Here is a 56,918-nt window from a genome sequence, read left to right as displayed (position 1 = left end):
TGCATATCTGGAGTTTCGGCACCCTGGCGGAGAGTTACGAACAGAAGCGCGGTAATTATAAGGTGAAAGCCTGGCCAGCGCTGGTGGACGAGCGTGACAGCGTTGCCATCAAACTGTTTGATAATCCACAGGAACAGCAGCAGGCGATGTGGCGTGGTCTGCGCCGTTTACTGTTGCTCAATATTCCGTCGCCGATTAAGTATCTGCACGAGAAACTGCCCAACAAAGCCAAATTGGGACTCTATTTCAACCCTTATGGCAAGGTGCTGGATTTGATTGACGACTGCATCTCCTGTGGTGTTGACAAGCTTATCGATGAAGCCGGCGGCCCGGTGTGGACCGAAGAGGGCTTTAGTAAACTGCACGATAAAGTGCGCGCCGAACTGAACGACACGGTGGTCGATATCGCGAAGCAGGTCGAGCAGATCCTGACGGCGGTATTTAACATCAATAAGCGTCTGAAAGGGCGGGTAGATATGACGATGGCCCTGGGGCTGTCGGATATTAAAGCGCAGATGGCGGGTCTGGTTTATCGCGGCTTTGTTACCGGCAACGGTTTCCGCCGCCTCGGCGATACGCTGCGTTATCTGCAGGCAATTGAAAAACGTCTTGAGAAGCTGGCAATCGACCCGCATCGTGACCGCGCGCAGATGCTAAAAGTCGAGAGCGTGCAACAGGCGTGGCAGCAGTGGTTGAATAAGCTGCCGCCGAATCGCCGCGATGACGACGACGTACAGGAGATCCGCTGGATGATCGAAGAGCTGCGCGTCAGCTTCTTTGCTCAGCAGTTGGGTACCCCGTATCCGATCTCGGACAAACGCGTGTTGCAGGCGATGGAGCAAATTACGCCGTAGCCTGGCTGGTTGTCCCCGGAGGCGCTGCGCTTACCGGGGCTACTCGCTTAAGCGTTTACCCACGCCAGAGTAAAGCCGTCCCAGCCTTTAGTGCCCACGGTCTGCAGCGCCGTTGCCGTCAACCGTGGCTCGGCGCCCATCATCTCAATGAATTGACGCACGCCCTGAACGCGCTCGTCGGCGCTCTGTGGGTTGACCACTTCACCGTCGCGTACCACGTTATCGCCAATAATTAAGGTTCCTGGGCGGGAATAACGTAGCGCCCAGCTCAGATAGTGGGGATTATTCGGCTTATCGGCATCGATGAAGATCAGGTCGAAAGCGGGACATTCGCCAAGCGCCTCCAGAGAATGTAGCGCCGGCCCCTCTCGCAGCGTGACCCGCTGGTCAACGCCCGCCAGCTGCAGATTCTCCCGCGCCACCTGGGCATGATGCGCGTCGGCCTCCAGCGTGAGTAGTTGGCCGTCGGCAGGAAGCTCGCGCGCCATCCAGATGGTGCTATAGCCGCCGAGAGTACCGATCTCCAGTATCCGCTTAGCCTGGGTAAGCCGTACCAGCAGGGCGAGAAACTGCCCCTGATTGGCGGCGACATCGTGTGCCGGCAGCCCGGCTCGATGGTTGTTTTCCAGTACCCGATCGAGCACAGGATCGCCGGGGATTAAGGCCTCAATCAAATAATTGTCTACTGCCGACCACTGTTGTTGCATATGACGCTTCCCCATTTAGCTCCCTGATGAGTCAGACCAGCCGCCTCCCAGCGCCCGGTACAAATCAATCTGCGCCAGCAGAAGATTATTTTTCACCTGCACCACGCTTAATTGAGTGGAGAACAACGTTCTTTGCGCATCCAACACGTCCAGATAAGAAGAATAGCCGTTACGATAGCGGTTCTGCGCGATACGCAACGTTTCTGCGGCGACCGATTCCTGCTCCTGGAGCTCGCTTAACTGTTCGCCGTAGCGGCTGATGGCATCCAGGCTATCGTTCACCTCTTTGAACGCGCCGCGTACGGTTTTCTCATACCCGTACAGCGCCTGATTGCGCTGGGCCATCGAGACATCAACCTGCGCATTTAGCGCCTGGCGGTTGAGTAACGGCGCCAGAATGCTGCCGCCGATGCTCCAGAGCCGCAGCGGATTATCGAGCAGTTCCGGCAGCGTCCGGTCCTGCAGGCTGCCGGTGGCGGTCAGGTTAATCGATGGCAGCAACTGCGCTTGCGACGAGGCAAGGGTGGCATCGGCGGCCACCAGCTGTCGTTGAGCCTGTACAATGTCAGGACGGCGGCTCATTAGCGATGATGGCAGCTGCGAGGGCAGCCGTAGTGGGGTAAGTTGCGCGAATTCATTGCGTTTCACCGTACCGGGATTGTCGCCCAACAGCACGCTCAGGGCGTTCTCCTGCTGGGCAATTTGATGTTGCAACGGCGGGATCTGCGCCCGCGTGGAGCGTAGCTCTGAATCCGCCTGCATGAGCTCCAGGCGCGAGGTATAGCCGGTTTCATACTGCCGTTTAGCCAGACTCCACGCATCTTCTCGCGATTTCAGCGTTTGGCGGGTGACCCGCAACTGCTCGTCTAATGACAACAAGGTGACGTAGCCGACGGCGACCGATGTCGCCACGGTCAGATTAGCGGCGGCGGCAGCGGCTTTCTGCGCTTCAAGGCTGGCTTCGGCTGCGCTGGCGGCGCTGCGGTTGGCCCCCCAAATATCGACGTCATAGCTGGCGGTCAGGCCCCCTTTGTACAGCGTGCTGTGGATGGGCAGACCGGTCGCGGCGGACTGTGCGCGAGCGCGGGTACCGGTCAGGCTGGCATCAAGCGAGGGGAATAAGCTGCTATCAGCGGCGTAGGCACGCGCCTGATACTCGTTAACCCGCTCGCGGGCGATCAGGACGTCGCTGTTGTAGCGCAACGCCCGATCGACATACTGATTAAGCGCGCTATCGTGAAAATTGCGCCACCACACGCCTTCCACCGGGCTGGATGGACCCACATCGGCCCGCCAGGCGGCAGGGATCGCCAGCGTGGGCTCCGCGCGTGGTACATCGGCAGACTGACAACCGACCAGCGCCAGCGCCACGGCAAGGGTTAACGGGCGGATCATTGTTTATTCTCCGCGCGGGTATCAATCGTCACCTGCACCGACATTCCCGGGCGCAGACGATGGCTGTTTTTCTGCCCCTCATCGACCGCGATACGGACAGGAATTCGCTGGGCGATTTTGACAAAGTTGCCGGTTGCGTTATCCGGCGAGATCGCGCTGAATTCGACGCCGGTTGCTGGCGAAATACTTTGTACCTTGCCGTGGAAGGTTTCGCTATTCAGCGCATCGACCGAGAAGGTAACCGGCTGGCCGACGCGCACCTCGGCGAGCTGCGTCTCTTTCAGGTTGGCGATAACCCAGTGCTGAGGCGGTACCAGCGAGGTCAAATGCGTACCGGCGCTGACATAAGCGCCGAGGCGTACGGAGATTTGCCCCAGTTGCCCGGTCGTCGGGGAGATAATCCGCGTATTTTGCAGGTCGATTTCGGCAAGCTCGAGCGCCGCTTTGGCGCTGGCCACGTCGGCCTCCAGCGAATCGCGATTGACGATAGTGGACTGCAGATCCTGGCGCGACATCTCCAGTGTGGCTTTCGCCTGTTCGATATCGGCAGCGCCCTGAGCCGCGCTGGCCCGCGCGGAGTCGCGTTCGCGAATGGATAACGACCCATCCGCGGTAAGCTCCTGTACGCGTTTTAAATCGGCCTGGGTTTTCTGATTCTGCGCGCGGGCGTTTTGCAAGGCGGCCTCGTTTTTGGCGATCGTCGCTTCGGCGCTTTTCCGCTGCTGCTGGTTGTTTTTCAGCGCCGCTTGTTTCATCGCCAACGTTGCCTGCGCCTGGTGCACCCGCTGCTTATAAATGCGATCGTCAATCTGGAACAGCACCTGTCCCGGCTGAACGGTATCGAAATCTTTGACGTTCACCGCGGTGATATACCCGTTAACCTGCGGGCTGATAAACGTCGTCTGACCGCGCACGTAAGCGTTATCGGTAAACTGACTATGCCGGGTGAAAGGGGGCAACTGCCAGGCGTAAAGAATAACCAATACGCCGACGATGCCGATCGCCGCGGCGGTAAAAATAGACACCACGCGGATGTTGTTTCGGGTATTGGCCTGTTGCCTGGCCGCGTCCTGCTGACTCATAACCACTCCAGAGTATAAATTATCTTATTATTTGTTGCCGGTTGCGCGTTTTAACGCGATACGGGCGGTGATTCGCAATCTGATTAAGCGCCAGAAAATCCACACCAGCGTGGCGCCAGAGATCGCCGCCGTCAGGAGATAAGTGTCATTGTAGGCGAGAATATTGGCCTGTAGCGTCGAGGCGTTTTGCAGCAGCGTGGTAGCCTGCACGTTCAATAACGTGCTGTCGCCAATCTGGCTTTGGTACATCTGGCTATACTGCTGCAGTCGCTCGGCGATCAACGGGTTCAACGTGGTTATCTGATCGGCCAACTGGCTGGAATGAAATTTTTCGCGCCAGGTCTGAAAAGTACCGAGGATAGCTGAGCCGAGCAGGCCGCCGATATTTTGGCTCATGCCAAACAGTACCGAGAAGCTGACCAGATTCCGCTGGTCGGCAATCACCCCGCCAATTCCCGCCAGCATGGCCGGCGCAAGGAAGAAGGCGCTGCCGAAGCCTAGTAAAAACTGGCTGAACATCAACTGTTCCGGACGGGTCAGGGCAGTGGACTGACTATCAAGCAAGGAGGCAATCATAATCAACGCCAGCGCGGTCGCGGTGGGCCAGTAGAGGCGCTGCGGGTTAAGCGTCAGGCAACTGGCGACGATACCGCAGACGATACCGGCGAAAATCGACCATGCCAGGTTGGTCATCTGCTCGTTTTGCAAGCCGACGTACTGCAGCCAGCCGATGACTCCGGTATTCTGTTCCGCCAGCACTATGCGAATCAGCAGCATAATCAGTCCCAGACGAAGGATACTGCCGCTGGAAAGCCATTTGGTGTTAAGCAGCGGGTTAGCGCGATTATGCTCGAAGGCGATAGCCGAAACGATCAGCACCACCGCTCCCGCCAGCGACCAGCCAAGCCACGGCGCCTCAAACCACCAGTCCAGACGGCCCAGCGACAGGACCGCGCAGACTAAAGCCATACCGGGCGCCAGCAGGAAGAAGGTAATAAAGTCCTTCTTCTCAAACACTTTTTTGCGGTCGCTCGGCGGCAGTTTAAGCGCGATGACGCAGGCCAGCGACACCAGCGCCAGGCCGAGCTCAAAGAAGTAGAGCCCGCGCCATTCGTCAATCTGCAGCAGTTCGGTCGAGAACAGACGCGCCAGCGGGATCGCCAGCGACGATCCGGTGATACCGATGGTCAACGCCTTCAGGCGGTGGCGCGCCGGCCAGGCCTGCACCTGATAGTAAATTCCCAGTGAACTCAACGCCGCTGCCACCATGCCGTGCGCCGCGCGCACCATCATTGCCGAGCTGAGGTCGTTGACGAACAGGTGGAAGAATGTGACCAGTACATACAGTACCAGGAAGCCTTCGGTAAAGGCGCGCAGGCCAAACTGTTGGCGAAATTTCACCAGCAGCAGGTTGATGGAAACGTTAGTCATAACGTAGACCGCCGGCAGCCATGCGATTTCCGTCGACCAGGCGGCAAAAGTGCCCTGCAGCAGCTGCAGGTTGGCGGTAACGACGGCATTACCCAGCGCGCCGGTCAGGCACACCAGCAGTCCGACGATGCCGTAAGCGACGCGTTTTGGCGTACTGTGAATCGGCGTCGACGGCGAACCGAGCATCGCCGGTTTTTCATGCGGCGCCCAGTCGTGGGGCACATAAGGATTAGCTTCGCGACGAGGCATTATTTCTTTTCCACCTCGTGCAGCAGCTTTTCCAGTACCCGGTGGGTTTGCTCACGCTCTTCCGGAGTAATGGCGGTGAGGATCTCCTCGCGCAGGTCGTCGGCGACCGCTTTCACCTGATGAAAGAGCGCCATCCCTTTGGCGGTGGCAACCAACAGACGCTTACGTTTATCGCTGTCAGGCTTAACGCGCTCCACCAGTTCAAGTTCGACCAGGCGGTTAATTAGCGGGACGATGGTGGCGCTTTCGACCCCCAGTTCCTGCGCCAGTTCGCTTTGCGAGAGGGGCTGCTCGTTGCGGGCAATGGCTGACACCGCCACCCATGACGCCTGGCTCATGCCTAGATTTTTTAACCGCCGGTTAACCGCCAGCCGCCAGTGATGCGCGGTTAAGTATAAGAGATGGGAAAAGTTAAGCTGTCGGTTATCCATGTTCCGCCTGCAAAATCATTAGAGCTCTAATGATTTTAGGCGCGGGGATTTACTGATTTCAAGTCACGAAGATAAAAATAGGTTAACGCAATGTGCGTTTTTTGTGGGAAAGGCAGGCTGGCACGTGGAGAAAAAAATAAAAAACCCGGGCGAGTCCGGGTTTCGTATCTGGATTACCTGGACATTAGCCCGGATAGATGCCGCGATCTTTACGCGCCAGCAGAATGCGCTCGCAGGCGACGATGTAGGCCGCGGTACGCAGAGAACACGCTTTCTCGGCGGCTTTATCACAGACGTGAACAATAGCATCGGTCATGATGCGGTCCATCTTGGCGTTGATCTCTTCTTCGCTCCAGAAGAAGCTCGCCATGTCCTGCACCCATTCGAAGTAGCTGACGGTCACGCCGCCGGCGTTACAGATAACGTCCGGAACCACGATCACCCCGCGGTCGGCCAGCACGTCGTCGGCGTCCGGATAGGTCGGGCCGTTGGCGCCTTCGAGGATCAGCTTACAGCTGATTTTTTCCGCGCGTTCACGGGTGATTTGGCCTTCCAGCGCCGCCGGGATCAGGATATCCATCTCGGTGGTCCAGAAATCTTCTTTGGCGATTTCACGCGCGCCCGGGAAACCAGCAATCTTCTTGTTCTCGGCCTGCCATGCGGTCAGCGCCTGCATGTCGATGCCGCCTTCGTTGAACAGGGTCGCGGTATGGTCCTGGATCACGACAATGCGCGCGCCAACGTCTGCAAACAGACGAGCGGCTTCGCTGCCGACGTTACCAAAACCTTGCAGCGCCACTTTCGCGCCTTCGATTTCGATCCCGTTGCGACGAGCCACTTCACGACCGGTGACGAAGACGCCGCGGCCGGTGGCTTTTTCACGGCCCAGCGAACCGCCGAGATGAATCGGTTTACCGGTAACCACGCCGGTGATAGTGGTGCCGTGATTCATGGAGTAGGTGTCCATCATCCACGCCATCACTTTACCGTTGGTGCCAACGTCCGGCGCCGGGATATCTTTCTGTGGCCCAATGATAATGCCGATTTCACTGGTATAGCGACGAGTCAGACGTTCCAGCTCGCCTTCAGACAGTGAGAACGGGTCGACGCGGATGCCGCCTTTGGCTCCGCCGTAAGGAATATTGACCGCGGCGCACTTAATGGTCATCCAGGCAGAAAGCGCCATTACCTCGTTAAGATCGACATCCGGATGGTAGCGAACACCACCTTTACCCGGTCCACGCGATAGATTGTGCTGTACGCGATAGCCTTCGAAATGGCGGATGGTGCCATCATCCATCTGCACTGGAATATCAACGATCAGCGCGCGTTTCGGGTGACGCAGAGTTTCCACCCAGTAGGCGAGGTCGCCCAGATACGGCGCGACGCGGTCGATCTGGCGCAGGTAAGTGGTCCATGGAGATGTACTACTTTCAGATGCGTAAGATAACTTTTCCATAAGAGTCCTGTATCTCAATGTTATTTGTGTCGTGTAAAACCGTGGAATAGGTACAGCAGTAAAATCTGTGTGATGAATGTTATCACCAATTTTATAAACCAGTATTTGACGGCTATTCCGAATTTTACATTTTTGTTAGTTTTTTGGGGTTGCATTTGAATAAATAAGCACGACCAGGTGCCTGTATGTCATGCATGGATATGCATATTTTATGCAGATAAGTGAATATAGAAATAATTTTTTCATATTTTTCATTATCTTGATGATCCTCTAAAAGTGAATAAAATGATTCATGGTTGTATTGACTTTGTTGCTCGTCAGGGCCCAGCATTAGCTCACGCAATACACAAGGTATTAACCGTGAATTAACATATATCCATACAAATAAAATGGCTTATTTCAGTTGTGGTGAAAATATTTGTCATCGCAGCGGGACGTGTGCGCCCTGAAAACGGCTAAAGGGAAATTGTTAAATTCGACTATTCACGATTGGCCAATTTATGCCGCCGATCCTCGTTCCGGAGAATTGTTATGTCAGGCAGTATCACTCGCGAAGATTTTGATGCTTATATGGTTCCGTGTTTCGCTCCCGCGCCGTTTATCCCGGTGAAAGCGGCGGGCTCCCGCGTCTGGGACCAGCAGGGTAAAGAGTACATTGACGTGGCTGGCGGCATTGCGGTTAACGCGCTGGGTCATGCGAATCCGGCGCTGGCTAACGCGCTGAAAGCGCAGCTGGATAAGCTGTGGCACATCGGCAACGGCTATACCAACGAACCGGTGCTGCAGCTGGCGAAAACCCTGGTGGAGTCGACCTTCGCCGATAAAATTTTCTTCTGTAACTCCGGTGCTGAAGCCAACGAAGCCGCGCTGAAGCTGGCGCGCAAGTATGCGCACGACAAATTCGGCGCTGACAAGAGCGAAATTATCGCCTTCAAAAACTCTTTCCATGGCCGCACTCTGTTTACCGTGACCGTAGGGGGGCAGCCGAAATACTCCAGCGACTATGCGCCGTTACCGCAGGACATCACCCACCTGCCATATAACGACATCGACGCGGTGAGAGCGGCGTTCTCTTCCCGCACCTGCGCGGTCATCGTCGAGCCGATTATCGGCGAAGGCGGCGTCATGCCAGCGGATCCGCAATTCCTGCAGGCACTGCGCGAGCTGTGTGATGAGCATGAAGCGACGCTGATTTTTGATGAAGTGCAGACCGGCGCCGGGCGTACCGGCCAACTGTATGCTTACCAGCATTACAACGTGGTTCCGGATATTCTCACCAGCGCGAAAGGGCTGGGCGGCGGCTTCCCAATTGGCGCGATGCTGGCGAAAGAGGCCTGGGCGCAGGTGTTCCAGCCGGGTACTCACGGCACGACTTTCGGCGGCAACCCGCTGGCGGCGACCGTCGCTAATAGCGTGCTGGCGCAAATGGATAGCGCGCTGCTGGCGGGCGTGGGCGAACGCCATACCCTTATCGTCGATAAACTCAATGCGCTGAACGCCAAATATGATCTCTTTAGCGCCGTGCGTGGGATGGGGCTGCTGATTGGCGCCGAACTGGCAAGCCATCTGCGCGGCAAAGCCAAAGCGCTGACCAATCTGGCGGCGGAAGAGGGACTGATCGCGCTGATAGCCGGGCCGGACGTACTGCGTTTCGCCCCGGCGCTCAATATTCCCCTGGCGGATATTGATGAAGCCTTCGTGCGCCTTGAGCGCGCCGTCGCCCGCTTAACCAGCTAATCCGGGAGACGGCCTATGATGTTATTTCGTCCCGTACGGGAAAACGACCTCGATGATATTGTCCGCCTGGCCTCCCGGGCGGGCGTGGGAATGACCTCGCTGCCCAATGATGCCGTGCGCCTCGCCGCACGGATCAAACGCAGCGTGGAGACCTTTGCCGGCAAGCTGACGCGCGGCGAACAGGGGTTTCTGTTTGTTCTGGAAGATACCGAACTGAGCCGGGTTGTCGGCGTCAGCGCCATTGAGGTCGCGGTGGGGCTCGACGAACCGTTCTACAATTTTCGTATTCAGAAAACGGTACGGGCATCCAAAGAGCTTGGGGTTTACAAGCATCAGGATTTGCTCAATTTAAGCTACGACCATACCGGCCACAGCGAACTCTGTACCCTGTTTCTGGACCCTGAGTACCAGAAGAACCGCAATGGCCTGCTGCTTTCCAAAGCGCGGTTTGTCTTTATTGCCGCGTTCCGCGAGTGGTTTTCACCGCATCTGTTCGCCGAGCTGCGCGGGCGCAGCGACGAGCAGGGTAATTCGCCGTTCTGGGATGCGTTGGGGCACCACTTTTTCGATATTCCTTTCGCCGATGCCGACCGCCTCACCGGTACAGGGATGAAAACCTTTATCGCCGAATTGATGCCGGCTTACCCGATTTACATCTCGCTGCTGCCGGATGATGCCCGCGAGGTGATAGGCCAGGTTCATGCTAATACCGCGCCGGCGCGGGCTATTCTCGAAAAAGAGGGGTTTAGCTGGCGCGGGTCCGTCGACATCTTCGATGCCGGCCCGGTACTGGAAGCAGAAACCGATAATATTCGCGCCATCAGAGAGAGCTACTCGCTGCCGGCGCTGCAACTCATGACGCCGCAGGCGACGCCAACCATCGTCGCCAACGGACAGTTTGATAATTTCCGCGCGGTGCTCATCGCGCAAGAGACGCCGGGAGCGCTCGATCAGCAGGCGCTGGACGCCCTGCAGGTCAATGCCACCGACCGGGTTCACGCGGTGACACTCAATCCAGAGGAAAACAGATCATGGCGGTAAACGCACAGTTTATAGCAGGTAAGTGGCAGCAGGGCGCAGGCGCGCCGTTAACCAAACTGGCGCCGGAAGACCAGTCTATTTTATGGCAGGCGAGCAGCGCCGGCGCGGCCGATGTGCAGGCCGCCTGTACTGCCGCGCGCGAGGCGTTTTATGGCTGGTCGCATCGCCCATTAAGCGAACGCATTGCCGTGGTTCAGCGTTTCGCTGCACTGCTGGAAGAGAATAAAGAGGCGCTGGCGACGTTAATTTCCCGTGAAACCAACAAGCCGCTGTGGGAAACCCGTACTGAAGTACAGGCGATGATCGGCAAGGCCGGGATTTCCATTGATGCCTACGCCGAACGTACCGGTTATCGCGAGTCCGCTATGCCAGACGGCAAAGCGCTGCTGCGCCATAAGCCGCACGGCGTGATGGCGGTGTTTGGCCCTTACAACTTCCCGGGGCATCTGCCGAATGGCCATATTATCCCGGCGCTGATCGCCGGTAACACCGTGGTATTTAAACCGAGCGAATTGACGCCGGCGACCGCGGAACTCACCGTTCAGCTATGGCAGCAGGCCGGGATCCCGGACGGGGTGCTGAACCTGGTGCAGGGGGCGAAAGATACCGGCCAGGCGCTGCTGGAAAACCGCGATATCGACGGGGTGCTGTTTACCGGGAGTGCCGCCGCTGGCTTCCATTTCCACCGCTACCTCGGCGGCCAGCCGGAGAAAATGTTGGCGCTGGAGATGGGCGGCAACAACTCGCTGATCGTGGCCGACGTTGTCGATAGCGTTGCGGCGCTGAACGTGATTATTCAATCGGCCTTTATCTCCGCCGGGCAGCGCTGCACCTGCGCGCGTCGTTTACTGGTACCGCGCGGCGAACAGGGCGATGCGCTACTTGAACAACTGATTGCTGCCAGCCGGCAGATCCGCGCCGGTAAATGGGACGCCGATCCGCAGCCGTTTATGGGCGGGGTGATTTCGCAAACCGCCGCGCAGGGCATGCTGGCGGCGCAGGCGAAGCTGGAAGCGCTGGGCGGCAATGTGCTGCTGCGCATGAGCCAGCCTGATCCGCGCTCAACCGTGCTGACGCCGGGAATTATCGATGTTACCGGGATCGCGGTACCGGATGAAGAGTACTTCGGCCCGCTGCTGACCGTGATTCGTTATGACCAGTTCGATGAGGCGATCGCGATCGCCAATAACACCCGCTACGGCCTGGCGGTGGGGCTGATTTCCGCCGACCCGGCGCTGTTCGACAAGCTGGCCGACGAAGCGCGCGCCGGGATTGTTAACTGGAACAAACCGCTCACCGGAGCCTCCAGCAAAGCGCCATTCGGCGGTGTCGGCGCCTCCGGCAACCATCGCGCTTCGGCGTGGTATGCCGCCGATTATTGCGCCTGGCCGATGGCTTCTCTGGTCAGCGAAACGCTGACGCTGCCGGCGACGACGTCGCCAGGTCTGCCATTCTGATAACCGTTTTTGTGAGGACACTATGTCTGGATTTGAAGCGAATTTTGACGGCCTGGTGGGGCCAACGCACCACTACGCCGGGTTGTCGGTAGGCAACGAAGCGTCACAAAACAACCGCGACGGTTTATCTAACCCGAAGAAGGCGGCGCTGCAGGGGCTTTATAAGATGAAGACCCTGGCCGATCGTGGCTTTGTACAGGGCATTCTGCCGCCGCAGCCGCGGCCAAATATGACGATGCTGCGCAGTATTGGTTTTCAGGGTCGCGACGAGCAGGTTATCCAGCGTGCGGCTAAAGAGGCCCCGCAGCTATTGTCGGCCTTTAGCTCCGCTTCCTCGATGTGGACCGCCAACGCCGCCACCGTGTCGCCGTCGGCGGATAGCGCTGATGGGAAAGTGCACTTTACGGTCGCCAACCTCAACAATAAGCTGCACCGCATGCAGGAAGCGCCGATCACCTCGGCCATCCTCAGGGCGACCTTCGCCGATGAGCGTTACTTCGCGCATCACGCGGCGCTGCCGCAGCATGGCGATTTAGGTGATGAAGGGGCGGCGAACCATAACCGTTTCTGTGGGGATTATGATCGCCAGGGCGTGCAGTTTTTTGTCTACGGTAAGCGAGCCAGCGGCGGCATTGCGCCAGCTAAATACCCCGCACGTCAGACGCTGGAGGCCAGCGAAGCGGTGGCGCGTCTGCATCAGCTCGACCCGCAGTACACCGTATTCGCTCAGCAAAATCCGCAGGCTATCGACCATGGCGTATTCCACAATGATGTTATCGCCGTCAGCAACCGCCACGTGCTGTTCCATCATCAGCACGCCTTCCTGGAGCAGCGGGAGGTACTGGCGACGCTGAAGGAGATCAACGCCAGGCTGAATATTCCATTCACCAGCGTTGAAGTCCCTGACGAGCAGGTTAGCCTCGATGACGCGGTGGCCTCTTATCTGTTCAACAGCCAGTTACTGAGCAAAGCCGATGGCAAAATGCTGATCGTGGTGCCGGAAGAGTGCCGTCAGCGTGAAAACGTCTGGCGTTATCTCTCCGCTCTTGCCGCCGATAGCGCATCGCCTATCGATGAAGTGGCGGCATTCGATCTACGTGAAAGCATGCGCAACGGCGGCGGCCCGGCCTGTTTACGTCTGCGGGTTGTGCTTAACGATGCCGAGCGCGCGGCGGTCAACGCTCACAGCCTGATGAATGACGAACGCTACCGGCAGCTGACCGCGTGGGTTGAAAAGCATTATCGCGATCGCCTGCATGCCAGCGACCTCGCCGACCCGCAGCTGCTGCGCGAGGTTTATCAGGCGCTGGATGAGCTGACGCAGATTTTACATCTGGGCGCGATTTATGACTTCCAGCGATAAGGGGCCGGGAATGGAACAAAACGTCAACGATTTACTGCATTGTAAACTGCAGACATGGACCTTTCCGCCGACTATCGAAGCCAGTTGGTTAGGCGATGGCATTCTGCAACTGCTGCCAAAAACGTCATGGCGACAGGCGACGGTGCTTTCTGCCGGGGTGCACGGTAACGAAACCGCGCCGATTGAAATGTTGCTGCAGATCCTGCAGGGATTAAGCCTGGGCGAGCAGCCGCTGACCCACGCGCTGCTGGTGGTGTTCGGCAATCTGCCCGCCATTCGCGCCGGCCGTCGCTATCTGCATAACGATCTCAACCGGCTGTTTGGCGGCCGCCATCTGGCGGCGATGCCGGGTAACGAGTCGCGTCGCGCTTTTGAACTGGAGATGGCCGTACAGGCCTTCTTCCGTAGCGCCGATGTTCACGGCAAGGTGCCGCGCACGCATCTCGATCTGCATACCGCCATTCGCGGGTCAAAATATCGGCAGTTCGCGCTGCTCCCCGCTCATGATGGCGACTACAGCGCGGATTTTTATCAGCTGTTGCAGGCCAGCGGTATGGACGCCATCGTGCGCCATACCGAACCGGGCGGCACCTTTACCCACTTCACCAGCGAGAAGTTCGGCGCGCAAAGCGCCACGCTGGAACTGGGGAAAGTGATGCCATTCGGTGAAAATGATTTGCGCTTGTTTGCCGCCACCGAACTGGCGATCGGCGCGCTGATCGCCGACGGCATCATGCCGCCGCGGAGCAAAGCGCCGGTCGAATACTTTGTGGTGCAGCAGAGCATCATCAAGAGCGAGAACGGTTTTACCCTTAATCTCGACCCGAAAATTGAAAACTTTACCGCGCTGCCGGCAGGCTATGAAATCGCCCGTCAGGCACAGAAAACCTGGGTGGTCAATGCTGACGCCCCCTACATCCTGTTTCCGAATGCGGGCGTCGCCGCCGGTCAACGCGCCGGGCTGTTGCTGACCGCTACCGCGCCAAGCCTTTCCATGCCTGCTTGAAGGAATCAACATGACTGAACATCAACGAGAGGGGCTGGTTCATCCTGCCACCGACGGGGAGTGCCCGTCGCAGCTCAAACGCGGCCTTGGCGCCCGGCACATTCAGATGATTGCGCTGGGCGGCGCTATCGGCACCGGACTGTTTATGGGGGCGGGCAGAAACATCGCCGTCGCCGGAACGTCCATTCTGCTTATCTATCTACTGGTAGGTTTCTTTACCTATATGGTGATGCGGGCGATGGGGGAGCTGTTGCTGACCCGCCTGGATTACCGTTCGTTTGCGGATTTCGTCGGCGACTATCTTGGCCCGCAGGCCAGTTTCTATCTGGGCTGGACCTACTGGCTTAGCTGGGTGGTGACCTGTATCGCCGACGTGGTGGTTTGCGGCAGCTATATGCAGTACTGGTTTCCGGAGATGTCGGCGTGGATGCCCGCGTTGAGTACGCTTGGGATCCTGTTCTTGTTTAATTTGTTGTCGGTAAAAATGTTCGGCGAGGCCGAATTCTGGTTTGCGCTGATTAAGGTCATCACCATTATTGCGCTGATTTTAACCGGTGCGTGGATGATTGCTATCGGCTGGACTTCGCCGGACGGCGTGAAGGCTTCGTTAGGCCATATCACCGACCCGACGGCCTTTATGCCGCACGGGGTGACCGGTTTCTTCGCCGGTTTCCAGATAGCGATTTTCTCCTTCACCGGTATTGAGCTGCTCGGCACCATGACGGCGGAAACGCGCGATCCTGAGCGCATCCTGCCGAAGGCGATTAACGCGCTGCCGCTGCGCATCATTATTTTCTATCTGCTGTCGATGGTGGTGATTATTGCCGTGGCTTCATGGCCGGGCGTCTCGCCGGATGCCAGTCCGTTCGTGACCCTGTTCGCCAAGGCCGGGCTACCTGCCGCCGCGGCGGTGATAAACTTTGTCGCCTTGACGTCGGCCATGTCGTCGGCGAACAGCGGCGTTTATTCCAGTACCCGCATGCTGTACGGCCTGTCGGTGGAAAAACATGCGCACTGGCAGTTCCGTATACTATCGCGTAATACCCGCATTCCGGTACGTAGCCTGCTGTTCTCCTGCTTCTGCATGCTAAGCGGTACGTTACTGCTGTTCCTGGTGCCAAACGTGATGACGTTGTTCACCATCGTTTCAACGCTGGCGGCGATCATGGTGGTTTTCAGCTGGGGTATGATCCTCGTGGCGTACCTGGTGTATCGCCATAAACGCCCGGACCTGCACGCGCGGTCGAAATTCAAAATGCCGGCGGGAGTAGTGATGTGCTGGCTAAGCCTGCTGTTTTTCGCCTTCTCAATCTTCATTATGATTTTCGACCCGGATACGCTGCTGGCGCTGATGGCCTCGCCGCTGTGGTTTATCGCGCTATGGTGCTTCTGGAAAGTGAAACAGAAGCGCGAAGGGCAACTGGCATTGGATAACGCCAGCGCCTGATGATACCCGGCAGCTGAAGCGTGGCTGCCGGATTTTCCTTTTCGCCGTAGCGCGGTTTATGATGTCGCCCGACACTTCATTGTTGGATCAGGACAGAAGAAGGAAAGGGTATGACAGAGCATTTCCCGGCGCTTTCACACGACACGTTAGCGGCGGCCAATCTCATCGGAGACTGGTTGGCGCAGGATGATTTGCCGCAGAATGCGCAGCCGCAGATTGCGGTGTTGGCCGGTAACGCGGTGATCCCGACCATTGACGCCGCCTGTCGGCTCGCGGCTCAGAGGCAGATTCCACTATTGATAAGCGGCGGTATTGGTCATTCGACGACCTTTCTTTACGACGCCGTACAAAAGCATCCGCACTATCAGGCGCTGCAGGTAGAGGGGCGTCCGGAATCGCATATCCTGGCGGACATCGCCGAACAATTCTGGCAAATTCCGCGCGATCGCATCGTGGTGGAGGACCGTTCAACCAACTGCGGCGAAAATGCGTGGTTTACCCGCCGGTTACTGGAAGAGCGTGGGCTGGAATATTCCTCTGGCGTGGTGATTCAGGATCCGACCATGCAGCGTCGGACGATGGCGACGTTTGCCCGCGTCTGGCTGGAGGCACCGGTGAAGCCGCAGTGGTGGAGCTATCCTGGTTGTTCGCCGCGGCTTGAAAACAGCGCTGCTGGCCTGAGATTCAGCGGAGACGATAGTGGATTGTGGCCGGTGGGGCGTTATCTGGCGCTGCTGCTTGGCGAGCTGCCGCGTCTGCTGGACAACGCGCAGGGTTATGGCCCCAACGGTAAAGGGTTTATTACCCACGTCGATTTCCCACGTGATGTTAGCGCGGCGTGGCAATGCTTGCGTGAAGATAAGCTTTTGAGCGAGGCGCTGAACGCCAGAACGCTGGGGTAGGGAGAAAGGCGGATAGCCGCAGCTATCCGCTGGTTCTGAGTTTACTTCGCGAATTTATCCAGTACGCGGACAAGTTGGGTAACAAAGCCGTACTCGTTATCGTACCAGGCCACGGTTTTCACGAGCTGTACGCCGCCGGCTTCCATGATCTCCAGTTGAGTCGCATCATAGATTGAGCCGAAATGGCTGCCAATAATGTCGGAGGAGACAATTTCCTCTTCGGTGTAGCCAAAAGATTCATTGTTCGCCGCCGCATTTTTCATGGCCTGATTAACCTCTTCAGCGGTGACTTTCTTCGCCAATACGGAAACCAGTTCCGTCACTGAGCCGGTTTTAGTCGGCACGCGCTGGGCGTGACCTTTCAGTTTCCCGCTAAGCTCCGGAATCACCAGACCAATGGCTTTTGCCGCGCCGGTGGTGTGCGGAATAATGTTTTCCGCTGCCGCTCGCGAGGCGCGCAGGTTTTTGCCACGCGGCCCGTCCACCAGGGATTGCGTACCGGTATAAGCGTGAATAGTGGTCATGGTGCCCACGGTAATGCCGAAAGCATCGTTGAGCACTTTAGCCATTGGCGCCAGACAGTTGGTGGTGCAGGATGCAACCGAAATGATGGTATCATCCGGGCTCATGGTGTCGTCGTTGACGTGATAAACGATGGTTTTCATCTCGCCGGCAGGGGCGGAAATCAGCACTTTCTTCGCGCCGGCGGTCAGGTGTGCCTGCGATTTTTCCGCCGACGTATAGAAACCGGTACATTCAACAATCACCTCAGCGCCCGCGGCTTTCCACGGAATATGCTGAGCCTCTTTTTCCGCATAAACGGTGATTTTTTTACCATTAACGATCAGCGCATCTTCTGTAAAATCAACGCTCCATGGGAAAGGACCGTAGTTAGAGTCATGTTTAAGCAGGTAGGCTAAGACTTTCGGTGAGGTGAGATCGTTGATGGCCACGACCTCCAGCGGGCTATTTACTTCTAACAGGCGGCGAAGTACTAAACGTCCTATACGACCAAATCCATTAATCCCAAGTTTGCTCATGGATATTCTCCTGGTGGTGAAGTTGATACGTTAAAACTTCTTCAGGCAGAGCGGGGAGAGTAAACTATTTACTTTCAGCGGCTTAGCAGTTCACCTGCGGTGTTTCTATTGCTAAGTTACCTGCCTGAAGCGTCTTCAGTAACTGTCACGTGGAGCCAGATGGTGCGAAGGAAGTATAACGCTGACGGCTTCATTATGCGGCTTTAAATGGTAAACATTATCTACATATTCTGGCGGAGCCTGGACAGGCGGCTATCCCTGTATGGGCGCGTATGCGGTTGAATAATGAACACAAAGCAGAATGGCAGGAGTGGCGGGGCCTGCAGTGAGTTATCCACAATCTATGCGATCTGATACCGACTCGTTTTGTGGATAACCTCAAATCTTTCGGAATACTTAATTCACTCTGCGTTATAAGTTTGCGCTATACATCACGATAATCAATGTCTTCACTCGGTACCCTTAATATAAGAATACTTAAACAAGGGGAATAGCATACCAATGAAAAAGAGCATTGCACTGACGATGGTGACGCTGGCCTGCCTGGCGGCTAACGTCCAGGCAGCAGAGAAACTTGCTGGTAATGAAATACTTGCCGTACAGAAAGGCGGGGTGCCGGATAAAGTCTATACCCAGCATCAGCCGAAATTACGTATAGCAACCTATAATATCGGCAAGAATGAAGCGTCTGATAATGTGGCCGATTTTACGGCACTTAATTCAGCGATTAAAAAAATTAACGCCGATATTATTGCCGTCCCGGAAGTCGATAACAAAACTCAGCGCAGCCAGAAAATCGATCAGCTTAAGACGATTGCCGATGCTAACAATATGCATTATGCCTTTGGTAAAGCGTTGGATTTCGACGGTGGCGAATACGGACTGGGGCTGCTGTCAAAATATAAAATCCTGCATTCTCAGGTGGTGAAGCTGCCGTCAGGCAATGCGGAACAGCGCGTGGCGCTACTGGCGCAGGTTGATGTACCGGGTTTTGATTCCGCGCCGATTATTATGGTGACCCATCTCGACTGGCAAAAAGATCCCACCATGCGTACCGAGCAGGCTCGCTATCTTCTCGATTTGAGTATTGGCGATGCGGCGTCTGATTTTAAAGATATCGCCTCTTCAATTAAGATCCTGGCTGGCGATTTCAATTCAACCCGTGAAGAACAGCCGGTGAAAGAGATCGGTTATTTCTTTAACGAAGTGTCGAAGCAGGGGACGGATACGCGTAGCTGGCCTGCCGTTAACCCGGCTATTGATATCGACCACATTTTCACCTTCAAAGGACAAAAGTGGGATGTGAAGAAGCTGGAGATTCCGCATAACTCGCCGGAATTTAACTGGTCAGCGGCCAGTGACCATCTGCCGGTCATTGCTGAACTGCAACTCACCGAGCAGTAACATTGCCCAGGGCTCTTTGCAAAAGAGCCCTGATGCTATTCAATTCGCGCTAACGCAGTTTTTTAATCCTCGGTAAAGGTTAATGAAAATTTAAGGGAAGGCGGTTATGTTAACAACATCACACTTCCATTAAGGTTTATTCATGCGCGATAAATATTCTGGCCTGCAGATAGGAATTCACTGGCTGGTTTTTTTACTGGTTGTCGTCGCCTACGCGGCGATGGAACTGCGCGGTTTCTTCCCGCGCAGCGACCGTCCGGTGATAAACATGATCCATGTCTCCTGCGGCATTTCCATTTTTGTCTTGATGATTGCACGACTGCTGGTGCGCCTGAAGTCTCCGGCGCCGCCGATTGTTCCTAAACCCTCGCCGATGATGACCGGTTTCGCCCATCTTGGCCATCTGGTGATATATCTGCTGTTTATCGCGCTACCGGCGATTGGCATGGTAATGATGTATTACCGCGGTAACTCGTGGTTTGCTTTCGGCCTGACGATGCCCTTTGCGGCGCAAAGCAACTTCGCTTTGGTCGACAGCCTTAAGGGTCTGCACGTCTTACTTGCCAATATCGGCTATTTCGTGATTGGCCTGCACGCGCTGGCGGCGCTGCTGCATCACTATTTATGGAAAGATAATACGCTGCTGCGCATGATGCCGCGCAAGCGCTGAGTATCACGCCCGGCACTCCTGAACCCGCCCACCGGCGGGTTTTTTGTTTCCGTAACTCGCCAATAAATGATTCATGAAATGTTACTTATGCTGCAAATTTGTATCAATAGTGTAAATAAAAATGTCTAATTGAAATGAAAGGTTCTATAAGATTCTGAGTGCGGTGGATTGAATCCAGCCGGGAGGCCGTCGAAACGACACCCAGCCACGTTCAGCGGTATCCGCAGCGTCATTGGCTAAAACGCCTGCATTTTCAATACCGATGAGCAAAAGGAAAACCTGACATGACCGATAATATACCGGCCACTTCCCCTCCTGTCGCCGATGCGGGGGGCGCTGAACGCTTGAGCCCGCGCGAACAGGTGGTGATCAATAAATTGTTCCGTCGCTTAATTCCTTTTCTGTTTCTGCTTTTTATCTTTTCATTTCTTGACCGTATCAATATCGGCTTTGCCGGGCTCACCATGAGCCAGGATTTGGGGCTGAGTAGCACCATGTTCGGCCTCGCGACGACGTTGTTCTATGCGATGTACGTCATCTTTGGTATTCCCAGTAACATCATGCTGGGGATCGTTGGCGCGCGCCGCTGGATTGCGAGCATTATGGTGGTGTGGGGAATCGCATCGACAGCGACCATGTTTGCGACCGGGCCAAACAGCCTGTATCTGCTGCGCATGCTGGTGGGGATTGCCGAAGCCGGTTTTCTTCCGGGGCTTCTGCTCTACTTAACCTACTGGTTTCCGGCCTACTACCGGGCGCGCGCCAATGCGCTGTTTATGATTGCTATGCCGGTGACGATGGCATTGGGCTCGCTGGTCTCCGGCTATATTCTCAGTATGGATGGCATGCTGACGCTTAAAGGCTGGCAGTGGTTATTCCTGCTGGAAGGATTCCCATCGGTGTTGTTGGGGGCGGTAGTCTGGTTCTATCTTGACGACAGTCCGCAAAAGGCCAAATGGCTCACCGATGATGACAAACGTTGCCTTAGCGAGATGATGGAGAGGGACAAACTAAGACTGGTGCAACCGAACGGTAGCGCCAGCCTGAGCGCCCTGCAGCAGGGGAAAGGCAGCCTCTGGCGCGACGTCTTCACCCCGGTGGTGTTGATGTATACGCTGGCCTATTTCTTTCTCTGTAATACCTTAAGCGCGCTCAGCGTCTGGACGCCGCTGATCCTCAAAAGCTTTAACCAGGGCAGCAGCAATATCGCCATCGGCTTGCTTAGCGCCGTACCACATATCTGTACCATTGTGGCGATGATCTGGTGGAGTAAACGTTCTGACCGCTTACAGGAACGTAAGCTGCACACGTTATTGCCCTATCTGTTTGCCGCCGCGGGCTGGATGCTGGCGGCGCACGGGGCAAATAGCGTGATGCAACTGTTGGGGGTAATTATGGCCTCGGCAGGGGCCTATGCGGCGATGGTGATTTTCTGGACCACGCCAGATCAGTCCATCAGCCTGCGCTCACGAGCGATCGGCATTGCGGTGATTAACGCGACGGGTAATATGGGATCGGCCATGAGTCCGCTGTTATTCGGCTGGCTGAAGGATTTAACCGGCAGCTTTAACGCCGGCTTTTACCTCGTGGCCGGGTTCCTGGTATTGGGGGCGCTGGTGGTATCGCGCATCCCGATGAAGGCCAGCCGTCCACGAGCGACGCCATAAAAAAGATTAAGGAGTAGTGATGAGAGTGAGACGCGCGGTACCCGATGAAGCCCCTGCGTTGTGGAATATCCGTAATCAGGCGATTCGCCATGGCTGTCGTCAAAGCTATGGCGCTGAAGTGATTCACGCCTGGACGCCGGAACTGATGCCCGAAGGGTATCGTCACGCCGTTGCCGATAATCCGTTTTATATCGTGGAAAATAGGCTGGGCCAACCCGTCGCTACCGGCTATCTCGATATTGAGTCCTTAAGCGTGGAAGCGATCTTTACGCTGCCGGAGTGGGGCGGGCAGGGATGCGCGGATTTGATCATGAGGGCGGTTATTGCCGAAGCTCGCCGACGGGGGCTCGAAACCATTACGCTTGAGGCGACCCCCAATGCGGCGGGCTTTTATCTACGCCATGGCTTTGTTTCACATGGTGAAAAGAGTCATTATTCGAAAATGGCCAACGCCGAGCTACGCTGTATAGCCATGAGCCTCACTCTCGATTAACGGTAAACTTGCGCCGCTATGCTATGGTTGTTAGCGGCGTTTCAATTTGCCACTTTAGTTAAATAAATATAGTATACCCCCCTATATGATATGGAGGGCCTCTCGTGCCACATTCACCAGAAGACAAGAAGCGTGCGCTTAGCCGCGTACGCCGTATTCGCGGGCAGGTTGAAGCGCTGGAACGTGCGCTGGAGTCCGGCGAACCCTGCATGACTATCCTGCAACAGATTGCCTCCATTCGCGGCGCCGCCAACGGTTTGATGGGCGAGCTGGTGGAGATGCATCTGCAGGATGAACTGGTTAGCGGCGATACCACCCCGGACCAACGCGCCGCCCGCATGGCGGAAGTCGGTCACCTGCTACGATCCTATTTAAAGTAAAATCACGACGAGGAATGGACAGTATGAAATCACGTGCAGCAGTTGCCTTTGGCCCCGGCCAGCCGTTAAAAATCGTGGAGATTGACGTCGCGCCGCCAAAGAAAGGCGAAGTCCTGGTCAAAATCACCCACACCGGTGTTTGCCACACCGATGCTTTTACTCTCTCTGGCGACGACCCGGAAGGCGTGTTCCCGGCGGTTTTGGGCCATGAAGGCGGCGGTATCGTCGTTGAAGTCGGCGAGGGCGTGACCAGCCTGAAACCTGGCGATCACGTTATTCCGCTGTATACCGCCGAGTGCGGCGAATGCAAATTCTGCAAGTCTGGCAAAACTAACCTCTGCCAGGCGGTTCGCGCCACCCAGGGGAAAGGTTTGATGCCGGATGGCACCACGCGATTTTCCTATAACGGCGAGCCGATTTATCACTATATGGGCACCAGCACCTTCAGCGAATACACCGTCTGTGCTGAGATTTCGCTGGCAAAAGTTAACCCGCAGGCGCCGCTGGAAAAAGTATGTCTGTTGGGCTGTGGCGTGACCACCGGTATCGGCGCGGTACATAACACGGCGAAGGTAAAAGAGGGCGACAGCGTCGCTGTCTTCGGGCTGGGCGGTATTGGCCTGGCGGTGATTCAGGGGGCGGTACAGGCGAAGGCCGGACGCATTCTGGCGGTCGACACTAATCCGGATAAATTCACCCTCGCCAGGGAGATGGGCGCTACCGACTTCATCAATCCGAATGACTACGACAAACCGATTCAGGACGTGATTGTCGAGCTAACCGACGGCGGCGTTGATTTCAGTTTCGAATGTATTGGTAACGTCAACGTCATGCGCGCGGCGCTGGAGTGCTGCCATAAAGGTTGGGGTGAGAGCGTTATCATCGGCGTTGCTGGCGCCGGCCAGGAAATTAAAACCCGTCCGTTCCAGTTGGTCACCGGCCGGGTATGGCGTGGTTCCGCCTTCGGCGGCGTGAAAGGGCGTAGCCAGCTGCCGGGGATGGTTGAAGACGCGATGGCGGGTAAGATTCGCCTCGATCCGTTTATCACCCACCGGTTACCGCTCGACCAGATCAACGAAGCCTTCGATCTGATGCATGAAGGTAAATCGATTCGTACGGTTATTCACTTCGGTGATAACTAAGTATTGCTGATAGCGAAACCCGGGCTATTTATCGCCCGGGTTGACTTCAGGTTATGTTAATACTTGCGCCAGTGTTCATAGCCGGATTGCCATCGTTTCTGCTCCCGCCGTTCTCTCTCACGCTGAATATCGGACTTTTGATCTTCCCAGATTGGACAATCCGGGCCGTTTGCCACTTCGCAGGGTACCGAGATATCGTTTAACGGATTGACCTTTTTCTCTTCCCACAACGTTGGGTCGCGTAAATCCACTTCTGGCGCTTTCAGCGCCTGGGCCGAGGCTGTCGCTATCAGTAAAAAAGCGCCAAACATCAGGCGGCGGGAGGCTCCTTTCATCTTTATCCTTATGATGTTTTATTGATAACCATTCGCAATAATAACATAGCGTAATAAAACATTAACAGCAGGATTCAGGGCGAATTTTACAGTTCAAATGGCGGGATCATGCTCAGCATGAATTCCCCTGGCTCGGTGGAAAATGCTTCGACGGTTACGCCGTCTTTATCAGTTATACCCTTAAACACTTTGCCGTCTGGCGTCGTGATTTGATAAGGGAAATAGGGCATAGGCTTGCCGGTGTCAGGATCCTTCAGCACATAGTCATGGCGATAAAGTTGCTTAGGTTCGTCGTGGATACAGCCCTGTAGTAGTAAGGCAAAAATCATCGCACTTGCGCCCTTCATTATAGACATGAGTTCCTTCTCCTTGATTGTCCTCGGGATAAAATCTGCCATCCATAGTAACAAATGCAGGTGATCTGACATCTAAATGAAATCTGAAACAGGAAAAGTAAAAGGCCCCGTGGTGAACGGGGCCTGTGTTTTACTGCTTATCCGCTAAAGCGTAAGCGATGATGTAATCGCCGCGATCCGGAGACTGGCGCGCGCCGCCGGCGTTGATAACGATGTACTGCTTACCGGTTTTCGGTGAAACGTAGGTCATCGGGCCGGATTGGCTGCCCACCGGCAGGCGAGATTTCCAAATCTCTTTGCCGTTGGCGGTATCAAAGGCGCGCAGATAGAAATCCTGGGTGCCGGCGAAGAACAGCAGGCCAGACTGGGTAGACAGCGAAGCTCCCAGCGTTGGCATGCCGATAGGGATCGGCATATGCATGCGGATACCCAGCGGACCGGTATCTTCTACCGTACCTACCGGAACCTGCCAGACCAGCTTACCGCTTTTCAGATCAACCGCCGACATGGTACCGAACGGCGGCTTCTGGCAGGGGATGCCCAGCGGCGACAGGAAACGCTCGCGCATTGCGCCATACGGCGTACCTTCCATCGGTACGATACCCATTTCGATACCGCTGGCATCTTTAGCCACTTTCGCTCGCGGTACCATGTAGTTAGCCAGTCCAAGGCGCATGTCATTGACGAACATCAGGCCGTTATTCGGATCGACCGACACGCTGCCCCAGTTCATTCCGCCAAGCGAGCCCGGATACTGCAAGGAGCGGTCTTCACCCGGCGGTGTAAAGACACCCTGATGGCGCATCTCTTTGAACTGAATACGGCACAGCAGCAGGTCAACCGGGGTGGCGCCCCACATATCCGATTCTTTCAACGTTTCGTTGCCGATCATCGGCATGCCGACGGAGTAGGGCTGCGTCGGCGAGTAGCGTTCACCTTTGACGTTGCCGGCCGGGACAGGGCGTTCTTCCACTTTCGCCACCGGTTCGCCCGTCGCGCGGTTAAGCATGAAGATCATGCCCTGCTTGCTGGTTTGCACCAGTACCGGCGTCGTACCGCCTTTACCGTCCGGCAGATCGTACAGCAGTGGTTGCGAAGGCAGGTCGAAATCCCACAGATCGTGATGGGTGGTCTGGAAATGCCAGCGCACTTTACCGGTGGCGGCATCGACCGCAACGATTGATGAGCTGTATTTATCATCCAGTGCCGTACGTTCGCCGCCGAAGAAATCTGGCGTGGCGTTACCGGTTGGCAGATAAATGAGATTCAGTTTGGCATCGTAAGACATCGCGGACCAGACGTTCGGCGTCCCGCGCGTGTAGGTTTGTCCTTCCGGCGGTACGCCGGTCAGCTGCGGGTTACCCGGATCCCAGGCCCAGGCCAGTTTACCGGTATGCACGTCAAAAGCGCGAACTACACCCGGCGGTTCACCGGTGGAGTAGTTATCCGCGATGCGACCACCAACGACAACAAGGTTACCGGCCACCAGCGGGGTAGAGGTCTGCTGATAATAACCAGGTTTGATTTCCCCCATTCCGACGCTGAGATCGACGGTACCGTGTTCACCAAATGCTTCACAGGCTTTACCGGTATCGGCATCGATTGCGATCAGGCGCGCATCGGTAGTCGGCAGGAACAGGCGGCGGGCACAGGCGGCAGGCTGAGTCCCGGCCACGGCATTAGCCTGCGCCTGGCTATCTTCGTAGTAGCCTAAACCGCGGCAACGTTGCCAGTTAGGCGCCGTCGCTTTCGAGTCGTAGCGCCATTTTTCTTTGCCGCTATCGACATCCAGCGCCAGGACTTTGCTATATGGCGTACAAACATAAAGCGTATCGCCAATCTGCAGCGGCGTATTCTGGTCTTCCGCACCGGAACCGTTACTCTGCGGAATATCGCCGGTATGGGCAATCCAGGCAACCTGTAGCTGGTTGATATTGTTTTTATTGATCTGATCCAACGCGGCGAAACGGTCGCCGTGAGTGGTATTACCCCAGTGCTCCCAGTTTTTTTGTTCTTCACCTGGCTGTACCGGTTTTACCGGCACCGCTTCGCTGGCGCTGACCAGCGGCTGGGATTTAAACATCCAACCAAAACTGACCAGCAGTGCCACGGCCAGCACGCCCGCGAGGGCGAAGGCCGCGCCTTTTTTTGCCGGTGCGCTGGAAAGAAAAGGCCAAACAATGGCGCACAGAAAAGCCAGAACGCCAAGCGCAAACAGGCGTGAGAACAGCGGCCAGTAGGTCCAGCCGGCGTCGCTGATAGCCCAAACAATGGAAGCCGCGAAGGCGACGGCATAAAGAACGATGCCGCCGCGACGATTGCGGAAAATAAGCAGGGAGGCGATAACCATCACCAGTCCCATAATGGCGAAATACCAGGTGCCGCCGACGCTTGCCAGTTTGGCGCCTAAAATGCCGATTGCCAGACCGATGATTAACATCAGTCCGGCGAGTAGCCACTGCAGGATCCGGGGGAATCCGCGCGGCACGTTGCCTGTAGCCATGTTGTCTCCTTATACCACCCCTTGCCAGGCGTGTACCAAATGAATCAAGTGCAAATAGAAATTGCTTTTGAGTGAAGCTGTTTAAAGCTTCATGAATGTGATTTCAAAAGATGAATTCATTTCACATGAACCAAATGGTGAAATCATGGCTATGATAAATCTGTTAATGAAATGAGCGCAAATGTTAATGAATGATTTCGCACTAATTGATTAGCGCGATGTATATATTAAGTGGCAGAAGAATGAACGTAGCGGTGCCGTTACCTCAATGTGCTGATTCGGGGTAACGGCCATTGAGAGTCAGCCAGGCATGGATTTGCGTATCGCGCTCAGTAGAGTTTGCGCCCCCTGCGACAGGCTGGCGTCCACCCGGGTAAGAATACCGATCGGCTCGCCGGCGCCTTCGGTGGCGATAGGTAATGAGGTTAACAAACCGCGACGCAGGTCGTCTTTCACCGCGCCGGAAGGGACGAACCAGACATAGTCGTAATCGACGGTGAGCTGGCGTGAAAGCGAGGCCGACAGCGTTTCAATACAGCCGGGGGGAATTTTACAACCCTGGCTTTGCAGTAGCGTTTCCGCGTTCTGCCGCGGAATTGTCCCTTTCGGTGAGACCACCACCGGCCATTCCATCACCCGGCTGAGCGTTACCGTCTCCTGCAGCAGCGGGTGGCCGGGGCGGACGACCAGCTTTAGCGATTCCAGAAACAGCAGTTCATAGTTGAGGCCGCTCATCAGTTCCGGATCAGACATGCGCCCAATACCAATATCGACATCGCCGGATTTTAGCCCCGCCAGCAGCATGGTGTTATTCATGGTGGCGACCTGTAAGGTGATGTCTTTTTGCTGTTTATGAAATTGACCAATCACCGTAGGTAAAATACCGAGCGCCGCGGTTGGCAGGGCGCCAATCCGCACCACATCGCTATTCATGCCTTCTTTACGATTGAGAGCCTGGCCTGCGGTATTGAGGGCATCCAGCACCTTAACCGCGTGGGTAAGAAACTGTTCGCCAACCAGCGTCAACTGCGCGCCAAGCCGCCCGCGCTCAAAGAGACGGGTACCGGTCAACTGCTCCAGCTCGTTGAGCGTTTTTGATAGCGCAGGTTGGCTAAGATTCAGGGTTTCTGCCGCCCGCCCCAGGGTTCCCTGTTGTGCGACGGCGACGAAAGTATGTAAATGGCGCAAGCGAATGCGCTGACTGAAGAGACCATTTTTTTCCATAATCGATGTTAAAAACAGAGCTGTCTCGGTAGCAAGCGAAGTTGTTTAATTTTGATAACTAGTTAGCAAAATATTATTAACATTTGATCTTATTGTCTTACAAGTCATTTCTGTCAGGCGCGATAAAAAGCCCCGCACTCGGCGGGGCTGGAAAAAAGGATGTTTTGGTGGGAAATTAAATATCGAAGAACACGGTTTCTTTATCGCCCTGTAAATAAATATCAAAGCGGTAGACGACTTCATCTCCACGCACTTCACGTTGCGCGATAAGCGTCTGGCGGCGAACTTCCCATTCAATCAGATTCAGTACCGGATCCTGTTCATTTGCCGCCTGCTCATCAGCAAAGTACATCCGCGTATTCAGGCCGATGTTGATACCCCGCGCCACCACCCACAGATTGAGGTGCGGCGCCATCATGCGTCCGTCACGGCCGACGACCGCGCCGGGTTTGATGGTTTGAAAGCGCCAGACGCCGGATGCAAAGTCTGAACACGTGCGCCCCCAGCCGCGGAAATTTGGGTCCAGAGTCTTACTCTGCTGACGGTCGTCGGGATGGTTATAACGCCCGTCGGCGTTAGCCTGCCAGAGTTCCAGCAGCACGTCGCGTACCGGCGTTCCGGAACCATCGAAAACCCGGCCTTCAATCGTAATACGTTGGCCTTTGGTTTCCGCGCTCACTAAGTTGGGGCCGAAGTTTTTTTCGAAAATATGAAACCCTGCAGCGTCCGGCGCCAGACCAATATGCACATAAGGCCCGGCAGTCTGCGAGGCGGTTTCAGCTAAATAGTCTTTCATTGGGCGGCCCCCTGAGTACGATTTTCGAACAGCGTGGCGCGATGCCCGCGCAGCACAAGATCAAAACGATAGGCCAGGCTGTCGAGCGGCACGGCGGCGTGGGTATCCAGCTCGGCAATCAGGGTACGCACGGCATCATCGTTATTGATGGTTCTGACAATCGGACACTGTTTAATAAGCGGATCGCCTTCAAAGTACATTTGGGTAATCAGCCGCTGCGCCCAGGCATCGCCGGAGAGCGAAAAGTGAATATGCGCCGGGCGCCAGTCGCTAACCTGATTACGCCACGGATAGGGGCCGGGTTTGATTGTGCGAAAACAGTAATAACCGTTTTCATCGGTCAGCACCCGTCCACAGCCGCCGAAGTTGGGGTCAATCGGTGCCAGATACTGGTCTTTCTTATGACGGTAGCGGCCGCCGGCATTGGCCTGCCACACTTCGACCAGCGTATTTTTCATTGGCCGGCCAAAGCCGTCGCGCACGTAACCGTGGACGATAATTCGTTCGCCAATCGGCAGGCCGTCTTTGGCGTAGTTGAGAATGAGATCGTTATCCAGCGGGCCAAGGTCGTCGCTGCTGAACACCGGACCGGTAATTTCAGAAAGTGAATTTTGCAGGGAGATGAGGGCATTACGCGGCGAGCGCAGCACACTAGTTTTATATCCCGGTGCCAGCGCCGGCGGATGGCTATTGTAATCGCGATGTACAACCTCGCGCGGTGACCATTTATTATTCATAGGGTACTCCATCAATCGGAAGAGAGGCATGTTGTTGTAATGTCGCCAGAAACAGTCTCTGTAAATGTTTTGTTAATTTAAAGTGAAATTAAATCTAATCTTTCATAACCCTTGGTTATGATTTGTGCAGGCGAAACGCGGTAGCAGGTTATCCGCATCACAGTTTGTAAATTCTTCCCGCCACTCTTAACGCGCTTTCCTACACTCCAGGAAGTATTCACTGGAGGTAAGACATCATGGCGAACACCATCACGGCTGATGAGATTCGGGAAAACTTTTCACAGGCTATGTCGGCAATGTACCAGCAGGAAGTTCCGCAATATGGAACCCTCCTGGAGTTGGTGGCGGATGTGAATCTGGCGGTCCTGGAACATAACCCGAAATTACATGAACAATTGGCTAATGCCGACGAGCTGGCACGGCTGAACGTTGAGCGCCACGGCGCGATCCGCGTGGGAACGGCGGAAGAACTGGCGACCCTGCGTCGCATGTTTGCCATTATGGGGATGTATCCCGTTAGCTATTACGATCTGTCGCAGGCTGGGGTACCGGTTCACTCCACCGCATTTCGCCCGGTCGATGACGCGGCGCTGGCGCGTAACCCGTTTCGCGTTTTCACCTCATTGCTGCGCCTTGAACTGATCGGCAACGAGGCGCTGCGCCAGCGAGCGGCGGATATTCTCGCCCGTCGCGATATCTTTACGCCTCGTTGCCGTGAACTCATTGCGTTATACGAAGATCGAGGAGAATTCACGGCTGCAGAGGCGCGTGAATTCGTCACCGAAGCGTTGGAAACTTTCCGTTGGCACCGTCATGCCACCGTTGACGAGCAAACCTATCACGCGCTGCATAATGAGCACCGGTTGATTGCCGATGTGGTCTGTTTCCCCGGTTGCCACATTAACCATCTGACGCCGCGCACTCTTGATATCGATCGGGTTCAGGCGCTGATGCCGCAATGTGGTATCGAACCGAAAGCGCTCATTGAGGGGCCGCCGCGCCGCGAGGTGCCGATTTTACTGCGGCAAACCAGTTTTAAAGCGCTGGAAGAACCGGTGATGTTTGCTGGTGAACATAAAGGCACACACAGCGCGCGCTTTGGCGAAATTGAGCAACGCGGCGTCGCGTTGACGCCGAAAGGACGAGCGCTGTATGACCGCTTACTGAATGAGGCCGGGGTCGGTAAAGACAACCTTAATCATCAGCGCCATTTGCAGGAGGTCTTTAGCGAATTTCCTGACAGCGAATTTCTGCTGCGTCAGCAGGGGCTGGCGTGGTTTCGCTATCGCCTGACGCCTGCGGGGGAAGCGCATCGCCATGCTTTTGGCCCCGGCGACGATCCGCAACCGCTGATCGAACGTGGTTGGGTAGTCGCGCAGCCGATTGTTTATGAAGATTTTTTACCGGTGAGCGCGGCGGGGATCTTCCAATCGAATCTGGGCAACGAAACGCAGGCCCGCAGTCACGGTAACGCCAGCCGTGAAGCTTTTGAAGCGGCGTTAGGCTGCGAGGTCCTCGATGAGTTCGAGTTATACCAACAGGCGGAGGAGCGGAGTAAACGCCGTTGCGGTCTGCTCTAAAATCGGTACTCTGCATGGCATAACTTGCAAAAGGACGTTGTTATGCAGAATTCATCTACGCCGCTGGTGAAAACGCGGCAGGGCACGTTATCCGGCACCCGTGAACAGGGGATCCATATCTGGCGTGGTATTCCTTACGCGCAGCCGCCGGTAGGCGAGCTGCGTTGGCGTTCCCCGCAGCCTCCAGAGCGCTGGCAGGGCGTGCGTCATGCCGATACCTTTTCCGCCGCCAGCTGGCAGGATATCGAATATTGTCGTGAACTGGGCGGCGGCGATCCTGGCCGTTTTTCCGAAGACTGTCTCTATCTTAACGTGTGGGCGCCCGCCGCCCGTTCGCAGCCGCTCCCGGTGATGGTCTGGCTGCACGGCGGCGGCTACACCATCGGCGCCGGCAGTCTGCCGCCCTACGACGGTAGCGCGTTGGCCAGCCGCGAGGTGGTGGTGGTCACCGTGAACTATCGTCTTGGACACCTCGGCTTTTTTGCCCATCCAGCGTTGGAAGGCGAAGAGGGCGAGCGGTTGTATAATTTTGCACTGCTCGATCAGATAGCCGCGCTGCGCTGGGTGCAGGATAATATCCACGCCTTCGGCGGCGATGCCGCCAATGTCACCTTGTTCGGCGAATCCGCGGGGGCGCGCAGCGTCCTGTCGTTAATGGCGTCGCCGAAAGCGAAGGGATTGTTCCATAAAGCGATCGTGCAAAGCGGTTATACCTTACCGGATTTACCGCGGGAAAAGGCGCTGGCCAAGGGAAAGCTGCTGGCGGAACATTTTTCTCTTGCCGATGCCAGTGCGGAACAGCTGCGGGCAATCCCCGCTGATGCCTTTTGGGCGCTGACTGCGCCGCTGAATATCGGCCCGGCGCCGATTGTCGGCGATGCGGTGCTGCCGGAGCCCATGCTCGACACGTTCTTTAAGGGACGTCAGCATGCGATGCCGGTGATGATTGGCTCCAATAGCGATGAGGCCAGCGTGATGGCGGTATTTGGCGTCGATATTGCCGGTCAGATTCAAAAACTGCGTCGCGAACGCCGTTTTGGCCTTGGGCTGATTAAACTACTGTATCCCGGCGTTAAAGGCGATGAGGCGTTAGGGCGGGAAGTGTGTCGCGATATGGCGTTCACGACTTTGGGGTATGTTGTCATGCAGGCACAGCAGCGTCTCGGGCAACCGTGCTGGCGCTACTGGTTTGACTATGTGGCCGAAGCGGAACATGAAACTTATCTCCATGGCGCCTGGCATGGCAACGAAGTGGTTTACGTTTTTGACAACCTGACCCGCGCCGAGCCGGTATGTCAGTACGCCAGTGAGGCGGATCAAGCCTTCGCCGCGCAGGTCGCCGACTACTGGGTTAATTTTGCCCGTCAGGCGGGCAATCAGTGCAGTGAGTTAACCGGCCCGGTGCGCTGGCCAGCCTGCCAGCGCGGACGGGACCGTTTATTGCGTATTGGCCTCAACAAGCGCGCGGGCTTTAAAGTCGAGAACCGCTTTATGCGCGCGCGGCTGGCGCTGTTTCGTCGGGTGATGAAGCATCATGTGACGCTGGATTAACCAGCGCGGCGCGAAAGCGCGCCAGCCCGTCGGCCTTGCTTTGCGAGCGGCGAACAACCAGCCGGTAGCTGGCGCCGGTTTTGACGCTAAGCGAGAAGGGGCGACATAGTCGCCCGGTGCGCAGATCCCCGGCAACCACCGTTTCGTCCGCCATGGCGACGCCGAGCCCCTGCATCGCGGCGGTAATCGCGAGATCCATGGTGTCGAAATATTGGTTTTTATGCATTTTTAGCGCAGTTTCATGCGGGAAGTGCGCAAGCCACAGCAGCCAGTCGGTTTTATCGCGCGTCGGATGGAGAAATGTGATGCCTGATAGCTGGGGATCGCACGGCGTATCGGGACTGACCACCGGCGTGAGGGCCTCTTCAAACAGCAAGTCGCCGGCGCTTTGATGGGTGCCGAAGATAATCGCCGCGTCGTAGGGCTCAGTCTTAAAGTTGACGCTATGCTCGGTGGTGGTGGTCAACGCCACCTGCAATTCCGGATAACGTCGTTCTATCTCCAGTAGTTTCGGCACCAGCCAGCGGATCGCACAGGTAGGCGCTTTCAGGCGCACGACAGTTTGCTGCTGGCGCGCCTGCTCGGCTACCGTTAACAGGCGGCCGAATGCCGACTGTAGCTCAGGATAAAGCGCGCTGCCCTGCGGCGACAGTCGCAGGCCCCGGGCGTGGCGTTCAAATAGCGGGAAGCCGAACCAGTTTTCCAGCGCGGCGATCTGTCGGCTGACTGCCCCCTGCGTCAGGCATAGCTCCTGTGCGGCATGGGTTAGGTTGAGATGCCTCGCGGTTATCAGAAACGTTTCTACGGTATGAAAAGGCAGGGCGCTACGCGACATGTTGGCTCCAGCTATGCATTTTGATCATGGGCAGTATGCCACGCCTCGTTGCGAAATTGGGACGATGCGTTCCGTTTTTGCCATCTAATCGTCATCCGCTGCTTACACTATTATTAATCTCGTTGATACAACGTTTCTCACCGATTAGTTGATGTGTATAAAAGGAGCCACCATGTCTAAACCTTACGTTCGTCTGGATAAAAATGATGCGGCAGTATTACTGGTTGACCATCAGACCGGCCTGCTCTCACTGGTTCGTGATATCGAACCGGATAAATTCAAGAACAACGTCCTTGCCCTCAGCGATCTGGCTAAATACTTTAAACTACCGACTATTCTGACCACCAGTTTTGAGAATGGCCCTAACGGCCCGCTGGTGCCGGAACTAAAAGAACAGTTCCCCGACGCCCCTTATATCGCTCGTCCCGGCAATATTAACGCCTGGGATAACGAAGATTTCGTTAACGCGGTAAAAGCCACCGGTAAGAAACAGCTGATTATTGCCGGTGTCGTCACTGAAGTGTGCGTGGCCTTCCCGGCGCTGTCGGCGATTGAAGAGGGATTCGACGTCTTTGTGGTGACCGATGCGTCCGGTACCTTTAACCCGATAACCCGTGATGCGGCGTGGGATCGTATGTCGCAAGCGGGTGTGCAGTTAATGTCGTGGTTTGGCGTGGCCTGTGAGCTGCACCGCGATTGGCGCAATGATATTGAAGGATTGGGCACCCTGTTCTCCAACCACATTCCGGATTACCGTAACCTGATGACCAGCTTTAACCTGCTGAGCAAGAAATAAACAGCTGGCGGCCAGTTTTCAGGCCTGGCCGCCGTTTCAATCAGACGGGATTATTCACTTATCGAGGCGACATGGTGCGACTTTGCACTTTGATGTTTCAATAGCCGCGATGCCAGTACGCCCGACATCATCGACCCATTCACATTCAGCGCGGTACGCGCCATATCGACTATTGGCTCGATGGCGATAAAAATGCCGACCAGCGCCACCGGGAAGTTGAGCGTAGACAGGACAATCAACGCCGCAAATGTCCCACCGCCGCCGACGCCTGCGACGCCAATTGAGCCCAGCGCGATAGCCGGAAGTAAGCTGGCTAAAAACGAGAAGGACAGCGGGTCGATACCCAGCGTTGGCGCAATCATGGCCACCATGATAGCCGGATAGATCCCGGCGCAGCCGTTTTGCCCCATACTGGAACCAAAAGAGGCGGCAATATTGGCGATGGTATTCGGCACGCCGAATTTTTCCTGTGCGGTAATGGCTAATGGAATCGAAGCCGCGCTGCTGCGGGAAACAAAAGCGAAGGTGAGCACCGGCCACACCGTTTTAAAGTAGCGCAGAGGATGATGACCGCTAACGATCAGCAGAATCGCATGCACGATAAACATGATAGCGACCGCCAGATAACAGGCGGCAATAAAGCCAAGCAGGCTGGTGAATTGCGCTAGCTGATAGGTCGAAAAGACTTTTGCCATCAATGCGAGGACGCCATATGGCGTCAGCGCTATCACGATACGCACCATCTTCATCACCCAAATTTGAATCGCGTTAATCCCGCTACTTAGTTTTTGACCTTCCTCCGGCGCCTCTTTTTTCACCTTTAATAACGCGACTCCGGCCAGCAGGGTAAATATAACGATGCCGATAACCGATACGCTGCGCGCGCCGGTCAGGTCGAGAAAAATATTTGTCGGGATCAGCGAAGTGACCAGTTGGGGTAACGAAACGGCTGCGGTTTTGCTGACGTCTTCGGCGGTCAGCGTCGATTGCATATGGCTAAAAGCGCTGGCGTCAAGACCGAGTAAATCAGCGGTAAACAGTCCGACCCAGCCTGCCACCATCACCAGGCATAGCATGCAGGCAACAATGGTTAAGGACATTCGGCCAATACCGGCGCTATTTTCGAGTTTATTAATCGCTGACAGAATTGAAATGAAAATCAGCGGAACCGCGACAAGTTTCAGCAAATTAACATAGCCGTTGCCGACGATACTGTACCAATCAATGACCGTTTTTCGCGGTTCGTTGGCAATGAAATGGAGTGATAATCCGAGAAGGGCGCCGAGAAAGATGGCGATAAAAACGCTTTTTGATAACGAGTGGCTTTTTTGTTCGAGTTTAAAAAGTCCCCATGATGCGATTAAAAATAACGCGATATACGCTGGCGTAATAAACATAAGATGTGCCTCTTGCCCCATTCAGCACCTGAAATGCCGGAAAGAGATTTATTCCAAATTTCTCTAAGGCTGTGAAAAACCTTAGAACCGCTGGGGATTATAAAGAATTGAATAGCATAAGGCATATAAAAATTGTGGTTTATGTCCTGAGTGTTAGTCCTGTCATATTTCAGCAGGAGCCCTGGGAGCCATGATCGAAATGCATAGCTCTTATGATAACAATTCGCTTGTCGCTTGAAGGCGCTTTAGTTTGAATGGATATGCAAATAAAACGAGAAAGGATTAATCATGGCTCTTAGTGCTTCGGTCACCACCCGCTCGAAATTGCCGGATGTCGGCACCACGATTTTTACCGTTATCGGTCAGCTCTCCGCGCAGCATAACGCGATTAATCTTTCTCAGGGCGCGCCTAACTTTGCCTGCGACCCACAGCTGGTGGCCGGCGTGACGCAGGCGATGACCGCCGGACATAACCAATACGCGCCGATGACCGGCCTGCGGGCCTTAAAGGAGCGTGTTGCTGATAAAATCGCCACGTTGTACGGCACGCAATATGATGTCGATAGTGAAGTGTTGGTTACCGCCAGCGCCAGCCAGGGGATCTATTCCGCCATTGGCGGGCTGGTACATGCTGGCGACGAGGTGATTTACTTTGAGCCATCGTTTGATAGCTATGCGCCGATCGTGCGTCTGCAAGGCGCGACCCCGGTGGCGATTAAGCTCACCGTGCCGGATTTCGCTATTAACTGGGACGAGGTACGCGCCGCGATTACCCCGCGGACGCGGATGATCATCATTAATACGCCACATAACCCAAGCGGCCAGGTATTATCCGCCGATGACCTTAATCAACTGGCGATGCTGATCCGCAATACCGATATTGTGGTTTTGTCCGACGAAGTCTACGAGCACGTAGTCTTCGACGGCGAAAAGCATCACGGCATGGCGACCCATCCGCAGTTGGCGGAACGCAGCGTGATTATCTCTTCCTTCGGCAAGACCTACCATGTGACCGGCTGGCGCGTTGGCTACTGCGTGGCGCCAGCAGCGCTAATGGATGAGATCTGCAAGGTACATCAGTTCCTCATGTTTTCTGCCGATACGCCGATGCAGTACGCTTTTGCAGAGCATATGCAGAACCCGGCTTCATGGCTGTCGCTGGCCGCTTTTTATCAGCAAAAGCGTGATTTGCTCCAGCAACTGCTGCAAGACTCACCGTTCCGCTTATTGCCGAGCGCCGGCTCTTTCTTCATGCTGGCGGATTATCGCCATTTCAGCGATGAGCATGACAGCGAGATGGTTAAGCGGCTGATTACCGAATACGGCGTCGCCACGATTCCGCTATCGGCATTTTATACCGATGGTACTGATAACAAACTGATTCGGCTCTCTTTTGCCAAAGATGAAGCCACATTGCGGGCTGGCGCGCAGGCGCTGTGCCGCGTTAAGCCGCGTTAAGGAGCCAGACGATGAAAATAAAAGCCCTAACTCTAGCTTTGGGAATGCTGTGTACCGTATCAAGCTTTGCCGCCAGCGAGTTGCGCTACGGCGTGGAAGCGGAATATCCGCCGTTCGAAAGCCGCAACCCGGCAGGAGAGCTGCAGGGTTTTGATATTGATCTCGGCAACGCGATTTGTCAGGCCGCGCAGTTGAAATGCAGCTGGGTCGAAACCTCCTTTGATGCGCTCATTCCGGGACTGGTGGCGAAGAAATTTGATGCGATTAACTCGGCGATGAACATTACCGAGCAACGTCGCAAGAGTATTGATTTCACCCAGCCGATCTACCGTATTCCTTCACAGCTGGTGGGCAAGTCCGACAGCGGTATGCAGGCGACGCCGGAAGGGCTGAAGGGCAAAACCATCGGCGTGCTACAGGGCTCGATTCAGGAGACCTTTGCCAAAGAACACTGGGAAAAACACGGCGTCACGGTAGTTTCCTACAAAGACCAGAACATGGCGTGGGCCGATCTGCTTAACGGCCGTATCGACGCCTCGCTGGTGATGTCTGCCGCCGGGCAGGCCGGGTTCCTCAGTAAGCCGCAGGGTAAAGGATTCGGTTTTATCGGTAAGCCGGTGGCTGATGATACGATTCTGGGCAGCGGTATTGGCTACGGCTTGCGCAAGGGTGATGAGGCGACCAAAAAACAGCTCGACGCGGCAATTGATAAAGTGCGCGCTGACGGCACTATCACCCGTCTGGCGGCGAAGTACTTCCCCGGTATCGATGTCAGTGTGAAATAATCTTTATTTGCGGCTCTTTGCTGCGCAAAGAGCCGCCCGCATTACATCAGCACCACCGGTTTGATGACTTTACCGGAAGCTGAATCTGCGAAAGCCTGATTAATCTCTTCGAGCGGATAGAACTCGATAAGCTTATCAATGGGGAATTTCCCTTGTTTATAAAACTGTACCAGCTGTGGGATAAACAGCTGCGGTACGGCGTCGCCTTCAATTACCCCTATCAATGATTTACCTTCCGCCATCAGATCGTTTTGCACATTAAAGGTGATATCGCCGGTAAAGCCGACGACCGCCACCGTGCCTAACGGCTTAATCGCGTGGATCGCCTGCAGAACGATGGCGGCGACGCCGGTCGTTTCGATGGCGTAGTGCGCCCCTTTACCGGTCAGTTGGCGAATAACCGCAACGCTATCTTCCTGTTTGCCATTGATCACGTGGGTTGCGCCGAGTTCACGTGCCAGCTCAAGGCGGTTCGCATGAATATCGACGGCGATGATTTGGCTACAGCCGGTGAGCTTTGCAGCCATAATGGCGCTTAAACCAACCGCGCCGCAGCCGAATACCACTAACGATTCCCCGGCCACCGGTTTTAGTCGATTTAACACCGTGCCGCTCCCGGTTTGAATTCCGCAACCCAGCGGACCAAGAAGCGAAAGTTCGACATCACGGTCGACAACAATAGCATTCGTCGCTTTGGTGACCACATACTGACTAAACGAAGATTGGCCGAAGAAGACGGATAATTCTTGATCATCCAGACGATAAGGGGTGGTGCCATCGTCTAAGCGTCCACCAAAGTTTAAGTCATTGAAACTTTCGCACGCGGAAGGATGGTTGGTGAGGCAGTTTTCACAGTGATGGCAGGCGGCGTAGCTCAGTACCACATGATCGCCAATTTCGACCCCACGAACGGCATCACCGACGTTAACCACGATACCTGCGCCTTCGTGGCCCAGGATGGCGGGCATCGGCAGGATCCCGGCGTTATCGCGGATTACCGCGTCGGTATGACAAACGCCTGTAGCGACAATTTTTACCATCACTTCGTCTTTTTTAGGTGCGCTAACCTGAATATCTTTAATGCTAAATGGTTGTTGATAACCCAACGTCACGGCGGCTTTTACTTTCATTAGATACTCCTGGCATTTTTCCCTGGAGAGTAGAGATTACACCTGGCGTGATGAAAATTTATCCTGTTCGTGCTGAAAATAAACAAAGCGGGGGTAAAAACGCTGAGGTCTCGGGTCGCGCCTGTTCGCCAAAACAGCTCAGCGATAGCGATTGCTGGGTGGTTATTCAGTCTGTTCCGGTGGACATCTTTTTTTTCATGCTTTTCGCCTGCCAACAATTGGATTATCAATCATTTTTGTCTAGAGTGAGCGGAATTCACGACGCAGATGTTTGCAACGTTGCGTATCCGTCGAACTCTCAAAAAGGACGCTTTTCCAGGCATGAACCGCAGACGTTTTCTTAAATCATCCATGGCTGTTGCCGCCGTATGCGGAACGTCAGGAGTCGCCTCGTTATTCACTAAAGCGGCTTTCGCCGCGGATTCTGCTATCGCCGATGGCCAGACGCGCCGCTTTGACTTTTCCGTCCTGCAGGCGATGGCTCATGACTTAGCCCGCCAGCCGTGGGGCGGCGCGCCGCGTGACCTGCCGCCGACGCTGGCGAATCTGACCCCTCAGGCCTATAACAGCATCCAGTATGATGCGGCGCATTCGCTGTGGAATAACGTTGAAGAGCGCAAGCTGGATATCCAGTTTTTCCATGTTGGTATGGGCTTCCGCCGCCGGGTGCGCATGTTCTCGCTGGACGCGCAGTCTCAGCAGGCGCGGGAGATACACTTCCGTCCGGAGCTGTTCCAGTACAACGACGCCGGCGTTGATACCAAACAGCTGGAAGGGCAGACCGATCTCGGTTTCGCCGGTTTCCGTGTGTTTAAGGCGCCGGAACTGGCGCGCCGCGATATCGTCGCCTTTCTGGGCGCCAGCTACTTCCGCGCGGTCGACAGCACTTACCAGTACGGCCTGTCGGCGCGCGGTCTGGCCGTTGACACCTTTACCGATACCCCGGAAGAGTTCCCGGATTTCACGTCATTCTGGTTTGAAACCGTCAAACCTGGCGCGACGGTGTTCACCGTCTACGCGCTGCTCGATAGCCCGAGCGTCACCGGCGCCTATAAGTTCACCGTGAATTGCCAGCAAACGCAGGTGATCATGGATGTCGAAAATCATCTCTATGCGCGCAAGGACATTAAGCAGTTGGGCATTGCGCCAATGACCAGCATGTTCAGCTGCGGTAACAACGAACGCCGGATGTGCGATACCATCCATCCGCAAATCCACGATTCTGACCGCCTGTCGATGTGGCGCGGCAACGGCGAGTGGATTTGCCGTCCGCTGAATAATCCGCAAAAGCTGCAGTTCAACGCGTTCCAGGATAAAAACCCGAAGGGGTTTGGCCTGCTGCAGCTGGATCGCGATTTCAGTCATTATCAGGATGTGATGGGCTGGTATAACAAGCGCCCGAGCCTGTGGGTGGAGCCACGTAATCAGTGGGGAAAAGGGGCCGTTAGCCTGATGGAAATCCCGACTACCGGCGAAACGTTGGACAATATCGTCTGCTTCTGGCAGCCGGAAAAACCGGTAAAAGCGGGTGATCAACTGGACTTTAGCTACCGCTTGTACTGGAGCGCGCAGCCGCCGGTACGCTCTCCGCTGGCGCGAGTGCTGGCGACACGCACCGGAATGGGCGGCTTCCCGGAAGGATGGGCGCCGGGTGAACACTACCCGGACAAATGGGCGCGCCGCTTTGCTATCGATTTTGTTGGCGGCGACCTGAAAGCCGCGGCGCCGAAAGGCATTGAGCCGGTGATTACACTCTCCAGCGGCGAGGCTAAGCAGGTAGAGATCCTCTACGTCGAGCCTTTTGACGGCTATCGTATTCTTTTTGACTGGTATCCGACTTCCGATTCCACCGATCCGGTGGAGATGCGCATGTTCCTGCGCTGCCGTGGCGACGCTATCAGCGAAACCTGGCTATATCAGTACTTCCCGCCTGCGGCGGATCGGCGTAACTACGTTGATGACCGGATTATGAAATAACCCAGGTCGTTGAAATCCGCCCGCGGCGCGCTTCTGCGGGCGTTGTTGTTTATCAGTGAGATATCGTCATGACTGCCGAAAACAGCCCCATCATCGAAACTATCCCGGTCAACGAACAGCTGGAGCTGCGTGCGGTTGACGAACGTTACGTCAGCGAACTCCATCAATTGGTGCTCAAAAACCGTGACTGGCTGCAGCATGCTTTAAGCTGGCCTGCGGAGGTGTTGAGTGAAGATGAAACCCGGCGCCACGTGCAGGGAAACGTGATGCTGCACCAGCGCGGTTATGCAAAAATGTTCCTGCTGTTTTTACAGGGGCAGATGATCGGCGTCCTGTCATTTAACCAGATTGAACCGTTGAACAAGACGGCCTATATCGGTTACTGGATCGATCAAAGCCATCAGGGGCAGGGACTGTTGTCGCAGGCGTTACAGGCGTTTATCCATCATTATGCGCAAACGGGCGCCGTTCGCCGTTTCGTTATTAAATGCCGGGTCGCCAACCAGCGCAGTAATCAGGTGGCGCTGCGTAATGGTTTCCAACTGGAAGGTTGTCTGAAGCAGGCCGAGTTTTTAAATGGCGCATATGACGATCAGAATATCTACGCGCGGATTATTGACCCGCAATAAGCTGCTATAGCGAACCCAGCAGCGGCGTACGGGTGATATGCTCGTCGCCGCTCACGATTTTGCGCCCGCGAAGATGAATTCTGTCACCCTCCAGCGCTTCGATACAGGCGTTACCGCAGATTTCTACCTGTTGTTCGATAATCACATCGCCTCGAATCGTCGCATGTCCTTCGATAAGTATCTCGTCATCCAGCAGAATGGGCCCGCCGATAAGATGGGCGTGCCCGCCGACCATGACACGATGCTTTAACAGGCAGTTGCCTTCGACCACGGCGTTTTCGCCCACCTGGGAACTGTAGCGCAGGGTTGGGATCTGATCCTCGCCGCGCCCGGCGACCAGCCGCGCGCGATCGTAGACCCGGGCGTTGTCACAGATCCATACATCGTTATTTTCATTACCTTCAATACGTGCGTTATCGAACACTTCGGCACGGTGTTCAACAAAAGCATGCTCAACCACGGCATCGCCGTAGATTTGCGCCTGGTGAACAATCCGTGAGGCGCTGACCGTGGCGCGCTGATATATTTGCAGCACTTTGTCGATATCAGAAGTGAGTCCCTGAGCGGCAATCACCAGACAGTGGGGGAGAATACGCGCCTGGTCGGCGATTCGGCAGACGCCACGGATTTGCGATTGTTTTATAGTGACGTTGTCACTTATCCTGGCGCCGTGACTTACCTCAACATTATCAAGCCAGGCGTTGTCGCTTATTGTCGCCCCGTGGCTTATCACGCAGGTGCCGGTCAGACGGGCGTTGTCGTCAACGCGCGCGCCAGCGAAGACGACGCTATTGGCATCATATATCCAGCAGTCGCCGCCCTGGCTTAACGCGGCTTCATCATCAAGCCAGCCGCCTTCGCTTCCGGCCTTAACGTCCGAGAAATCAGTCAGCGCCACGATTTGCCGCAGAGTTACGCTATGTTTAATTCCGTCTTCTTCAAAGTGATACAGGCGGACGTGGTCGCTCAGACGATATTTCTTCATCAGCATTTCTCTTTACTGTTGGTTAACATAAACATAGCAAAAATCTCCGTAGCGCGTTTTATAAGGTTCCTTTAAAATGCAACTTAAAATTAAATTGAAACTTTAAATAAAATGAATAAACACGTAACGGGCGGCCAGGTGCTGAATCTACCGGCTGGCTATTTTGGTATGGTGCTGGGGATAATCGGCATGGGCTTCGCCTGGCGTTATGCCAGTACCATCTGGCCGGTGAGCAGTATTATTGGCGATGCGCTGGTGGTGCTGGCGACAACTATCTGGGCGCTATTAATGATAGCGTTTATTGCGCGGGCTATTCGTTTCCCGTGGAGCGTTCGGCAGGAGATGCGTCATCCGGTGGCCAGCAGTTTTGTCAGCCTGATCCCGGCAACAACGCTATTGGTGTCGATCGCTTTTGCTGGCTGGTATCGCCCGTTGTCGCTGGCGTTATTTGCTGCGGGGGTTACGCTGCAGCTTTGCTATGCGGCCTGGCAGAGCGCCGGGTTGTGGCGGGGTAAACATCCGGGAGAGGCGACGACGCCCGGTTTATATCTGCCGACCGTCGCCAACAATTTTATCAGCGCCATGGCCTGCGGCGCGCTGGGATTTAATGATGCCGGACTGGCGTTTCTCGGCGCTGGCGTCTTTTCCTGGCTCAGCCTGGAGCCGGTTATCCTGCAGCGGCTGCGCAGCAACGGCGAGCTACCGGCGGCGTTGCGGACGTCGCTGGGCATCCAGCTGGCGCCGGCGCTGGTGGCCTGTAGCGCGTGGCTCAGCGTCAATGGCGGCGACGGTGATACGTTTGCCAAAATGCTATTTGGTTATGGGCTGTTGCAGTTGCTATTTATGCTGCGCCTGATGCCGTGGTATCTGCAGCAGCCGTTTAATGCGTCATTCTGGAGCTTCTCGTTCGGGATTTCCGCACTGGCGACCACCGGCCTGCATCTGGGTCACGGCCAGCCGCACGGATTTTTCCATACTCTGGCGATCCCCTTATTTATTTTTAGTAACCTGATTATCGGCCTGCTGCTGCTGCGTACCTTTCTTCTGCTGGTGCGGGGTAAACTGTTAATTCGCGTAGACCGTGCCACTTTATTGCCAAACAAGGATTAATCATGACGACTCGTGACGAAAACTACTTTACTGAAAAATATGGCCTGACGCGCACCCACTCAGAAGTGGTGTATGCCGCCTCGCTGATGCTGCCTGGTCGGACGCTTGACCTTGGTTGCGGCAATGGACGAAACAGTCTGTATCTGGCGGCAAAAGGTTACAACGTCACCGCGTGGGATAAAAATCCCATGAGTATCGATAATCTGGAGAACATTCGTCAGGCCGAAGGGCTGGAGAACCTGCAGACTGCGATAAAAGATCTGAATACGTTGAGCTTTGATGGCGAGTATGATTTTATTCTTTCTACCGTGGTGATGATGTTCCTGGAAGCCAAAACCATCCCTGGTCTTATCGCCAACATGCAGCGCTGCACTAAGCCTGGCGGCTATAACCTGATTGTTGCCGCAATGGATACCGAAGATTACCCTTGTACCGTGGGCTTCCCGTTCGCCTTCAAACCTGAAGAACTGCGTGACTATTATGCTGGCTGGCAGTTCCTCAAGTACAACGAAGACGTCGGCGAACTGCACCGCACCGACGCCAGCGGAAACCGCATCAAGCTACGCTTCGCCACGATGCTGGCGCGTAAACCGGCTTAATCCGCCGCCAGCAGGCACAGCTGCAGGGCGGTTAGATAGGAGGCCTCAAAGGCGCGCAGCGGCAAAAATTCGAATTTCGAATGGAAATTATGCGCGCCGGTGAAGAAGTTCGGCGTCAGCAGACCCTTTGCCGAGAGCGCTGCGCCGTCGGTACCACCGCGCATTGGCGTGGGTTTTGGCGTTATACCGAGGCTTTCCATCGCGGTGAACATCAGGTCAATAGCCCGGCGGTCTTCGCCAATGGCGTTACTGATATTGCTGTAAGTATCGCTGATAGTGAATTCAACCCTGGCAGTAGGGTACTGGGCGGCGATTTTCTCTGCCGCTTCGCCAATCTGTTGTTTACGGCGGTTAAAGCTGTCCAGATCGAAATCGCGAATGTTGGCCTGCAACCTTGTGCTGTTCTGATCGCCATGAATACCGTTAAACCATACGTAGCCTTCGCGCCCGGCGGTGTGCTCCGGCGTCTGCTGGCGGTCGAAATAGCTCATGAAGTCGGTAGCCATTAACAGCGGATTGACCAATACGCCTTTGGCGGACATCGGGTGTGCGGTTACGCCGGTAAACCGTATCTCCGCAGAGGCGGCGTTAAAGTTTTCATAAACGATCTCGCCGAGTTCGCAGCAGTCGATGGTCCAGGCAAAATCGACGGCAAAACGCGATAAATCCAGCGCTTTTGCCCCGCGAAGGCCAACTTCTTCGTCCGGGACGAACGCCACGACGATATCACCATGCTTATGTTCGGCGGTCAGGTTTTCCAGCAGCGTCATAACAACGGTCACCGCTGCTTTGTTATCGGCGCCCAGTACGCTGGTGCCGTCGCTGAAAATAATCTCTTCATCACGATAGGCCAGGATTTCCGGATGCTCGTCAACCCGTAGCCAGATTTGCTGTTCCGGGTTAAGGCAGAGATCTTCGCCAGTAAATCGCAGGATTTGTGGATGAATATCCGGCGACAGTCCGACATCAACGGTATCAATATGCGTGATAAAGCCGATCCGCGGCGCACCGGGGACGGTGCCTTTTTTAACCGCCGTCACGGTCGCATGCTCGTCGATCACGATATCGTCAAGGCCAAACTGACGTAGCTCGTCGGCTAACGCCTGCGCCATCTGATGTTGTCCGGGCGTTGTGGGTAACGTGGTTGCTCGTGGATCGCTTTGGCTGGTGATAGCCAGATAGCGAAAGAAGCGCTGGGTTAATTGTCTGGTTAAGGGCGAGGCCATAGTGATTCCTTCTATATACCCGTCATACTTCAAGTTGCATGTGCGTTGGCTTTCCTCACTCACCCCAGTCACTTACTGTAGTAAGCTCCTGGGGATTCGCTGCGTCGCCGCCTTCCTGCAACTCGAATTATTTAGGGTATAGTTATTTTTAAGGTGTTTGCAATCTGGCTTTAGTGTTATGTATGGGCAATAAAACAACAAGCTATTCATTAGTCAAAAAATGAAAAGGGAAACGCATGCAACGCACATCTACTTCAATAGCTCTGACGATAGCGGCATTAGCGGTGAGTTCTGCCGTGAATGCGAAAACACTGGTTTATTGCTCTGAAGGCTCGCCGGAAAACTTTAATCCGCAGCTTTATACTTCCGGGACCAGCGTCGATGCCAGCGCGGTACCGATATATAACCGGCTGGTGGACTTTAAAGTTGGCACCACGGAATTGCAGCCCAGCCTGGCGGAAAGCTGGGAGGTGAGCGAAGACGGTAAAGTTTATACTTTTCACTTACGCAAAGGCGTTAAATTCCAAAGTAATAAATATTTTAAACCGACCCGTGATTTTAATGCTGATGACGTTATTTTTTCGTTTATGCGGCAAAAAGATCCGAATAACCCCTATCATAATGTCTCTAATGGCAACTACTCCAATTTTGAAAGCCTGGAGTTTGGTTCGTTAATTACCGCAATTGATAAACCGGATGAATATACGGTGCGTTTTACCCTCGCGCACCCCGAGGCGCCTTTTGTCGCTGACCTCGGCTGGTATTTTGCTTCAATCCTCTCTGCGGAATATGCCGATGCAATGCTGAAAGCCGGAACCCCGCAGCGCGTCGATATGGATCCCATCGGCACCGGGCCTTTCAAGCTGGCGCAATACCAAAAAGATTCGCGGATTTTGTTTACCGCATTTCCTGATTACTGGCAGGGAAAAGCGAAAATCGATCGTTTAGTATTCAGTATCACGCCTGATGCCTCGGTGCGTTACGCTAAGCTCGAGAAAAATGAGTGTCAGGTCATGCCATTCCCCAATCCCGCCGATTTACCGCGGATGAAAAAGAACCCGCAGATCAATCTGATGAGCAAAGCCGGGCTTAATACCGGTTTCCTCGCCTTCAACACGCAGAAAGCGCCTCTGGATAATGTGAAGGTGCGCCAGGCGTTGGCGATGGCGATCAACAAACCGGCAATTATCGATGCGGTGTTCCACGGTACCGGTACGGTAGCGAAAAACCTGCTGCCGCCCGGGGTCTGGAGTGCCGATGCCGATCTGCAGGACTACAGCTGGGACCTGGAAAAAGCCAAAGCGCTGCTGCGCGAATCCGGTGTGAAGAGTCCCATCACCATCGACCTGTGGGCGATGCCGGTTCAACGCCCCTATAATCCAAATGCGAAACGGATGGCGGAAATGATCCAGGCTGATTGGGCTAAAATCGGCGTGCAGACCAAAATAACCACCTATGAATGGGGCGAATACCTTAAGCGGGTGAAAGACGGCGAGCATCAGGCGGCGTTGATGGGCTGGACTACGGCGACCGGCGACCCGGATAACTTCTTTGGCCCATTATTTACCTGCCAGTCGGCCAACGGCGGTTCTAATTCGGCCAAATGGTGCTATGCGCCGTTTGATAAAATTATCGCCGAAGCTAAAACCATCACCGACCGGCCGCAACGAGAAGCTTTGTATAAACAGGCGCAGCAGATGATGCACGATCAAATGCCGGCCGTGATGATTGCACACTCAACTATTTTTGAACCGGTGAGTAAATCGGTGACCGGGTATGAAATCGACCCGTTTGGGAAGCATATTTTTTATCAGGTGGACGTAAAATAAGCATCGTAAATAAATCCGCCGCATTGGCGGATTTATTTTTTGCAAGGAGTTGACGGACCACCATTTTTGTCACAAAACTAAGCGTGAAATTTTGTTATAAACCTTGCCGACAAACTGCATTTACAGGGATTATCCATGCGTACAAAAATGTTATTTAAAGTAGCCGCTCTGGCCGGGCTACTGGCATTAACTGGTTGTGCATCCAAACTGGCGCAACCGGAGCAGTATTCCGGGTTCTTAAAAGATTATTCTAAGTTAAAAGAGACCACTTCGGCTTCCGGCAAACCAGAACTGCGCTGGATCTCCCCGGACTACAATCCGAGCAACTATGACAACGTCGTCTACCGTCCAATCACCTACTACCCGGTGCCGAAACCAACGACCCAGGTAGGGGAGAAAGCGCTGCAGGACATCCTTAATTACACCAACAAGCAGATGAAACAGGCCATCAGCGAACGTAAGCCGTTGGCGACCACGGCCGGCCCGCGCAGCCTGATTTTCCGCGGCGCAATCACCGGTGTTGATACCAGCAAAGAAGGGCTGCAGTTCTATGAAGTGATCCCGGTAGCGATGATTGTCGCGGGTACCCAGGCGGCAACCGGCCATCGCACGATGGACACGAATCTCTACTTCGAAGGCGAACTGATCGACGCGAAGACCAATAAGCCGGTTATTAAGGTTGTGCGTAAGGGCGAAGGCAAAACGCTGTCTAACGAAAGCACGCCGCTGACCGCTGATACATTGAAACAAGTGATTGATGATATGGCGATCGATGCGGTGAAATTCGATCCGTCGCAGAAGTAATTGATGCGTTAAGCCCGTCTTGCGAGTTGCCTGACGGGCTTATTATTAGGCCAGCCGGCGGCGCATAAACAGCTGCTCGGGGCGGGCGAACATCACCAGATTTCCTACCAGTATTAACGCCAGACCTATCACCGCGTTGCTATGCCAGACGTAACCTTCGTAGAAGGTGGAGATAGTTAATGCCACCAGCGGGAAAAGCAGCGTGCTATATGCCGCTTTGCTGGCCCCGATACGGCCTACCAGGGTGAAATAAGCGCCGAACGCGATCACCGAACCGAACAACGCCAGATACAGCAGGGCGCCCATATAACTCCAGGTCCACTGCGGCATAAAGTTATCGCCGCGTAGCAGCGCGATCGCGCCCATCACCAGGGTGCCGTAAAACATGGCCCAGCTATTGGTGGTCAACGTCTCAAGCCCGCGGCGTTGGTGGCGAATACTCAGCATGTTGCCCAATGAAAAACCGTACGTTCCCAGGGCACTCAGGCCGATTCCCCACAGCAGCGACGCGTTCAGACCATTGGCGAGGAGATCGTCCCAGAAGAGGGTGACAATTCCTGCGAGCCCCAGCGCCGCTGCCAGCCAAAAGCGCCCCGGCGGCTGCTGGCGGAAGAAAATAAAACTGTTGATCGCGTTAAATAAGACCGCCATCGAAAAGATCACCGACTCAAGGCCGGTATTGATATGCGCTGCGGCGGTATAAAAACACCAGAAGTTAAAGCAAAAGACGCAGCAGCCCTGCAGCATGCAAAACAGATGATCGCGCATTGCCAGCGGGCGCAGGCGGCGAGTAATCAGCAAAATCGCCAGCATGGTGACGCTGGCGACGGCAAAGCGCCAGAAGATCGATACCGGCGCGGCGACGGGCCCCTGTTGTAAAAAGATAGCAATCCATGTGGTACCCCAGATAACCACCACCAGCCCGTAGAGTAATGCGTTCAAAATGTCTCTCCTTTAAAATGCCTGGCGTAAGTGTGCGATTTTTCCAGGCAAAGCGCTGTCACCGTTTTGTTGCTGACTTGCAAAATCTTGCGCTTATTTTTCACAAGCTCATGGTCAATGCTGGTAAGCGGTGATGACAATTCATAGACTAGAGGTCTGCGGATTAAAACGATGTGAAGGCTATGGCATACGGGACGTTCGAAACATTACAACAACAAAATGCGGTGCTGCGGGGGACCGTGGAACTCAATTCCGGGATCCAGCTTGCCGCGTGGTACAACGACCTTGACCGGATCACGGTGCGCAGCGACCACCACACGTTGAGCCTGTATGTCGCCGATGGTTACGAAAGCTACCAAAAAACACCGTACGGCTGGAAGAATGGCGGCGGGCCGGACCGTTTTTGTCTGATGCCAAAGGGCGATGAAAGCACCTGGGATATTCGCGGCGATCTCTCTTTCGTTCATCTCTATTGCACCGATGAGCACCTGCGTCGCGTCGGCGAGCAAATTTGGGATCGCAGCCCGGCGTCTTTCACCTTGCAGGAAAAAACCTTTGCCAGCGATGACAAAATTACCGCGGTGTATCGTCAGTTTCTGCTTGATAACGACTGGCGCCAGCAGGCTAATCAACTGCTATTAAGCTCCGCCAGTACGTTGCTGTTAACACATCTGATTCAAAACTATTCGAACGTGCAGTGGCGCCTGCCGACGGTTACCGGTGGCCTGGCGCCGTATCTTTTGCGTAATCTGTTGGCGTGGATTGAGGAGCATCTCGAGCAGCCGCTTACGCTTGCCGATCTTGCCGCCCAGGCGTCACTTAGCGAGTACCATTTTGCGCGGATGTTCCGCCAGTCAATGAATATGGCGCCGCACCAGTATGTGATGCAGCGGCGGATGATCAAGGCGCAAAATCTGATTTGCCATACTCAACAGCCGTTGACCGAGATTGCGCTGGCCTGCGGATTTAGCTCCGCCAGCCACTTTAGCCACCGGGTTAAGAGCGCCACGGGTCTTACGCCAAGCCAGCTACGTGCGGCGCAGCGTGGTTAACAGCATATAGCTGATACCGCCGAGGACCAGCCCCCAAAAGGCCGAGCCGACACCTGCCAGAGAGACGCCGCTGGCGGTGACTAAAAAGGTTACCACTGCGGCATCGCGCTCGTTTTCTTGCCCCAGCGCTTGATAGAGGCTGCCGCTAATGGTTCCTAACAATGCCAGCCCCGCCAGCATCTGGATCCACACCGGCGGTAGCGCCGCCATAAGCGCGGTTATCGAACCGCCAAATAGCCCCGCCAACAGATAAAACACACCGGCCGCCGCTGCGGCGAGCCAGCGCTTATCCGCATCCGGATGCGCATCCGGACTTTGGCAGATCGCGGCGGTAATGGCGGCGATGCACACGGAATAGACGCCAAATGGTGAGAATAACAACGCCAGCGCGCCGGTAAATACGATTAGCGGCGAGACCGGAACCCGATAGCCTGATGCCTGAATGGTCGCCAGGCCGGGCGCATTCTGTGACGCCATGGTGACAAGGAAAAACGGTACACCGACGCTGAGCAGTAGCGAAGGGGTGAACTGCGGCGTAATCCACTGCGGAGCAACAAAAACCATATCGTTTGCCACTGGCGACAGCGCGCCGGTTAGCAGGGCAATGATCCCGCCTGCCACTAACGCCGCAACGACCGCAAAACGTGGGTAGAGCGCTTTGCATAACAGCCAGGCGGCGAACATCCCGCCGCATAGCGGGAGATTATCCTGCAAACTGCCAAATGCCTGCAGACCAAAACGCAACAGGATCCCCGCCAGCATTGCCGCCGCCAGCGAATGCGGGATGATCTTCATGAGGCGGGCAAACAGTCCCGTCACGCCGCATAGCAGGATCAGCGCGTTGGCGAAAACAAATATTCCCACCGCCTGCGCTAGCGTCGCTCCCTGTAATCCACTGACCAGTAAAGCCGCGCCTGGAGTTGACCATGCGGTGAGGATGGGGACTTTACGCCATAGCGTTAATACCAGCGTGCTGACGCCCATCGCCAGGCCAAGGGCGGTCATCCAGCCGGCTATTTGCGCGGCATCGGCGCCAGCGGCGGCGGCCGCTTGCCAGATAATGGCGGCAGAACTGGCATAGCCTACCAGCACGGCGACAAATCCCGCGAGCAGCGTGGGGATGGGAAGGGTAAAGGAGCGCATGAACACCTCTTGTGCGTTATAACATACGACGAAGGTAGCATTGTGCGTTATAGCGTACAACTGGTAATATCAAGAAAATGATGAGGAGCCATCCATGAATATTGCGCAACATCTGGCAACGACGCTGAAAAGCCTGCGTCAGCAGCGCGGCTGGAGTTTGTCGCGGCTGGCGGAAGAAACCGGGGTATCGAAAGCGATGCTCGGGCAAATTGAACGTAATGAATCCAGTCCAACGGTCGCGACGTTGTGGAAGATAGCCACCGGCCTTAATGTGGCGTTTTCGACGTTCATCGTTGCCGATGAGACGGCTGCGCCCGCCGCCTTCGACCCGCAGCAGCAGGCGATGGTAGTGACGCCGATTTTTCCCTGGGATCCTGAGCTACGTTTTGACCATTTTTCAATTACCCTCGCCCCAGGCGCGCTGAGCGAATCGACGCCGCATGAGACCGGCGTCATTGAACATGTCGTGGTCATTAGCGGTTCGCTGGATTTATGTCTGCAGGGGCAATGGCAGACGTTGCAGGCGGGAGAAGGGCGGCGCTTTGCCGGCGACCTGACGCACGCTTACCGCAATAGCGGCGCGCAGACGGCGCACTTTCATTCACTGATTCATTATCCAAAAGAAAAAGCCGCGGACTAATCCGCGGCCAATCAAGATGACTGAGACTAAAATTCACAACGTGACGAGGAAAATCCGGAATACGCAGCCACTGTAACCTTGCCGGGTTTTCATGAGAAATAGCTTTTTCTTCAATGCTTTGCCGATTTCTGCAAATTCGCTGTGCGGGCGCGGCGGAAAATGTTTTCGTCTACGCCCAGTTCTGACTACAATAGCCGCCATTTCGACCCCCTATAACGGATAACGACGAGCGTATGCGCCTGCAAAACCATCATCTTGAGCTTCTTAGTCCTGCCCGCGATGCCGGGATCGCCCGTGAAGCGATTTTACACGGCGCCGACGCGGTCTATATCGGCGGGCCGGGCTTCGGCGCGCGCCATAATGCCAGCAATAGCCTGAGCGATATCGCCAACCTGGTGCCGTTTGCGCATCGCTTTGGCGCGAAGGTGTTTGTGACGCTGAATACCATTCTTCATGATGATGAACTGGAACCGGCGCAACGTCTGATTACCGATCTGTACGAGACCGGCGTTGATGCATTGATTGTGCAGGATATGGGGATAATGGAGCTGGATCTGCCGCCAATTGAGCTGCATGCGAGCACCCAGTGCGATATCCGCAGCGTTGAGAAAGCGAAGTTTCTCTCTGATGCGGGTTTCAGCCAGATTGTTCTGGCCCGCGAACTCAACCTCGATCAAATTAAAGCGATCTACGATAATACCGACGCGACTATCGAGTTCTTTATTCACGGCGCCTTATGCGTAGCCTATTCCGGTCAGTGCTATATTTCTCACGCGCAAACCGGACGTAGCGCCAACCGCGGCGACTGCTCTCAGGCTTGCCGCCTGCCTTACACCCTGAAAGACGATCAGGGGCGCGTTGTGGCCTATGAAAAACATCTGTTGTCGATGAAAGATAACGATCAGACCGCCAACCTGGCGGCATTGATCGACGCCGGCGTGCGCTCCTTTAAAATTGAAGGGCGCTATAAAGATATGAGTTATGTGAAAAATATCACCGCTCACTATCGTCAGATGCTGGATCGTATTATTGAAGACCGCGGCGATCTCGCGCGTTCTTCCGCCGGGCGCACAGAACACTTCTTCGTGCCGTCGACCGATAAAACGTTCCATCGCGGCAGCACCGACTATTTTGTTAACGCGCGTAAGGGCGATATCGGCGCGTTTGATTCGCCGAAATTTATCGGCCTGCCGGTAGGCGAAGTATTAAAAGTCGGAAAAGATTATCTCGATGTTGAAGTGACTGACGCATTGACGAATGGTGACGGCCTCAATGTGATGATAAAACGTGAAGTTGTCGGCTTCCGCGCCAATACGGTGGAAAAAACGGGGGAGAATCGTTATCGCGTCTGGCCAAACGAAATGCCGGCAGACCTGCATAAAGTGCGTCCGCACGAGGCGCTTAATCGTAACCTCGACCATAACTGGCAGCAGGCGCTACTGAAAACTTCCAGCGAGCGCCGCATTGCGGTTGATATCGCGCTGAGCGGCTGGCAGGAACAGCTGGTGCTGACCATGACCTGCGAAGACGGCGTCAGCGTCACGCATACACTGGATGGCGAATTCGCCGAAGCGACCCAGGCGGAAAAAGCGCTGGCCAATTTACGTGATGGCGTGGCGAAGCTCGGCCAGACCATTTATTACCCGCGTGATGTGCAGATTAATCTGCCGGCGCTGTTTGTGCCGAACAGTATGCTTAACCAACTGCGCCGTGAAACCGCAGAGATGCTCGATCAGGCGCGCCTCGATGCCTGGCAGCGCGGAACGCGTAAACCGGTCTCCGTACCACCGCCGGTGTATCCGGAAACGCATCTGTCGTTCCTGGCGAACGTTTATAACCACAAAGCGCGCGCTTTCTACCAGCGCTATGGCGTTCAGCTGATCGATGCGGCGTATGAAGCTCATGAAGAGAAAGGCGACGTGCCGGTGATGATCACCAAGCATTGCCTGCGATTCGCCTTCAACCTGTGTCCGAAGCAGGCCAAAGGTTCGATAAAGAGCTGGAAGGCGACGCCGATGCAGCTGATTCACGGTGACGAAGTGTTAACCCTGAAATTTGATTGCCGTCCATGCGAAATGCACGTAGTGGGTAAAATCAAAAATCATATTCTCAAAATGCCCCATCCGGGCTGCATCGTCGCCTCCGTCAGTCCTGACGAACTGATGAAAACGCTGCCCAAGCGTAAGGGCGCGTAAGAACCATTCTCACGGCGGGCAGTTATGCGCCTTTGCTTTGCGCGCGTACTGCCGGTGATAATGTTCGCGCAGCGAGCTGGCGGTGTCCTCAGCCCGGCTGCGTAGTTCATCGCAATCAGCCTCGTGCAGTAATCGCTGTTCGAGGCTTTGCACCGGGAAATAATCATGCCCCTGATGCTGGGCGAGCAGATGCCCGGAAAATAACCCACATATCAATACCACTGCCGCTATTCCTCTCCGCCACATATCATTTTCCATATCAATAGATAACGCGTGATCAATATGATTGATTTAATATTAGTTTTTTTATGGCGTTATCAAAGAAGCGCAAGGCTTTGTCAGGCGTGGCTGAAGAGGATGAAAAAAGCCTGACGCGATGAGCGCCAGGCTGGAGATGTGTTATATCAGGCACGAAGCCCGGCGGCGTTCATCAGCAGGCGGAAAATCATACTGACGGCGCCCAGTGCCAGCACGCTAGCGCCCCATATGGCTGCCAGCCATAGCAGACGTTTTATCCATGAATGCTCCATCAGTGATATCCCTCGCCAGTTTGAACTTTGCCGCGGAAAACGTAGTAGCTCCAGAAGGTATACCCAAGAATGACGGGAATAATCAGTAACGCGCCAACCAGCATAAAGCCCTGACTTTGCGGCGGCGCCGCGGCCTGCCATAACGAAATCCCTGGCGGAATAATATTCGGCCAAATGCTGATCCCAAGTCCGCTAAACCCAAGGAAGACGAGCCCCAGCGTCAACACGAACGGCAGGGTGTGAGCATCTCGTTGCCCAAGCGTGCGCCATAACCAGACGCTGATGGCGATAACCAATAGCGGCACCGGCAGCAGGTAAAACAGATTCGGCAGACTAAACCAGCGCTCGGCGATCGCCGGCTGGGAGAGCGGCGTCCATAGGCTAATCACGGCTATTATCATCAGTAAGGCCAGCAGCAGAAGGCGTGAAATTCTGCGCATGATATTCTGCAGCGGATTCTCGCTCTTCATTACCAGCCAACTAGCGCCCAGTAACGCGTATGCAACGGTGAGGCCGAAACCGCAGAATAGGGTAAATGGCGTCAGCCAATCCCACATTCCACCGCTAAAGCTGCGACCGCTGACCGGAAAACCATGAATGACCGCGCCGACGACCATGCCCTGGGTGAATGTCGCCAGTAGCGATCCGCCCAGAAAAGCTTTATCCCAGAAAGGACGGTGCGAAGGGGTCGCTTTGAAGCGAAACTCGAAGGCCACACCGCGAAAAATTAGGCCAATCAGCATCAGGGTTAAGGGTACCGACAGCGCGTCGATAATCACCGCATAGGCCAGCGGAAAGGCGCCGAAGAGACCAGCGCCGCCAAGCACCAGCCAGGTTTCATTGCCATCCCATACCGGGGCGACGCTGTTGACCATCACGTCGCGCTCATCGCCGCCGCGTACGGCGGCAAACAGAATGCCGATCCCTAAGTCGAAACCGTCCATGACGATATACATCAGGGTGGCAAACACGATGATAACAAACCAAATAACCGATAAATCAATACCCATTAGCGGGACTCCTTGTGCTGAAAACCATCCGTCGCGGCAGAAAGCGGACGCGCCGGCGTACCTGATGGCACAGGCGTCTGCTCTTGCGGACCTTTGCGGATCAGGCGCAGCATATAGCTATAGCCAACGCCGAATACCGAGCTGTAGACGGCAATAAATGCCAGCAGGCTAATGGTCATATGCAGATCACCGTGAGCTGATACGGCCTCGGAGGTGCGCTGTATACCGTAAACGACCCATGGCTGGCGTCCGACTTCGGTGGTCACCCATCCAGCAAGAATCGCAATCAGGCCAGAAGGTCCCATCCATAACGCGAAGCGCAGGAAAGGTTTTGAGGTATACAGACGCTGCCGATAGCGCAGCCATAGGGCAATGACGCCGAGCAGAATCATTAACATTCCCAGACCGGCCATCAGACGAAATGACCAGAACACAACGGTTGAGTTGGGGCGATCTTCTGGAGCGAACTCCTTCAGCGCCGGTACCTGTTTATCGAGGCTGTGAGTCAGGATCAGGCTGCCGAGGGCAGGGATCTCCAGCCCATAGCGGGTACGTTCTTGTTGCATGTCCGGCCAGCCGAACAGCAGCAGTGGCGTCGGTTCGCCCGGCGGATTTTCCCAGTGGCCTTCGATGGCAGCAATTTTCGCCGGTTGATGTTTCAGGGTGTTTAGCCCATGCATATCGCCGATCATTGCCTGAATGGGGGCGACAAGCAGCGTCATCCATAGCGCCATAGAGAACATGGCGCGGATGGCTGGGGTTTGATTGCCACGAAGCAAATGCCATGCGGCTGATGCGCCTACGAACAATGCGCTGCTAAGAAACGCCGCGACGGACATATGGAATAAGCGGTAAGGGAAAGAGGGGTTAAAGATAACGGCGAACCAGTCAACGGGTACGACCTGACCATTAACGATTTCGAACCCTTGTGGCGTTTGCATCCAGCTGTTTGAGGCAAGGATCCAGAACGTAGAGATGATGGTGCCCAGCGCTACCATACAGGTGGCGAAAAAATGCAGGCCGGGGCCGACACGGTTCCAGCCGAATAACATCACGCCAAGGAAACCGGCCTCCAGGAAGAAGGCGGTGAGGACTTCATAGGTCAGTAGCGGGCCGGTAATACTGCCGGCGAATTGTGAGAAACCGCTCCAGTTGGTGCCGAACTGGTAGGCCATCACCAGTCCGGAGACGACACCCATACCAAAGTTGACGGCAAAGATTTTCGACCAGAAATGATATAGCGAGCGCCAGACTGGATTTTTTGTTTTTAACCATAATCCCTCAAGCACCGCCAGGTAGCTGGCAAGACCGATGGTGATCGCGGGAAAGATGATATGAAATGAGACGGTAAAGGCGAATTGGATCCGCGCCAGATGAAATGCATCAAGACCGAACATGCTGGACTCC

General features: G+C 55.2%; 53 protein-coding genes (1 of these 53 running past the window's edge). 29 read left to right on the top strand and 24 right to left on the bottom strand.

Going from position 1 to position 56,918, the window contains the following annotated elements; genetic code table 11:
* Positions 1-854: the final stretch of an ATP-dependent RNA helicase HrpA gene (gene hrpA / locus ABLU78_RS02515; RefSeq protein ID WP_048229291.1), read on the top strand. It extends 3,049 nt beyond the left edge of the window; only the last 854 of its 3,903 coding nucleotides appear in the window; the start codon falls outside the window, past its left edge; the stop codon is at positions 852-854.
* Positions 855-901: 47 nt separating this feature from the next.
* Here the strand turns inward: hrpA and ABLU78_RS02510 are convergent, their stop codons facing one another.
* The 6 genes from ABLU78_RS02510 to ABLU78_RS02485 all read right to left on the bottom strand — a co-directional run bounded on the left by ABLU78_RS02510 (position 902) and on the right by ABLU78_RS02485 (position 7,608).
* Positions 902-1,576: an O-methyltransferase gene (locus ABLU78_RS02510; RefSeq protein ID WP_075208663.1), complete on the bottom strand. Its 675-nt coding sequence runs from the start codon at positions 1,574-1,576 to the stop codon at positions 902-904.
* Positions 1,577-2,956 carry an efflux transporter outer membrane subunit gene (locus ABLU78_RS02505; protein WP_048228805.1) on the bottom strand — a complete coding sequence of 460 codons (1,380 nt, stop codon included), beginning with the start codon at positions 2,954-2,956 and terminating at the stop codon, positions 1,577-1,579. It abuts the gene before it with no gap.
* The gene (locus tag ABLU78_RS02500; protein WP_045393907.1) at positions 2,953-4,038 is read right to left on the bottom strand and encodes an HlyD family secretion protein; all 1,086 of its coding nucleotides are present in this window, start codon (positions 4,036-4,038) and stop codon (positions 2,953-2,955) included. The genes ABLU78_RS02505 and ABLU78_RS02500 overlap by 4 nt, the downstream gene beginning before the upstream one ends.
* Positions 4,039-4,065: 27 nt before the next feature.
* Positions 4,066-5,718 (bottom strand): MFS transporter, encoded by a 1,653-nt coding sequence (locus ABLU78_RS02495; protein WP_048228804.1) that lies wholly within the window; start codon positions 5,716-5,718, stop codon positions 4,066-4,068.
* Positions 5,718-6,149 carry a MarR family transcriptional regulator gene (locus ABLU78_RS02490; RefSeq protein ID WP_015366352.1) on the bottom strand — a complete coding sequence of 144 codons (432 nt, stop codon included), beginning with the start codon at positions 6,147-6,149 and terminating at the stop codon, positions 5,718-5,720. Before ABLU78_RS02490 ends, ABLU78_RS02495 begins: the two co-directional genes overlap by 1 nt.
* 184 nt (positions 6,150-6,333) lie before the next feature.
* Complete coding sequence (locus ABLU78_RS02485) at positions 6,334-7,608, bottom strand: Glu/Leu/Phe/Val dehydrogenase (protein ID WP_015366353.1); 1,275 nt, start codon at positions 7,606-7,608, stop codon at positions 6,334-6,336.
* Positions 7,609-8,139: 531 nt separating this feature from the next.
* On the opposite strand from ABLU78_RS02485, the gene ABLU78_RS02480 reads away from it, so the two are divergent.
* From ABLU78_RS02480 to ABLU78_RS02450, 7 genes are all read left to right on the top strand, one after another.
* Positions 8,140-9,345, top strand: a complete 1,206-nt coding sequence (locus ABLU78_RS02480) for a bifunctional succinylornithine transaminase/acetylornithine transaminase (RefSeq protein WP_048228803.1) — start codon at positions 8,140-8,142, stop codon at positions 9,343-9,345.
* Between the two features lie 18 nt (positions 9,346-9,363).
* Positions 9,364-10,386, top strand: a complete 1,023-nt coding sequence (gene astA / locus ABLU78_RS02475; RefSeq protein ID WP_162182298.1) for an arginine N-succinyltransferase — start codon at positions 9,364-9,366, stop codon at positions 10,384-10,386.
* Positions 10,377-11,843: a succinylglutamate-semialdehyde dehydrogenase gene (gene astD, locus ABLU78_RS02470; protein WP_048228802.1), complete on the top strand. Its 1,467-nt coding sequence runs from the start codon at positions 10,377-10,379 to the stop codon at positions 11,841-11,843. Before astA ends, astD begins: the two co-directional genes overlap by 10 nt.
* 22 nt (positions 11,844-11,865) lie before the next feature.
* Positions 11,866-13,206, top strand: a complete 1,341-nt coding sequence (gene astB / locus ABLU78_RS02465) for an N-succinylarginine dihydrolase (protein ID WP_048228801.1) — start codon at positions 11,866-11,868, stop codon at positions 13,204-13,206.
* A 10-nt stretch (positions 13,207-13,216) separates the two neighbouring features.
* A complete protein-coding gene (gene astE / locus ABLU78_RS02460) occupies positions 13,217-14,212 on the top strand; it encodes a succinylglutamate desuccinylase (RefSeq protein WP_015705594.1) in 996 nt (331 codons plus the stop codon).
* A 10-nt stretch (positions 14,213-14,222) separates the two neighbouring features.
* On the top strand, positions 14,223-15,659 hold the full coding sequence (locus tag ABLU78_RS02455; protein WP_048228800.1) for an amino acid permease: 1,437 nt from the start codon (positions 14,223-14,225) through the stop codon (positions 15,657-15,659).
* 110 nt (positions 15,660-15,769) lie between these two features.
* Positions 15,770-16,561, top strand: coding sequence for a YdcF family protein (locus ABLU78_RS02450; protein WP_048228799.1), 792 nt, complete (start codon positions 15,770-15,772; stop codon positions 16,559-16,561).
* Positions 16,562-16,602: 41 nt separating this feature from the next.
* Here the strand turns inward: ABLU78_RS02450 and gap are convergent, their stop codons facing one another.
* Positions 16,603-17,601, bottom strand: coding sequence for a type I glyceraldehyde-3-phosphate dehydrogenase (gene gap / locus ABLU78_RS02445; RefSeq protein WP_048228798.1), 999 nt, complete (start codon positions 17,599-17,601; stop codon positions 16,603-16,605).
* Between the two features lie 501 nt (positions 17,602-18,102).
* On the opposite strand from gap, the gene ABLU78_RS02440 reads away from it, so the two are divergent.
* The 6 genes from ABLU78_RS02440 (at position 18,103) to ABLU78_RS02415 (ending at position 23,357) form a co-directional block, all read left to right on the top strand.
* A complete protein-coding gene (locus tag ABLU78_RS02440; RefSeq protein WP_032711752.1) occupies positions 18,103-19,005 on the top strand; it encodes an endonuclease/exonuclease/phosphatase family protein in 903 nt (300 codons plus the stop codon).
* A 142-nt stretch (positions 19,006-19,147) separates the two neighbouring features.
* On the top strand, positions 19,148-19,675 hold the full coding sequence (cybB, locus tag ABLU78_RS02435; RefSeq protein WP_048228797.1) for a cytochrome b561: 528 nt from the start codon (positions 19,148-19,150) through the stop codon (positions 19,673-19,675).
* Positions 19,676-19,959: 284 nt separating this feature from the next.
* Positions 19,960-21,342, top strand: a complete 1,383-nt coding sequence (gene hpaX / locus ABLU78_RS02430) for a 4-hydroxyphenylacetate permease (RefSeq protein WP_047056605.1) — start codon at positions 19,960-19,962, stop codon at positions 21,340-21,342.
* Positions 21,343-21,361: 19 nt separating this feature from the next.
* Positions 21,362-21,835: a GNAT family N-acetyltransferase gene (locus ABLU78_RS02425; RefSeq protein WP_032711750.1), complete on the top strand. Its 474-nt coding sequence runs from the start codon at positions 21,362-21,364 to the stop codon at positions 21,833-21,835.
* A gap of 104 nt (positions 21,836-21,939) precedes the next feature.
* Positions 21,940-22,215, top strand: coding sequence for a metal/formaldehyde-sensitive transcriptional repressor (locus ABLU78_RS02420; RefSeq protein ID WP_015705585.1), 276 nt, complete (start codon positions 21,940-21,942; stop codon positions 22,213-22,215).
* Positions 22,216-22,238: 23 nt separating this feature from the next.
* Positions 22,239-23,357 carry an S-(hydroxymethyl)glutathione dehydrogenase/class III alcohol dehydrogenase gene (locus ABLU78_RS02415; protein ID WP_015366371.1) on the top strand — a complete coding sequence of 373 codons (1,119 nt, stop codon included), beginning with the start codon at positions 22,239-22,241 and terminating at the stop codon, positions 23,355-23,357.
* 56 nt (positions 23,358-23,413) lie between these two features.
* Here the strand turns inward: ABLU78_RS02415 and ABLU78_RS02410 are convergent, their stop codons facing one another.
* The 6 genes from ABLU78_RS02410 to pcaH all read right to left on the bottom strand — a co-directional run bounded on the left by ABLU78_RS02410 (position 23,414) and on the right by pcaH (position 29,308).
* Positions 23,414-23,692 carry a hypothetical protein gene (locus tag ABLU78_RS02410; protein ID WP_032711749.1) on the bottom strand — a complete coding sequence of 93 codons (279 nt, stop codon included), beginning with the start codon at positions 23,690-23,692 and terminating at the stop codon, positions 23,414-23,416.
* Between the two features lie 86 nt (positions 23,693-23,778).
* Positions 23,779-24,048, bottom strand: a complete 270-nt coding sequence (locus ABLU78_RS02405) for a hypothetical protein (protein WP_032712631.1) — start codon at positions 24,046-24,048, stop codon at positions 23,779-23,781.
* 130 nt (positions 24,049-24,178) lie between these two features.
* The gene (locus ABLU78_RS02400; protein WP_045388159.1) at positions 24,179-26,551 is read right to left on the bottom strand and encodes a glucose/quinate/shikimate family membrane-bound PQQ-dependent dehydrogenase; all 2,373 of its coding nucleotides are present in this window, start codon (positions 26,549-26,551) and stop codon (positions 24,179-24,181) included.
* 300 nt (positions 26,552-26,851) lie between these two features.
* Complete coding sequence (locus tag ABLU78_RS02395) at positions 26,852-27,775, bottom strand: LysR substrate-binding domain-containing protein (RefSeq protein WP_015366376.1); 924 nt, start codon at positions 27,773-27,775, stop codon at positions 26,852-26,854.
* A gap of 175 nt (positions 27,776-27,950) precedes the next feature.
* A complete protein-coding gene (pcaG, locus tag ABLU78_RS02390) occupies positions 27,951-28,571 on the bottom strand; it encodes a protocatechuate 3,4-dioxygenase subunit alpha (protein ID WP_015366377.1) in 621 nt (206 codons plus the stop codon).
* Entirely contained in the window at positions 28,568-29,308 is a 741-nt protein-coding gene (gene pcaH, locus ABLU78_RS02385; protein ID WP_020078656.1) for a protocatechuate 3,4-dioxygenase subunit beta, read from the bottom strand. The genes pcaG and pcaH overlap by 4 nt, the downstream gene beginning before the upstream one ends.
* 236 nt (positions 29,309-29,544) lie before the next feature.
* Here pcaH and ABLU78_RS02380 point away from each other — a divergent pair, with 236 nt between their 5' ends.
* A complete protein-coding gene (locus ABLU78_RS02380; RefSeq protein WP_020078657.1) occupies positions 29,545-30,888 on the top strand; it encodes a VOC family protein in 1,344 nt (447 codons plus the stop codon).
* A 42-nt stretch (positions 30,889-30,930) separates the two neighbouring features.
* The gene (locus tag ABLU78_RS02375; protein ID WP_048228796.1) at positions 30,931-32,439 is read left to right on the top strand and encodes a carboxylesterase/lipase family protein; all 1,509 of its coding nucleotides are present in this window, start codon (positions 30,931-30,933) and stop codon (positions 32,437-32,439) included.
* Here the strand turns inward: ABLU78_RS02375 and ABLU78_RS02370 are convergent.
* Positions 32,378-33,274 carry a LysR family transcriptional regulator gene (locus ABLU78_RS02370; RefSeq protein ID WP_048228795.1) on the bottom strand — a complete coding sequence of 299 codons (897 nt, stop codon included), beginning with the start codon at positions 33,272-33,274 and terminating at the stop codon, positions 32,378-32,380. The genes ABLU78_RS02375 and ABLU78_RS02370 overlap by 62 nt on opposite strands.
* A 172-nt stretch (positions 33,275-33,446) precedes the next feature.
* On the opposite strand from ABLU78_RS02370, the gene ycaC reads away from it, so the two are divergent.
* Positions 33,447-34,070, top strand: coding sequence for an isochorismate family cysteine hydrolase YcaC (ycaC, locus tag ABLU78_RS02365; protein ID WP_015366381.1), 624 nt, complete (start codon positions 33,447-33,449; stop codon positions 34,068-34,070).
* A 50-nt stretch (positions 34,071-34,120) separates the two neighbouring features.
* On the opposite strand, the gene ABLU78_RS02360 is transcribed toward ycaC, so the two are convergent.
* On the bottom strand, positions 34,121-35,467 hold the full coding sequence (locus tag ABLU78_RS02360) for an L-cystine transporter (RefSeq protein WP_045388153.1): 1,347 nt from the start codon (positions 35,465-35,467) through the stop codon (positions 34,121-34,123).
* A gap of 288 nt (positions 35,468-35,755) precedes the next feature.
* Here ABLU78_RS02360 and ABLU78_RS02355 point away from each other — a divergent pair, with 288 nt between their 5' ends.
* Positions 35,756-36,925: a pyridoxal phosphate-dependent aminotransferase gene (locus tag ABLU78_RS02355; protein WP_045388150.1), complete on the top strand. Its 1,170-nt coding sequence runs from the start codon at positions 35,756-35,758 to the stop codon at positions 36,923-36,925.
* Positions 36,926-36,936: 11 nt separating this feature from the next.
* On the top strand, positions 36,937-37,710 hold the full coding sequence (locus tag ABLU78_RS02350; protein WP_015705578.1) for an ABC transporter substrate-binding protein: 774 nt from the start codon (positions 36,937-36,939) through the stop codon (positions 37,708-37,710).
* Positions 37,711-37,751: 41 nt separating this feature from the next.
* Here the strand turns inward: ABLU78_RS02350 and ABLU78_RS02345 are convergent, their stop codons facing one another.
* Positions 37,752-38,840: an NAD(P)-dependent alcohol dehydrogenase gene (locus tag ABLU78_RS02345; RefSeq protein WP_015366385.1), complete on the bottom strand. Its 1,089-nt coding sequence runs from the start codon at positions 38,838-38,840 to the stop codon at positions 37,752-37,754.
* A 50-nt stretch (positions 38,841-38,890) separates the two neighbouring features.
* Here ABLU78_RS02345 and ABLU78_RS02340 point away from each other — a divergent pair, with 50 nt between their 5' ends.
* The 3 genes from ABLU78_RS02340 to rimL all read left to right on the top strand — a co-directional run bounded on the left by ABLU78_RS02340 (position 38,891) and on the right by rimL (position 41,446).
* On the top strand, positions 38,891-39,184 hold the full coding sequence (locus ABLU78_RS02340) for a hypothetical protein (protein WP_142966327.1): 294 nt from the start codon (positions 38,891-38,893) through the stop codon (positions 39,182-39,184).
* Positions 39,162-40,817: a glucan biosynthesis protein gene (locus ABLU78_RS02335; protein WP_015705576.1), complete on the top strand. Its 1,656-nt coding sequence runs from the start codon at positions 39,162-39,164 to the stop codon at positions 40,815-40,817. The genes ABLU78_RS02340 and ABLU78_RS02335 overlap by 23 nt, the downstream gene beginning before the upstream one ends.
* A gap of 68 nt (positions 40,818-40,885) precedes the next feature.
* The gene (rimL, locus tag ABLU78_RS02330; protein WP_015366387.1) at positions 40,886-41,446 is read left to right on the top strand and encodes a 50S ribosomal protein L7/L12-serine acetyltransferase; all 561 of its coding nucleotides are present in this window, start codon (positions 40,886-40,888) and stop codon (positions 41,444-41,446) included.
* Positions 41,447-41,450: 4 nt separating this feature from the next.
* Here the strand turns inward: rimL and ydcK are convergent, their stop codons facing one another.
* Positions 41,451-42,431 carry a YdcK family protein gene (gene ydcK, locus ABLU78_RS02325; RefSeq protein WP_015705575.1) on the bottom strand — a complete coding sequence of 327 codons (981 nt, stop codon included), beginning with the start codon at positions 42,429-42,431 and terminating at the stop codon, positions 41,451-41,453.
* A gap of 111 nt (positions 42,432-42,542) precedes the next feature.
* On the opposite strand from ydcK, the gene tehA reads away from it, so the two are divergent.
* The gene (gene tehA / locus ABLU78_RS02320) at positions 42,543-43,541 is read left to right on the top strand and encodes a dicarboxylate transporter/tellurite-resistance protein TehA (protein ID WP_048228794.1); all 999 of its coding nucleotides are present in this window, start codon (positions 42,543-42,545) and stop codon (positions 43,539-43,541) included.
* A 2-nt stretch (positions 43,542-43,543) separates the two neighbouring features.
* Positions 43,544-44,140: a tellurite resistance methyltransferase TehB gene (gene tehB / locus ABLU78_RS02315; protein ID WP_045388140.1), complete on the top strand. Its 597-nt coding sequence runs from the start codon at positions 43,544-43,546 to the stop codon at positions 44,138-44,140.
* On the opposite strand, the gene pepT is transcribed toward tehB, so the two are convergent.
* Positions 44,137-45,366 (bottom strand): peptidase T, encoded by a 1,230-nt coding sequence (gene pepT / locus ABLU78_RS02310; RefSeq protein ID WP_032711741.1) that lies wholly within the window; start codon positions 45,364-45,366, stop codon positions 44,137-44,139. The genes tehB and pepT overlap by 4 nt on opposite strands.
* Positions 45,367-45,602: 236 nt before the next feature.
* Between pepT and ABLU78_RS02305 the strand changes: the two genes are divergently transcribed.
* Entirely contained in the window at positions 45,603-47,195 is a 1,593-nt protein-coding gene (locus tag ABLU78_RS02305; RefSeq protein ID WP_026612294.1) for an ABC transporter substrate-binding protein, read from the top strand.
* Between the two features lie 135 nt (positions 47,196-47,330).
* Positions 47,331-47,999, top strand: a complete 669-nt coding sequence (locus ABLU78_RS02300) for a DUF3313 domain-containing protein (RefSeq protein WP_032708181.1) — start codon at positions 47,331-47,333, stop codon at positions 47,997-47,999.
* Positions 48,000-48,044: 45 nt separating this feature from the next.
* Here the strand turns inward: ABLU78_RS02300 and ABLU78_RS02295 are convergent, their stop codons facing one another.
* Positions 48,045-48,941, bottom strand: a complete 897-nt coding sequence (locus ABLU78_RS02295) for an EamA family transporter (protein WP_047054814.1) — start codon at positions 48,939-48,941, stop codon at positions 48,045-48,047.
* A gap of 182 nt (positions 48,942-49,123) precedes the next feature.
* Here ABLU78_RS02295 and ABLU78_RS02290 point away from each other — a divergent pair, with 182 nt between their 5' ends.
* Positions 49,124-49,993 carry an AraC family transcriptional regulator gene (locus tag ABLU78_RS02290; RefSeq protein WP_032708178.1) on the top strand — a complete coding sequence of 290 codons (870 nt, stop codon included), beginning with the start codon at positions 49,124-49,126 and terminating at the stop codon, positions 49,991-49,993.
* On the opposite strand, the gene ABLU78_RS02285 is transcribed toward ABLU78_RS02290, so the two are convergent.
* Positions 49,970-51,142 (bottom strand): benzoate/H(+) symporter BenE family transporter, encoded by a 1,173-nt coding sequence (locus tag ABLU78_RS02285; protein ID WP_257848711.1) that lies wholly within the window; start codon positions 51,140-51,142, stop codon positions 49,970-49,972. The two genes, ABLU78_RS02290 and ABLU78_RS02285, sit on opposite strands and share 24 nt — an antisense overlap.
* A gap of 88 nt (positions 51,143-51,230) precedes the next feature.
* Here ABLU78_RS02285 and ABLU78_RS02280 point away from each other — a divergent pair, with 88 nt between their 5' ends.
* Positions 51,231-51,776 carry an XRE family transcriptional regulator gene (locus tag ABLU78_RS02280; RefSeq protein ID WP_032708175.1) on the top strand — a complete coding sequence of 182 codons (546 nt, stop codon included), beginning with the start codon at positions 51,231-51,233 and terminating at the stop codon, positions 51,774-51,776.
* A 233-nt stretch (positions 51,777-52,009) separates the two neighbouring features.
* Positions 52,010-53,971, top strand: a complete 1,962-nt coding sequence (locus ABLU78_RS02275) for a U32 family peptidase (protein WP_348820039.1) — start codon at positions 52,010-52,012, stop codon at positions 53,969-53,971.
* Positions 53,972-53,980: 9 nt separating this feature from the next.
* On the opposite strand, the gene ABLU78_RS02270 is transcribed toward ABLU78_RS02275, so the two are convergent.
* The 4 genes from ABLU78_RS02270 to ABLU78_RS02255 form a co-directional block, all read right to left on the bottom strand.
* Positions 53,981-54,217 carry a DUF2554 family protein gene (locus ABLU78_RS02270; protein ID WP_032705830.1) on the bottom strand — a complete coding sequence of 79 codons (237 nt, stop codon included), beginning with the start codon at positions 54,215-54,217 and terminating at the stop codon, positions 53,981-53,983.
* A gap of 158 nt (positions 54,218-54,375) precedes the next feature.
* A complete protein-coding gene (locus ABLU78_RS02265; protein ID WP_015705564.1) occupies positions 54,376-54,501 on the bottom strand; it encodes a DUF2474 domain-containing protein in 126 nt (41 codons plus the stop codon).
* Positions 54,501-55,511 carry a cytochrome d ubiquinol oxidase subunit II gene (cydB, locus tag ABLU78_RS02260; protein ID WP_015705563.1) on the bottom strand — a complete coding sequence of 337 codons (1,011 nt, stop codon included), beginning with the start codon at positions 55,509-55,511 and terminating at the stop codon, positions 54,501-54,503. The genes ABLU78_RS02265 and cydB overlap by 1 nt, the downstream gene beginning before the upstream one ends.
* Positions 55,511-56,908, bottom strand: coding sequence for a cytochrome ubiquinol oxidase subunit I (locus tag ABLU78_RS02255; protein WP_015705562.1), 1,398 nt, complete (start codon positions 56,906-56,908; stop codon positions 55,511-55,513). Before ABLU78_RS02255 ends, cydB begins: the two co-directional genes overlap by 1 nt.
* Positions 56,909-56,918: the final 10 nt, after the last annotated feature.

It is taken from the genome of Klebsiella sp. JN_Kp122 (genome assembly GCF_040062085.1).
In the GTDB taxonomy this organism is placed as follows: domain Bacteria; phylum Pseudomonadota; class Gammaproteobacteria; order Enterobacterales; family Enterobacteriaceae; genus Klebsiella; species Klebsiella aerogenes.
Note: the sequence above shows the minus strand (reverse complement) of the source record. Positions and strands in the feature narration are given on the sequence as shown.

What these genes read in the sequence shown, in the direction of transcription:
- ABLU78_RS02305 (WP_026612294.1), top strand. Translation starts at nt 45,603, where the DNA reads ATGCAACGCACATCTACTTCAATAGCTCTGACGATAGCGGCATTAGCG.
- ABLU78_RS02275 (WP_348820039.1), top strand. Translation starts at nt 52,010, where the DNA reads ATGCGCCTGCAAAACCATCATCTTGAGCTTCTTAGTCCTGCCCGCGAT.
- ABLU78_RS02490 (WP_015366352.1), bottom strand. Translation starts at nt 6,149, where the DNA reads ATGGATAACCGACAGCTTAACTTTTCCCATCTCTTATACTTAACCGCG.
- ABLU78_RS02440 (WP_032711752.1), top strand. Translation starts at nt 18,103, where the DNA reads ATGAAAAAGAGCATTGCACTGACGATGGTGACGCTGGCCTGCCTGGCG.
- hpaX (WP_047056605.1), top strand. Translation starts at nt 19,960, where the DNA reads ATGACCGATAATATACCGGCCACTTCCCCTCCTGTCGCCGATGCGGGG.
- ABLU78_RS02410 (WP_032711749.1), bottom strand. Translation starts at nt 23,692, where the DNA reads ATGAAAGGAGCCTCCCGCCGCCTGATGTTTGGCGCTTTTTTACTGATA.
- astB (WP_048228801.1), top strand. Translation starts at nt 11,866, where the DNA reads ATGTCTGGATTTGAAGCGAATTTTGACGGCCTGGTGGGGCCAACGCAC.
- pepT (WP_032711741.1), bottom strand. Translation starts at nt 45,366, where the DNA reads ATGGCCTCGCCCTTAACCAGACAATTAACCCAGCGCTTCTTTCGCTAT.
- cybB (WP_048228797.1), top strand. Translation starts at nt 19,148, where the DNA reads ATGCGCGATAAATATTCTGGCCTGCAGATAGGAATTCACTGGCTGGTT.
- ABLU78_RS02270 (WP_032705830.1), bottom strand. Translation starts at nt 54,217, where the DNA reads ATGTGGCGGAGAGGAATAGCGGCAGTGGTATTGATATGTGGGTTATTT.
- ABLU78_RS02500 (WP_045393907.1), bottom strand. Translation starts at nt 4,038, where the DNA reads ATGAGTCAGCAGGACGCGGCCAGGCAACAGGCCAATACCCGAAACAAC.
- ABLU78_RS02300 (WP_032708181.1), top strand. Translation starts at nt 47,331, where the DNA reads ATGCGTACAAAAATGTTATTTAAAGTAGCCGCTCTGGCCGGGCTACTG.
- astE (WP_015705594.1), top strand. Translation starts at nt 13,217, where the DNA reads ATGGAACAAAACGTCAACGATTTACTGCATTGTAAACTGCAGACATGG.
- ABLU78_RS02335 (WP_015705576.1), top strand. Translation starts at nt 39,162, where the DNA reads ATGAACCGCAGACGTTTTCTTAAATCATCCATGGCTGTTGCCGCCGTA.
- ABLU78_RS02340 (WP_142966327.1), top strand. Translation starts at nt 38,891, where the DNA reads ATGAAAATTTATCCTGTTCGTGCTGAAAATAAACAAAGCGGGGGTAAA.
- ABLU78_RS02415 (WP_015366371.1), top strand. Translation starts at nt 22,239, where the DNA reads ATGAAATCACGTGCAGCAGTTGCCTTTGGCCCCGGCCAGCCGTTAAAA.
- ABLU78_RS02380 (WP_020078657.1), top strand. Translation starts at nt 29,545, where the DNA reads ATGGCGAACACCATCACGGCTGATGAGATTCGGGAAAACTTTTCACAG.
- pcaH (WP_020078656.1), bottom strand. Translation starts at nt 29,308, where the DNA reads ATGAATAATAAATGGTCACCGCGCGAGGTTGTACATCGCGATTACAAT.
- ABLU78_RS02450 (WP_048228799.1), top strand. Translation starts at nt 15,770, where the DNA reads ATGACAGAGCATTTCCCGGCGCTTTCACACGACACGTTAGCGGCGGCC.
- ABLU78_RS02360 (WP_045388153.1), bottom strand. Translation starts at nt 35,467, where the DNA reads ATGTTTATTACGCCAGCGTATATCGCGTTATTTTTAATCGCATCATGG.
- ABLU78_RS02495 (WP_048228804.1), bottom strand. Translation starts at nt 5,718, where the DNA reads ATGCCTCGTCGCGAAGCTAATCCTTATGTGCCCCACGACTGGGCGCCG.
- tehA (WP_048228794.1), top strand. Translation starts at nt 42,543, where the DNA reads ATGAATAAACACGTAACGGGCGGCCAGGTGCTGAATCTACCGGCTGGC.
- ABLU78_RS02480 (WP_048228803.1), top strand. Translation starts at nt 8,140, where the DNA reads ATGTCAGGCAGTATCACTCGCGAAGATTTTGATGCTTATATGGTTCCG.
- pcaG (WP_015366377.1), bottom strand. Translation starts at nt 28,571, where the DNA reads ATGAAAGACTATTTAGCTGAAACCGCCTCGCAGACTGCCGGGCCTTAT.
- ABLU78_RS02280 (WP_032708175.1), top strand. Translation starts at nt 51,231, where the DNA reads ATGAATATTGCGCAACATCTGGCAACGACGCTGAAAAGCCTGCGTCAG.
- ABLU78_RS02255 (WP_015705562.1), bottom strand. Translation starts at nt 56,908, where the DNA reads ATGTTCGGTCTTGATGCATTTCATCTGGCGCGGATCCAATTCGCCTTT.
- ABLU78_RS02425 (WP_032711750.1), top strand. Translation starts at nt 21,362, where the DNA reads ATGAGAGTGAGACGCGCGGTACCCGATGAAGCCCCTGCGTTGTGGAAT.
- ABLU78_RS02400 (WP_045388159.1), bottom strand. Translation starts at nt 26,551, where the DNA reads ATGGCTACAGGCAACGTGCCGCGCGGATTCCCCCGGATCCTGCAGTGG.
- ABLU78_RS02345 (WP_015366385.1), bottom strand. Translation starts at nt 38,840, where the DNA reads ATGAAAGTAAAAGCCGCCGTGACGTTGGGTTATCAACAACCATTTAGC.
- ABLU78_RS02405 (WP_032712631.1), bottom strand. Translation starts at nt 24,048, where the DNA reads ATGTCTATAATGAAGGGCGCAAGTGCGATGATTTTTGCCTTACTACTA.
- ABLU78_RS02510 (WP_075208663.1), bottom strand. Translation starts at nt 1,576, where the DNA reads ATGGGGAAGCGTCATATGCAACAACAGTGGTCGGCAGTAGACAATTAT.
- astA (WP_162182298.1), top strand. Translation starts at nt 9,364, where the DNA reads ATGTTATTTCGTCCCGTACGGGAAAACGACCTCGATGATATTGTCCGC.
- ABLU78_RS02290 (WP_032708178.1), top strand. Translation starts at nt 49,124, where the DNA reads ATGGCATACGGGACGTTCGAAACATTACAACAACAAAATGCGGTGCTG.
- ABLU78_RS02485 (WP_015366353.1), bottom strand. Translation starts at nt 7,608, where the DNA reads ATGGAAAAGTTATCTTACGCATCTGAAAGTAGTACATCTCCATGGACC.
- gap (WP_048228798.1), bottom strand. Translation starts at nt 17,601, where the DNA reads ATGAGCAAACTTGGGATTAATGGATTTGGTCGTATAGGACGTTTAGTA.
- ABLU78_RS02370 (WP_048228795.1), bottom strand. Translation starts at nt 33,274, where the DNA reads ATGTCGCGTAGCGCCCTGCCTTTTCATACCGTAGAAACGTTTCTGATA.
- ABLU78_RS02455 (WP_048228800.1), top strand. Translation starts at nt 14,223, where the DNA reads ATGACTGAACATCAACGAGAGGGGCTGGTTCATCCTGCCACCGACGGG.
- tehB (WP_045388140.1), top strand. Translation starts at nt 43,544, where the DNA reads ATGACGACTCGTGACGAAAACTACTTTACTGAAAAATATGGCCTGACG.
- ABLU78_RS02395 (WP_015366376.1), bottom strand. Translation starts at nt 27,775, where the DNA reads ATGGAAAAAAATGGTCTCTTCAGTCAGCGCATTCGCTTGCGCCATTTA.
- astD (WP_048228802.1), top strand. Translation starts at nt 10,377, where the DNA reads ATGGCGGTAAACGCACAGTTTATAGCAGGTAAGTGGCAGCAGGGCGCA.
- ABLU78_RS02265 (WP_015705564.1), bottom strand. Translation starts at nt 54,501, where the DNA reads ATGGAGCATTCATGGATAAAACGTCTGCTATGGCTGGCAGCCATATGG.
- cydB (WP_015705563.1), bottom strand. Translation starts at nt 55,511, where the DNA reads ATGGGTATTGATTTATCGGTTATTTGGTTTGTTATCATCGTGTTTGCC.
- ABLU78_RS02350 (WP_015705578.1), top strand. Translation starts at nt 36,937, where the DNA reads ATGAAAATAAAAGCCCTAACTCTAGCTTTGGGAATGCTGTGTACCGTA.
- ABLU78_RS02355 (WP_045388150.1), top strand. Translation starts at nt 35,756, where the DNA reads ATGGCTCTTAGTGCTTCGGTCACCACCCGCTCGAAATTGCCGGATGTC.
- ycaC (WP_015366381.1), top strand. Translation starts at nt 33,447, where the DNA reads ATGTCTAAACCTTACGTTCGTCTGGATAAAAATGATGCGGCAGTATTA.
- ydcK (WP_015705575.1), bottom strand. Translation starts at nt 42,431, where the DNA reads ATGAAGAAATATCGTCTGAGCGACCACGTCCGCCTGTATCACTTTGAA.
- rimL (WP_015366387.1), top strand. Translation starts at nt 40,886, where the DNA reads ATGACTGCCGAAAACAGCCCCATCATCGAAACTATCCCGGTCAACGAA.
- ABLU78_RS02505 (WP_048228805.1), bottom strand. Translation starts at nt 2,956, where the DNA reads ATGATCCGCCCGTTAACCCTTGCCGTGGCGCTGGCGCTGGTCGGTTGT.
- ABLU78_RS02375 (WP_048228796.1), top strand. Translation starts at nt 30,931, where the DNA reads ATGCAGAATTCATCTACGCCGCTGGTGAAAACGCGGCAGGGCACGTTA.